The sequence below is a fragment of the Amycolatopsis sp. NPDC051128 genome, assembly GCF_040682715.1.
In the GTDB taxonomy this organism is placed as follows: domain Bacteria; phylum Actinomycetota; class Actinomycetes; order Mycobacteriales; family Pseudonocardiaceae; genus Amycolatopsis.
Genome location: NZ_JBFBBN010000002.1, coordinates 1 through 54,976, shown reverse-complemented (window position 1 = coordinate 54,976; position 54,976 = coordinate 1). Strand labels below are relative to the sequence as shown.

The following is a 54,976-nucleotide window of genomic DNA, read 5'->3' as shown; positions in this document are numbered from 1 at the left end:
GAGGAAGTGTGTCCGAAGCTCCCGTGAGGGTCGCGGTCATCGTCGGAAGTGTCCGGGAAGGACGGTTCGGCCCGGTGGTGGCGGACTGGCTGGCCGGCGTCGCGGGTGAGCAGGGCGGGTTCGAGGTCGACATCGTCGACCTCGCCGAGCCCGACCTGCCGCTGGCGCTGCCCGCGTTCGGCGCCACGCCGTCGGCGGCCGTCGTCGCCGAGGTCGGCAAGGTGGCCCCGCGGCTCGCGGCCGCCGGCGCGTTCGTCGTGGTCACCCCGGAGTACAACCACAGCTATCCGGCTTCGCTCAAGAACGCCATCGACTGGCACCGCGCCGAGTGGGAGGCCAAACCGGTCGCCTTCGTCTCCTACGGCGGGATGTCGGGTGGCCTGCGCGCGGTCGAGCACCTGCGGGCCGTCTTCGCCGAGCTCCACGCGGTCACCATCCGCGAGACGGTCAGCTTCCACGGCGCCCACACGCGGTTCGGTCCCGACGGCCTGCCGAAGGACGACGGCGCGGCAGTGGCGGCGAAGGCCATGCTGGACCAGCTGAGCTGGTGGGCCAGGTCGCTGGCGGAGGCGAAGGCGGTCCGGCCCTATCCCGGGTGAGCCCGGTGCGCCGGCGACGCTCACGCCTGGCACGTCTGGTACGGCAGCTGGACGTCCGTCCCGGCGAGGGCGATGGTGCCGTCGATGGCGTATCTGCCCTGGGCCGCGAGCGCCGCGAACGCGGTGCAGACCAGCTGGTTGATCCCGGCGCCGGCGATCGGCTTCAGCGGGAACGAGACGACGATCGTCGCCGGCGGGCCGGGGGACAGGGTGATCGCGCCGGTCCGGTGCAGGAGCGCCGTCCGGTACCCCCTGGCCTCCTCCGCGGGTGTCGGTCCCGCCAGCAACATCGACAGTGCTGTCTCGACGCTTACCGCGCTCTCAGTGGGCCGTGCCACCGGGGCCGCCTGATCGCCGAGGAGGAAGTAGAGGATCACGTCGGCGCCGAGCTCGCTGCCGGCCGGGCTCCGCAACGTCGGCGCCGGTCCGGCGGGGATCACCGGCGTCGGCTTGATCCCGCACGCGCTCACCAGCAGCAGCAGGGCCAGGACGAGGAGCTTCTTCACCACGCCTCCCGGGGCACGCGCAGCTCGAACCGGGCGCCGGCGCCCGTGTTGGCCGCGACGATGTCACCACCGTGCAGCCGCGCGTTCTCGCGCGCGATGGACAGCCCGAGCCCGCTGCCCTCGGACCGCGCCCGAGCCGTGTCGGCCTTGGCGAAGCGGTCGAAGACCCGCGGCAGCACCTCTTCGGGGATGCCCGGCCCGTGGTCGGTGACGGTGAGCACGACGTCGCCGCGCTCTTCCCGCAGCGCCACCTCGACCGGCGGCGCGCCGTGCCGCAGCGCGTTGCCGACGAGGTTCGCCACGACGATGTCGAGCCGCCGCCGGTCGAGCCGGGCCGCGATCCCGGACGGCAGCTCGGCGACCAGCTCGGCGCCGGGTTCCCAGCCCCGGGCGGCGAGGGTCTCGGTGACCGCCGCGGCGACGTCCAGCTCCTCCCGGCGCAGCTCGGCCCGCCCGGCGTCGAACCGGGAGATCTCGATCAGGTCCTGTACCAGCCGGGTCAGCCGCCGCGTCTCGGCCGACACCAGCCGTGCCGCGACCGCCGTGTCCGGCGGCAGCTGGTCGGCGTCCTCGTCGAGGACGTCGGTGACCGCGTTCATCGCCGCCAGCGGCGTCCGAAGCTCGTGCGAGACGTCGGCGACGAACCGCCGTGCGTCGGCCTCCATCGCGCGCAGCGTGCCCACCGTGCGCTCCAGCTCCGCCGCGGTGTTGTTGAACGTCGTGACCAGCTGCGCGAGTTCGTCGGACCCCTTCGCGCGCAGCCGCACGTCCAGCCGTCCCCGGCCGAGCTGGTTCGCCGCGGTGTTCAGCGCGCGCACCGGCCGCAGCACCTGCCGCGCCGCCAGGAGGGCCACCGCCACCGCGAACGGGAGGGCGAGCGCGGAGTACAGCCAGGCCTGGCGGGCCAGTGCGTCGATCGCGGCCTGCTGCTGGCTCAGCGGCACCATCGTGTAGACCTCGATGCCGCTCAGCTGGAGATCTGTCCCGATCTGCACCGGCACGCCGACGAAGAACAGCGGTATCCCCTGGGCGTCGACCCGCTGGAACTGGATGTTCGTGCTGGTGGCCACGGCCTGGCGCAGCTCGGCGGGCACGCTGTCGAGATCGATGCCCGGCCCCGAGCGCATGCCGTGGTAGGCGACGACCGCGTTGCTGGACTTGAGCGCCGTGGCGAACGCGTCGAGCGTGGCCTGGGACGGTGGCAGCGAAACGGTCGGCAGGTACGCGGCGACCTGGTCGCGCAGCTTCAGCATGGTCTGGTCCTGGATGCCTTCCAGGATGGCGGTGCGTGCCGAGCCGTAGCTCACGCCCGCGGCGGTGGTGGCGCCGAGGATCATGATCGCCGCGAAGGCGGCGACCAGCCGGAACCTCAGCCCGGCGAGCCACGACCGGATCGGCTTCACGACCGGCCGAACCGGTAGCCGAACCCCCGGACGGTCTGCACGTGCTCCGGCTTCGCCGGCACGTCTTCGATCTTCGCGCGCAGCCGCTGCACGCACGCGTCGACGAGCCGGGAGTCGCCGAGGTAATCGTGGTCCCAGACGGCGGAGAGGATCTGCTGGCGGCTGTACACCTGCCCGGGCGTGCGCGAGAGCTCCAGCAGCAGCTTCAGCTCGGTCGGGGTCAGCGACACCGGGGCGCCGCGCTTGGTCACCTCGAGCCCGGCCCGGTCGATCACCAGGTCGCCGTGCCGTTCCTCGGGCCGCGCCGGTTCGCTCGGCCGCTCGCTGACCGCCCGGCGCAGCACGGCCCGGATCCGCGCGTCCAGGACCCGCGGCTCGACCGGTTTCGCCACGTAGTCGTCGGCGCCGGCTTCGAGCCCGGCCACGACGTCGAAGTCGTCGCTGCGCGCGGTGAGCATGATGATCGGGATCGGGCCCGCCGTCCGCATCCGGCGGCACGTCTCGAAGCCGTCCATGCCGGGCAGCATCAGGTCCAGCACGACGATGTCGGGCCGGTGGCGCACGAGCACCTCGATACCGAGCTCGCCCGATGCCGCGGTGTGCACCACGTGTCCCTGGCGACGCAGGGCGAGCTGCAGCCCTTCCCGCACCGCCGCGTCGTCTTCCACCACCAGTACCTCGGCCACGGCGCCATTATTCGGAAAAGCGCACTTCATGGCGACCCGCGCGGATCTTGTAGCAAAACCATGACATCACCCTGACGGGATCTCGAAACGCCGGTTCCAGACTCGGAGTCATGGCAGTGATCTTCTTCGAGGCGTCAACCGTCACCCCGCCGGCCGGCACCGTCCGCCACCCGCTCGTGACCCGGGCCGTGTCCCGCACCGCGGTGCTCGCCGCGAGCGCGGCCGGGTTCACCCTCGCCTTCGTCGCGGCCTACCTGCTCTTCGTCCGCACCGAGGCGGGGCGCGGTGTCGAGAACGGCGTCGTCCGCAGCGCCCAGTCCGCGGGCACCACGGTGGCGTGGGCGGCACCGCTGCGGAACCTGGACCTCGTGGTCGCGCTGGGCGGTGTCGCGGTCCTGCTCGTGGTGATTTCCCTGCTGCGGCGCCGGTTCGCGCTCGGCGTGATGGCCTTGGTCCTCCTCGCGGCCCCGCTGGTGGTGGCGCAGTTGCTCAAGCTCTACGTCCTGGAGCGGCCCAGCACCGGCGACCGGTTCGGCGTCGCCGCCCACAACAGCTTCCCGAGCGGGCACGTCAGCGCGGCGATGGCCGTGCTGGTGGCGCTCGCGATCGTCCTGCCCCGCCGGTTCCGCCTGCCGGCCCTCGTGGCCGGCGGAACCGGCGTCGCCTGGGTCTCGGCCGCGGCCGTGGCGCTGGGCTGGCACCGGTTGAGCGACACCGTCGGCGGCTGCCTCCTGGTCGCCGCGGTCACCTGCGCCGGGGCGGCGGTGGTGTCCGCCCGCCGCCCCGACGGTGACCGGGTGCCGCCGGTGCCGGTGCTGTGCGGCCTGCTGGCCCCGCCCGCCCTGGTGCTCGCCGGGTTCGCGGTGCTCGGCACGGCGACGTCCGGTGCCGCCCAGTTCGTCGCCGCGATGGTGCTCGCCGCGCTGTCGGCGATGGCGGTCGTGGTGCTGCTCACCGGGCCGCTGCGCCGGGTCACCTTCGATCCGGCCGAAGGGCGTGTGCGCCGGCTCCGGCGCCGCTGACCGGGCCGGGGCTCGGGCGCCGCCGCGCGGTTCGCGTCCCGACGCGGCGAACTCGCGTGCCCAGCGGGTCGGCTCGTGTGATTGGAGGGGCATCGCGCGTGTCTGGAGGGGCATCGCGTGTGATTGGCGGGGCGACAGGCCGACGCAGGTTCGGCGGCGGGACCAGTTTCGCGAGATTGGCCCGCGACATCGTCCGGGTGGGCCGCCTAACGTTCGGGAGATGCACCCGAGGCTTGCCGAAGACCTGAACTCCCTGCCCGATCTCCTTGACGCCGCAAGGAAACTCGCCGGCGAGGCGCTCGCCGGGCTGTCCGAGCGGGCGGCCGCCGTGCCGCCCGGCGCCGTCACCCGGGCGGCCCTGCCCGTCGAAGGCGCCGGGGGCAGGGGCGCGCTGGAGGAGTTCTCGCGACGCTGGGAACCCGGCTTCGCCGGGAGCGCGGGACCCCGCTACCTCGGGTTCGTGACCGGTGGCGCGACACCGGCGTCGCTGGCCGGTGACTGGCTCACCGCGGCCTACGACCAGAACCCCGCCAGCGGAATGGATTCCTCGGCGCAGGACCTCGAACGCGAGACCGTCGGCTGGCTCGCCGAACTGTTCGGGCTGGGCGCGGAGTTCTCCGGCGCGTTCGTCACCGGGGCCACGATGTCGACGGTGACCGGCCTGGCCATCGCGCGGGAATGGCTCGGGGAACGGGCCGGCGTGACGGTCTCCGAAGAGGGCGTCGCCGCGCTCGGCCCGGTCACCGTGCTGTCCGGCTCGCCGCACTCGAGCGTCCTCAAGGCGTTGTCGTTCCTCGGGATGGGCCGTTCGGCGCTGCGGAAGGTGCAGGTGCTCCCCGGCCGGGAAGCCGTCGACGTCGCGAAGCTCGCCGAGGTGCTCGAAACGCTCGACGGTCCGGCCGTCGTCGTCGCGAACGCGGGCACCGTGAACACCGTCGACTTCGACGACCTGCGTGCGATCGCCGAGCTCAAGCAGCGCCACGACTTCTGGCTGCACGTCGACGCCGCGTTCGGCGGCTTCGCAGCGCTGGCCCCGGAGCACGCGGCCCTGGTCGCGGGCCTCGACGAGGCCGACTCGGTGGTCGTCGACCTGCACAAGTGGCTCAACGTGCCCTACGACTCGGCCGTCCAGTTCACCCGTCGGCGCGACCTGCAGGTGCGGGTGTTCAGCAACAACGCGGCCTACCTCGGCGAAATCGGCGAGACCCCGGACTTCCTGCACCTCACGCCGGAGAACTCCCGGCGGCTGCGCGCCCTCCCGGCCTGGTTCTCCCTGGTGGCCTACGGCCGCGAAGGACATCGCGAGATCGTCGAGCGCTGCGTCGCGCTCGCCCGGGACCTGGGTGCGCGGATCGAGGGCTCGCCGCGCTGGCGGCTGCTCGCGCCGGTGCGGCTCAACGTCGTCTGCTTCACCCCGGCCGGGGACGCCGGCCAGGACCGGATCGACGCTCTCGTCCGCGCCATCGCCGAGGACGGGACCACGTTCCTGACCCCGACCAGTTATGCCGGCCGTCCCGCCCTCCGGGCCGCCTTCAGCAACTGGCGGACGACCGCCGCCGACGTCGAGCGCGTCTTCGCCACGCTGGAGCGCGTGACCGGCGGCTAGCTGCGGTCCGACTTCGGCATCAGGTACTTCCACGGCGACGCGCCGGCACCCAGTTCGCACGGCACGTGCACCAGCGCCGGGCGGCCCGAGGCGAACGCCTTGTCCAGCGCGCCGCGCAGGTCGTCCGGGGTGCGCGCGGTCAGGCCGAGCGCGCCGAACGTCTCGGCCAGCCGCGCGAAGTCCGGGTTGCGCAGCCGCCCGCCCAGTGCCCGGCCCTCGAACAGCCGCTCCTGGTCGAGGTGGACGTTGCCGTAGTAGCCGTTGTCGAACACCACCGCCACGACGTTCAGTCCATATTGGACGGCCGTGGCGAGCTCCTGCGCGGCGAACATGAAGCCGCCGTCGCCGGCCACCGAAACCACCGGACGGCCGGGGAAGGCCGCCTGCACGCCGAGCGCCGTCGGGTAGCCGAAGCCGAGCGTGCCCTGGTGGCCGCAGGTGACGAAGGTGCGCGGGGCGTAGACCTCGAACCCGAAGTAGGACGCGAAGCCGACCTGGCAGATCTCCTCGACGAAGAACCCGTCGCGGGGCAGCACGTCCCGGATCGCCCGCAGGTACTCCAGTTCCGGCCCGACGTCGGCGAACCGCTCGGCCACGGCGGCCTTCAGCGCGGCGAACTCCGCGGTCCGGTCCGTCCGTCGCGGACCAACGGCGCCGGCCAGCGCGGCCGCGGCGTCGGCCGAGTCGGCGACGATCGCGACGTCCGCTTCGAGCCGGGTCGCCTGCCGCGGGTCGATGTCGAGCAGGATCGTCTTCAGACCCGCGGGTTTGTCCGGCCAGCGGAACCAGGACAGCTCCATCCGCGACCCGATGCCGACCACGACGTCGGTCTCGGCCCACCGTTCGAAGCCGGAGACGCAGGTGAAGCCGAGCGGGTGGTCGTCGCCCACGACGCCGCGCCCGCCGCGGAACGGCACCACCGGCGCCTGCAGGCGCTCGGCCAGCGCCCGGACCTCGGCGGCCGCGTGCCGGGCGCCGCCGCCCACCATGATCATCGGATTCTTGGCGCCGGCCAGGAGTTCCGCGGCCGCCGCGACGGCCTCCGGGTCGACGACGGGCCGGGGCAGTGGCAGCGGGCCCACCGCTTCGGCCGGCCCGCGCAGCCCCAGCACGTCCCACGGCACCGCCAGCGCGACCGGCCGCGGCCGGCCACCCGCCGCTTCCCGGAACGCGGTCGCCAGCGCGTCCGGGACCTCGGCGGGGTGCTCGGCCAGCGCCGACCACTTGGTCATCGTGCGCAGGGTCGCGAGCTGGTCGGGCATCTCGTGCAGGTGCCCGAGCCCGCGGCCGAGGTACGCGCGCGGGATCTCGCTCGTGAGGCACAGCACCGGTGCGCTCGCCCCGTACGCCGACAGCAGCGCGGCCGAGGAATTGAGGAGGCCAGGGCCCGGCACCACGGTGTAGACGCCGGTGCGGCCGGTCGCCTGGGCGTACCCGAACGCCATGTAGGCCACGGTCTGCTCGTGCCGGGCGCCGATCACCCGGATCGCGCCGTCCGCGCGGGCGAGGCTGTCGAACAGGTCGTAGGTCTGCACGCCGGGCAGGCCGAAGACGGTGTCGACGCCGTGGGCCCGCAGCCCGTCGACGAGGAGGTCGGCCGCGGTCGGGGCGGGCGAGGGAATCGGCATCGGCACGGCCTCCTGAGCGTCGTCCGTCGGCAGGACCATATATGGTTTCCTACATGATCAGCGTGTCGTCGGGAAGACCGGTCACGAAGTCCCAGCTGGCCTACGAGACGATCAAGGCCAGGATCCTGGACGGCCGCTACGGCCCGGGGTACCGGCTGGTGCTCGACCAGATCGGGCGTGAACTCGACGTCAGCGCGGTGCCGGTCCGGGAGGCGCTGCGCCGGCTCGAGGCCGAAGAGCTGATCCAGTTCGAGCGGAACGTCGGCGCCCGCGTGGTGGCCATCGACCCCACCGAGTACCGGCACGCGATGCAGACCGTGGCGATCGTCGAGGGCGCGGCCACCGGCCTCGCCGCGCCGCTGCTCACGCCGGAGGCACTGGCCCGGGCCCGCACGCTCAACGAGCGGATGCGCCGCAGCCTCGCCGAGTTCGACCCGCTCGCCTTCACCGCGCTGAACGCCGAGTTCCACGAGGTGCTGTTCAGCGCCTGCCCGAACCCGAACCTGGCCGAACTGGTGCGGCGCTGCTGGACCCGGCTCGCCGCGGTCCGCGACAGCACGTTCTCGTCCGTGCCTGGGCGGGCGCCGGCGTCGGTCGAGGAGCACGAGCGGTTGCTCGCGCTGATCGAGGCCGGCGGTGATCCGGGCGAGGTCGAGCGGTCCGCCCGGGAGCATCGGCTGGCGACGCTGGAGGCGTATCTCGCCCGGCAACGGTGACCGGGTGCTTGTCCTGCGGGGGAGGCGATGTCAGGGTCGGGCATGCCGATCTTCCCCGCGCCGGACGGAACCGGGCTCGCCTATCGCGTTTCCGGCTCCGGCTCCGCGCCGCCAGTGGTGTGCCTGCCCGGTGGCCCGATGCGGGCCGGGGCTTACCTCGGTGACCTCGGCGGGCTGACCGCGCGCCGCCGGACCGCCGTGCTGGACCTGCGGGGCACCGGCGAGTCCGAGGAGCCGGGTGACCGGGGCACCTACCGGTGCGACCGCCAGGTCGAGGACGTCGAGGCGCTGCGCAAGCACCTCGGCCTCGAGCGGTTCGACCTGCTCGGGCACTCGGCCGGAGCGAGCCTGGCCGTCCGGTACGCGGCCCGGTACCCGGACCGCCTGCGCCGGCTCGCGCTGATCACGCCGAGCCCGCGGGCCGTCGGCTTCGAGCTGACCGTCGCCGAACGGCGGCGGATCGTGGCGCGGCGCGCCGGCGCCCCGTGGTTCGCCACGGCGGCCGCGGCCTACGAGGCGATCGCCGCCAAGACGGCGACCGGCGCCGACTGGGCCGCCTTGGCGCCGCTGTACTACGGCCGCTGGGACGCCGCGGCCCGGCGGCACCAGGCCGCCGAGGCCGGCCAGCGGAACGGCGCGGCCGCGCGGATCTACAACTCCGCCGGCGCCTTCGAGCCGGAGGTCACCCGCGCCGCGCTCGGCGCCGTCGCCGCTCCGGTGCTGGTGCTGGCCGGTGACCTGGACTGGATCGTCAGCCCGGCGGTCGCCGCCGACTTCGCCGCGCTGTTCCCGGACGGCCGGGTCGTCGTGCTGCCCGGTGTCGCGCACTACCCCTGGGTGGACGACGCGGCCGCGTTCGTTGCCGCGGTGGACGGGTTTCTGGCCTGACGCCGCTCAGCGCGCCGGGTTGCGGCGCGGTTTGATGCGGACCGCCGGCAGCTCAGGCGCGGGGAGCCGCTGGGGGATGCCCTCGTAGCCCGTGACGCTGCCGAACTGGTCGGACTCCGCCTGCCAGGCTTCGCGGAAGGCCGCGATCTCCTCGTGCGTGCGGCCGACGAAGTTCCACCACATCAGGATCTCTTCGTCGAACGGGGTGCCACCGAGCAGCAGGAAACGGGCCGGTGCCGTGCCCCGGTTGCTCAGCGTCAGGGAGCGCACGCCGGTGCCGACGTAGCCGAGCTCCGCCGCGCGGACCCTGGTGCCCGCGACGACGACGTCGCCGGTGTCCACCAGGACTCCGTGCTCGAAACGGGGGTCGACGCCCAGGGACATGTGGGCGTCCGGGCCCAGCACGAGCTCCGCGCCCAGCAGCGGGGTGAACGTCGGGATCGGGGAGGTGCGCCCGGCCAGCGACCCGAGGAACACCCGGATCTCGGCGCCCTCGATCCGGTTCACCGACGGCACATAGTGGTCAAAGGCCCGCGCCGTGTGCCGGTGCCGCTCGGGCAGCGCCACCCAGAGCTGCACGCCGTGCAACGTCTTCGTGGCCGCCGTCGAGACTTCCGAGTGGCAGATGCCGTGCCCACCGGTCATCAGGTTCAGCTCGCCCGGCCGGACCATCGCGTGCGTGCCCAGGCTGTCGCGGTGCTCGATCTCGCCGGCGAACAGCCAGCTCACCGTCTGCAGGCCGGTGTGCGGGTGCGGCGCGACGTCCATCGCGCCCGGGCCGGTGACCTCGGCCGGGCCGTAGTGGTCCGCGAAGCACCACGCGCCGATCAGCGACCGGGACCGCTGGGGGAGCGTCCGCCGGACCCGCATCGCCCGCGGGCCGCCCAGTGGCACCTCGCGCGGGGCGAGGATCTCGACGGCCGGGCGGTCGGGATCGGCGGCCGCCGGCCGGTCGCCGCAGGCGAGCTCGGCGGGCGCGGCCTCGGTGTTGCTCATGTCCGCCACGGTAGTCGCGGTCCGGACCGGCTCGTGGGCGGCCGGGTGGGGCCGCCTTTCGTTGCCTGGTGGTGGTCAGACAAGGGACTTGTGCGCCGGTCACGACCAAGCCGAGGTGGTGCGGTGGTCAGCCGGTTGCTTTCTGGAGTTGTCAAACATCGCGCGGTCGCCGGGTCAGGCTGCCCGCTGGTGGTCCGTGGTCAGGGCCGCTCGGCCCGCCGTGGTCAGCACCGCCGGGACCAGTTCGCCCAGCCGCCCGGGGCGGGCCGCGCGGACCAGCCCCTCGTGGGCCAGCGCGTGGGCCGCGAACTGGTCGCCGCACGACAGGCCGTCGATGAAGAGGTCGGGTTCGCTGCTGCAGGACACGCGCGCGCGGTCGGCGCCGACGGCTCGCAGCATCGCCAGCGTCCGGTGGTTCACCACGGCACACGCGGCCGGCGATCCGGTCTTCTCGTTCCCGTTCATCTCTCGGTCCCTCCCGCTCGTGGTTCGGCGTCGTCCTACCGATACGTCGAACCGGCTGACGGGATTTCGACACCTCAGAACGGCGGCGCTCCGGCGCCCACCGGTTCCGGTGTCCACGAACTGCTGCCCTCACCGCCGGTGGTGCGGCTGACCTTGGTCACCCTCGCCGTGGCGTACCGCAAGGACGGGCCGATCTCGTCGACCTCCAGCTCCGTCACGGTGCGCTTCTCACCCTCCTTCGTGTCGTACGACCGCTGTCTCAGCCGGCCGTGGACGACCACGCGCGCACCGCGCACGAGCGTCTCCCCGACGTTCTCCGCGTACTGCCGCCACACGCTGCAGCGCAGGAACATCGGTTCGCCGTCGCGCCAGGCGCCGGACTCCCGGTCGAACACCCGGGGCGTGGACGCGACCGTGAAGTTCGCGACCGCGGCGCCGGCCGGCGTGAACCGCAGTTCGGGGTCGGTCGTCAGGTTGCCGACCACGGTGACCATCGTTTCGCCTGCCATCGGTCTTCCTCCTCCTGGCGGGTGCGGGATGCACCGCTCTCGCCGTCGAGGAGAGCACGGGGGACCGACAATTCCGGGCCGGGGACGAGCTGCCGATGCCCGGCCGGGGCGGCTTCCTGCCGCCATGCCGACGGCGTTTCGGAAGGAGCTGGTCACGCTCGCCCACCGGCCGGCTGACCTGTGCGCCCTCGTTCGAAGAGGCGACGCGCTCAGTGCTCGAAAGTGACCGCACGCTGGGCGGACAGGTGCGAGATGACGCTTGCGCGGGGCGTCGCGTGCGAGGCCCGGCGCGAGCGTTGCCGGACCCGCCTGGCCGGGCGAGGAAGAGGTGAAGGCGGTCGCCGCCGCCGTCCACATCGCCGCGGATCTCACTCGGATGGGTGATCTTGCGCGGGAGGTCGCGAATGGCCGGACGGCGCCGCGGTCGACGTCGTGCTGCTCGCCGCGGCGTCGGCCCGGATCGCGCGCCGGACGGCCGGGGTCGCCCCGGCCCGGCTTAGCGGCCCTGCTGCGGGAACTGGCCCTGCTGCGGGTGCTGACCCTGCTGGGGGAACTGCCCCTGCGGGTGCTGGCCCTGCTGCGGGAAGCCCTGCGGCTGCGACGGGTGCTGCGGCTGCTGGAAACCCTGCGGCTGCTGCGGGTACCCCGGCGCGGCCTGCTGCTCGGCCTGGCCCTGCTCCTCCTGGGCCTGCAGCCGGACGGCGTCCTCCTTCGGGATCCGGTTCTCGATGCCGCAGAAGGTGCACTGCGCGGTGTACTTCACGCTGATCGGGAAGAGCGGGATGAAGAACAGCGTGAACTTCGTGACCGCCTTCCGCACCGCGTGCGAAGCGGGATTGCCGCACCGGCCGCACAAGAAGGTCGTCATCGCCAGCACGTAGATCCGCGTACGCCAGCCCCAGATCAGCATCGGTCTTCTCTCTTTCGGTCCTTTTGTTCGCCGCGCAGCCTCGCACACCGGCGCGGTGCGCGGTGGCGCTTTTCGCGAACAGGTCCCGGCCAGGACCGGGCAAAATGGATATTCGGCCCGTACCGCGACGGCGGCGGGGCCGCGACTAGATTGGGACCATGCCGAGCGACTTCGTCCTCAAAACCATGAACACCGTGCACCGCGGCCTGATCAAGCTCACGGGCGGACGGGCCGGCTGGCAGGTCGCCATGCCGGTTCTCGAGCTCACCACGGTCGGCCGCAAGAGCGGGCAGCCGCGGACGGTGCTGCTGACCTCGCCGCACCAGGAGGGCGACGCGGTGGTCGTGGTGGCCTCGCGCGGCGGTGACGACACGCACCCCGCGTGGTTCCTGAACCTGCGCGACAACCCGGAGGTCGAGGTGTCGCTGAAGGGCGCGCCGAAGCAGCCGATGCGCGCGCGGATCGCCGACGCCGAAGAGCGCGCGCGGCTGTGGCCGAAGATCACCGCCGAGTTCAAGAACTACGCGCAGTACCAGACCAAGACCGAGCGGGAGATTCCGCTCGTCTTCCTCGAACCGCGCTAGTTCCGCGCGGCCAGGTACGCCGGGTCGGGCCCGGGGACCGGCTGGTCGGGGACCCCGGCCAGCAGCAGGCTCATGGCGTGGAAGTACGGCGGCGCGGCGACCGTGCCGCCGAACGCGCCGTGGCCGCAGTCGCCGAGGTGCACCGGCGTGCCCGGGCAGATCTCCCGCGGGTGCGGCCCGTCGGCGAAGACCATGGACGACACCGCGTAGCCGTCGACGCCGCCGACGAACGCGACGGACTCGCTCTGCTGGGTCGTGCCGGTCTTGCCGATGCCGGGGCGCGTCCAGCCGGCCGCGCGGGCCGCCTCGGCGGACGTGCCGGCGGTGGTGTCCTTGCTCAGGCCCGCTTCGAGGGTGTTCGCGACGCCGGCGGGGATGACCTGTTCGCACGCCTGCCGCGGCACCGGCACGGCGTTCCCGTCCCGGTCGGTCACCGACAGGATCGGGTCCGGCGGGCACCAGACGCCGCCGCTCATCAGCGTCGCCGAGACGTTCGCCATCTCCAGCGGGCTGACCGGGCTGTTCCCGAGGGTGAACGACAGCAGGTCCTGGAAGTACTTCGACTGCGGCTCGTTGTACTGCGGGTTGCTCGAAGCGGGGTCCGGCGCGCGGCCCGCGTCATTGGTCGCGAGGGTGTTCCGCAGCCCCAGCTTGTACGCCATGTCGAGCACCGCGGGCATCCCGACCTGGCTCTCGAGCCCGACGAACGCGACGTTCGGCGACGTCGCCAGCCCGTCGGCGAGGGTGATCGGATCCGCGTAGTGACCGTCGTTGTGGACGGTGTAGCAGGACGAACGCGCGGCCGGCGGCGTGAAGCACCGGCTGTCCGGGTTGGGCAGCGGCGTCTCCAAGCCCGCCTTCCCGGTGACGAGCGCCGCGGCCGAGGTGAAGATCTTGAACGACGAGCCCGCGCCGAACTCGTCGCTCGCGTCGGCGACGATGTCCGTGGCCGTCTCGCCCCGAGCCGGGTCGGTGCCGTAGTTCCGGTTGGCGACCATCGCGAGCACCTGGTGGCCGGTCGCGCCCGGCTGGACGACGGCGAAGGTGTTCGCCACGCCGTCCTGGGTGGTCGGCACGTTCGCGTCGACGGCGTCCTTGGTCACCCGCGAGACGCGCGGGTCGAGCGTCGTCTTGATCGTGTACCCGCCGGTGGCCAGCCGGTCGGCGGTGAACCCGGCGTGCACGAGGTAGCTTTCCGCGTAGACGCAGAAGAACCCCGCGTCCGGGGCCGCGCCGAGGCAGGTGCCGGACGGCGTCACCGGGCCGTCCGGCAGCAGCCCGAGCGGTGCCGCCTTCGCCGTCGCGGCGTAGGGGGCGGGGATGGAGCCGTTGGTGACCATGTCGTCGATGACGAGGTTGCGGCGCCGCAGCGCCTTGTCCGGGTGCGTGTACGGGTTGTAGAAGCTGGGGTTGTTCACCATTCCGGCCAGCAACGCGGCCTGCGGAACGGTCAGTTTGTCCGCCGTCGTCCCGAAGTACGCTTTTGCCGCCGCACCGACGCCGTACACAGTTCCGCTGAATTCCACGACGTTCAGGTAATCGGCGAGAATGTCGTCCTTGCTCGTCGTCGCGTTCAGCTGGACGGCCATTTTCGCCTCGCGCAGCTTCCGTGCGAGCGAGTCCGCGCGGTCGGCCTGTTGCGCCGCCGGGTCGGTCCGGTCGACGACGTTCACGAGGTAGTTCTTGACGTACTGCTGCGTGATCGTCGACGCGCCCTGCAGTGCGCCGCCGGCACTGTCGTTCACCGCCGCGCGGAGCGTGCCCTGCAGGTCGACGCCGCCTTCGGTGAAGAACCGGCGGTCTTCGACCGCGATGATGGCGGCCTTCATCGTCGTCGCGATCCCGGCCGCGGTGACCGGCAGGCGGTACTGCGCGTACAGCGTCGCGATCGGGGTGCCGTCGCGGTCGGTCACCGTCGTGGTCAACGGCGGATCGGCCGCGGCGAGCTGCGCGGAAATGGCGTCCACCGAATCGCTCACCTGGTTCGACAGCAGGCCCGCGCCGATGGCGACGGGTGCCACCGTGCCGGCCACGAGAATTCCGGCGAGCACGCACAATCCGGCAAAAGGGACCACGCCCCGACGACGATTCACGAAACCGAGATTAGGCATCGGGCGATAAAGCTTCCGTTCGGTGAGACATGCGCCTCACCGGGGCTGAGCCGGTCACCGTGACGGCGCCGGCGTCATCATGCAGCTGCGCCAGGTGCTCCGGGCTCAGCTCGCGAGGCAGATCCAGGAGGCCGGCGCGGCCTTCCGCCACTTCGAGATCCGGCGGAACTTCGGAAGGTGGTGATCACCGTCGCCTGAGGCGAAAGGGATACCGCTGATCGGCTGAACTGCTTCACCGGCGACCGTTCGGCGGCGGGCCGGTGCCGTTCGCCGCGTAGCCGGCCGGTTCCGGTGCGGAACCGGGGGGCGCGGGCGCATGCTGTCTCTTCCGACCCCGCGTCCCCGCGCCTGACGTCCACTGTGGACATTGCCAGTGCGCCCGGCCCGGCGGTCTTATCGACCGGAGATAGGACACATCGTCGTGACCCTGCTGGACCGCAAGCTCGTCCGGTGCTGGACGTCCCGCCCGCACCTGCAGTCCCTCTACAGCCTCGCCGCGGCCGCCCCGCGGATGCGCGCCGCGCTCGGCCTCGTGCCCACCGGTGGCGGCACGGTCGGCTTCCGGGTGGACGGGGACGCGCTGGCCCGCACCGAAGCGGAGCTGATCGCCGCGACGTCGGCCAGGCTGCCCGTGCATCCCCTGGTGACGCAGGACCTGCATGGTCGCTCGACCGTGCGGTGCTGGCGCCGCGACCGCGACCTGCGCGTGCTGACCGCCGACCTGGTGGACGTCGCCGACCGGCTGACCAGGGCCGGCTACGGCGGCTGCCTGCGGTCCGCGTCCGTCGAGTTCGCCGAGCAGACCGGGCGCCGGGACCGCAAGCTCGCGCTCGTGTACCTCTTCGACCGCGGCACGTTCCACGCCGCGGCGGCCCCCGGGACTCCGCCTCTGGACCGCGCGCTGGAACTGCGCGCCCGCGCCGCCCTGTACGGTGCGCTGCCGATGGAACCCGTCGCGCACCGGCGGTTCGTGCTCTGACCGGAGACGCCGGAGACCCTGAAGACGCCGAAGACACTGAAAATTCGACGATTGGCCCGGCCTCGGGTGTTCTGCGAGGATGCTGCTCTCGTCCGATCAAAGGAGATCGCAATGGCTTCTCGCCTGAATCCGTACCTGAGCTTCCGCGACGACGCGCGGCAGGCCATGGAGTTCTACAAGAGCGTCTTCGGCGGCACCCTGAAGGTCAACACGTTCGGAGAATTCGGTTCACCCGAGGGAGCGGACGCGGAGAAGATCATGCACGCCCAGCTGGAGGCCGAAAACGGCTTCACGCTGATGGCGTCGGATACCCCGGCCGGGATGGAGCACCGCCCCGGCTCGAACATTTCGGTGAGCCTCAGCGGCGACGACGCGGAAGACCTGCGCGGCTACTGGGACAAGCTGAGTGAGGGCGGAACCGTGACGGTTCCGTTCGAAAAACAGATGTGGGGCGACGAATTCGGCTGCTGCGTCGACAAGTTCGGTATCCCGTGGATGGTCAACGTCGTGCAGCAGACATAACCGGGCCGTTGCCGGGAGCGCCCCCATCGGGTGACGATGAGGGCGCCGGCGTACCTCGCGCCGGGCTGAGGAGGCCCGATGGCGGGTTCCCCCTGGACGTGCGCGCAGTGCGACGCGGTCAACGACGCCGCGGCCGGACGGTGCGGCACCTGTGCGGGCCTGGCCCCGGGGCGGGCCCGCGCGCGGGCGCTGTGGGTGCTGCTGACCCTGATGGTGGTCGCCGGCATCGCGGTGGCGGGGGTCCTGCTGTTCACCGGGCGCTCGCGGCCCTCGCCGGCCGCGTCCGGGCCGTTCCCGCAGTACACGACGCCCGTGCTGCCGACGACCAAGACCGTGGTCACGACCGCGAACGGCGCCACCCCGCCGGTCACGCCGCCGACGAGCGCGACCGCGGACGGCAAGCCGTGCCCGGGCGACGCCGCCCGCTACCTGCCGGGCGGCACGGGGACGGCGCTGCTGGTGGCGCAGACCGCGAAGTCCCTCATCACCGTCTGCCGGATCCCCGACGGCCGGATCTTCTACGACGGCCAAGCCCGTGGTCGGGCGGCGTCGGACGACACTCACATCGTCCTGCCGGCCCAGGCGTCGGGTGACGGCTTCGTCGCGGTCAACGGCGACTACCGCTACCAGGTCGGCGGCGGCCGGCTGGTCGTGTCGGAGGGCTCCGAAGTGCTCTCGGACGAGGAGCTGACCACGGTCGGCTGAGCACCGCCGTTCAGGATGTGGGAGTGGCGGCGCCGGTCCGGCCGTTCCCCGCATTCTGGCGGCATGGCTTCTCCGCTGGACAACCCGACGTGGGCGTCGCTGACCGGGCCGCACGCCGGCTTCGCGGAACGGCGTGGACGCGTGCTGCGCTACCCGGAGGACGTCGCGCCGTTCCTGGCCCTTCCGGACGACCCCGGCGAGCAGGACTGGCTGGACGTCGCGCGGCTCGCCGGGCCGGAAGCGACGTTCGTGCTCGCCGCCGTCACCGCCCGGCCGCCGTCCGGCTGGGAGGTGCTGGACGAGATCCCCGGCGTTCAGCTCGTCGACGACGGCGTCGCGGCCGCGGTGGATCCGGAAGCCGTGCGGCTGGGGCCCGCGGACGTGCCGGAGATGCTCGACCTGGTCGCGCGGACGCGGCCGGGGCCGTTCCGGAAGCGGACCGTCGAGCTCGGCACTTACCTCGGGATCCGGCGCGGCGGCGCGCTGGTCGCGATGGCCGGGGAGCGGCTGCGTCCGCCCGGCCACACCGAGATCAGCGCCGTCTGCACGGACCCGGCGTACCGCGGGCAGGGCCTGGCGACGCGGCTCGTGCTCGCGGTGGCGGCCGGCATCCGCGAGCGGGGCGAGCGGCCGATCATGCACGCCGCCGCCGGGAACACGTCCGCGATCCGCCTGTACCTCTCGCTGGGGTTCACCCTCCGCTTCCGGCCGGACTTCGTCGCGGTCCGCGTGCCGGCGGCGGGCTAGGCGCCCGTCGACGAGCCGGGACGCACGATCATCAGCACCGTCACCGCGGCCCACAGCAGGTTGAACACGCCGGTGACCATGGCCAGCCGGGCGGCCGCGCTGCCCAGAGTGTCCGATGTGGACTCCCCGGTGAGCTCGGCCAGCAGGCGCTTCTGGCGCGGCAGCACCAGCAGCGCCAGCACCGCGGCCGCGACGGCGGTCAGCCCGATCGAGACGATCAGCCACGGGTCGCCCATCACGTGCATGGTGCCCGCGACGCCGAACCCGAACACCGGCACCGCGATGGCGGCGTAGGCGTACACACGGCAGATCCGGTGCAGCATCGTCACGACGGCGAGGTCGCCGCCGCCCGCGGCGCGCCGGATCGCGGCCGGGAACATGCTGGCCGCGACGGCGACCGGGCCGACGGCCAGTACCGCCGCCAGGACGTGCACCGAGAGCAGGAACTTCGACACGGGACTCCTTCGTCGTTCGAGAACGACCCGAAGCTACTGGATCATGTCCGGCCTCCGGGAGTGGCTGGAAAGCCACGAACCACCGGGATCTCGCCAACCGGCGGGCGGCTGTCGATTCCGGCGCTGCCGGTTCGACGCCCGGGTAGAAGCCGGAAAGGGGAGCACGATGACCGCCACGATCAGCACCGCGACGCCGAGCCGGGTCCGCAGCCTGCCGGTCCTGCTCGCCACCGAGGACGACGCCGAGGACATGGGCCTGCTGGCCCCGGACGACCGCCTGACCTGCCACGTGCACGGCCGGTGGATCCACCAGTGCGTCGCCTCGCCGGCGCACGTCAGCCCGGTCACCCGGCACCGCTGGTGCCGCGGCTGCCGGACCGAGCTGGCCGTCGCGGTCGACGAGCTGTCGCTGACCGTCTCGATGTCCTGCCCGCGCTGCGGGCACGGCGGCAGCGCCGCGACCACCCGGCTGACCGTGGCCTGCCGGGCCAGCCTGACCGCCGAGCGCGACGCCCGGCGCGCGGCCTGAGCGGACTAGGGTCCTTCGCAAGATCGTTCGCAAGGAGGACAGGAGATGCGGCACTTCACGCTGCACCGCGACGGCGTCACGATCCCGGTGTCCCGCGGCGGCCGGGGCCGCCCGCTGGTCCTGTGTCCGGGGCTGAGCTCGACCCAGGCGGATCTGCACGAGCTGGCCGAGCTGCTGCGGCGCGACTACGACGTGGTGACCTTCGACCTCCGGGGCCACGGCCTCGCCTCGGCCGCCGAACGGTACTCCTTCGAGGGATTTCTCGGCGATCTCGCCGCCGTGATGGCCGAGGTGGGCTCAGCGCCGGTGCTCGTGGGCTACTCGCTGGGCGCGGACCTGGCTCTGCACCACGCCGCCGAGCATCCCGGCAGCGTCGCCGAGCTGGTGCTGATCGACGGGGCGAACCCGGTGCCCGAACCGTTCCTCACCGAGGCCGACCTCCCGGTCTTCCGCGCGATGTGGGCGGACATGGCGACGGAGCAGGAGGGGCGCCGGGGCACCCCGCGTCAGGTGTTGCTCACCGGACCGGAAATCCTCGACCTGAACCTCGAGATCGACGACGTCCGGTCCCGGATCCTCGACCTGTACCGGCGGATCGACCGGCCGATCCGCATGATCATGTCGACGTCGATGGCCGGCGACAGCGGCGAAGACCTCGCGGTGCGGTGCAACCGGAACTGGCGGGCCGGCGCCGAGCGGCTCGTCCGCGAGCGACCGGATGTCGCCGTGTCCTGGCTCGAAGCCGATCACGGGCTGGTCTTCACCCACGCACCGGAGGTAGCCCGGCTCGTGGCCGGCGCCTAGCGTCGCGCGTCCGAGGTTCGTTGACAGGGGCCCGGGGTTGCGCCCCAATGTGGCGTTCGGTGCGTCCAGCGCACCCAAAGTGGCGTTCGGTGCGTCAGACGCAACCAACGCCACATTGGGGCGCTCGGGCCACTTGGCGACGCGCGACACTAGCCGGGCACCCACATCGTGACGCGGGTGCCGCGGCCCGGCTGGGAGTCGACGGTGCCGTGCCCGCCCACCTCGGCCAGCCGGGCCACGATGGACTGGCTGATGCCGAAGCCCGGCGGGCTGTCCCGGACGTCGAAACCCTGCCCCTGGTCCCGGGCCACCACCGCGATGCCGCCGTCGCGTTCCTCCACGCGCAGCACGACCTGCTTGGTCCCCGAGTGCTTCACGGTGTTGCGCAACGCTTCCCGGACCGCTTCGACCAGGGCGGTGCGCCGGTCCCGGGACACCTTGTGGTCGTCGGCGAAGTCCGCGGCGACGAGCTGCGTGCGCAGGCCGTCGCGGGTCAGCTCGGTGGCGACGTCGGCGAGTTCGACCGCGAAACTGCGCGTGAGCCCGGTCGGCACCGGCTCGGTGATCCGGCGGCGCAGCTCGGCCGCTTCCGCCTTGGCCACCGAACGCAGTTCCGAGAGCCGGTTGACGGCGTGGACGTCGTCGCCGGGAGTCGAGATGGCCAGCGCTTCGAGCGTCTGCAGCACGCTGTCGTGCATGATGCGCCGGGTCCGGCGGCGTTCGGCCTCGCGCCCGCGCCGGAGCCCGATGTCGACCGCGAACCGGGTGCCGACGCCGAGCAGGACGAGGATGGCGGTGGCGAGCACGATCGCCACCGCCAGCGCGACCATGCAGCCGATCGACCGGGTCAGGGCGAGCTGGTCGGTCAGCGGGAGGCCACCGGCCAGGGTGAGCGCCGCTCGGAGCGGGACGGCCGCCGCGAACAGCCACAGCGCCGCGGGCAGCCCCGAGGTGCCCGCCCACGTGGCGACCGTGCCGACCAGCCAGGTCCAGGACACGTCGACGGCGAAGGGCTGCACCGCGGCCGGCGCCGTCACGGCCACGGCGAAGTTGAGCACCACGCCGATGGCGAGGTCCAGGGCGAGCGCGCGGCCGGTGACGCGGGCGCGCAGCCCGCCGGAGCGCAGCACCCAGAGCGCGGCGGCGACGGTGGCCGCGACGGCGAACACGGTGGCGCCCAGCACCGGCCCGAGCCCGAGGCTGCCGTTCGCCGCGGTGAACCCGATGAACACCTTGACGAAGGCCGCGACGCGGTAGGCCAGCGGCACGAGGACCCAGTAGCGCGAGGCGCGGGCGAGCGTCGCGTCGCCGACGGCGGTGAGGTCGCCGCCGTCGCCGGTGAGTTCGGCGGGCACGGTGGGTTCCGCGGGGGTGCCGCTGCGCAGCAGCGTGCGGACGAAGGCGCGTGGCGGTGCGGCAGAGCCCGCCTCGGGCATCGGTCTCCCCATTCATCCGGCCGTCCGGGCGGGCCTGAGCCTGGCAGCGCGGCGGGGGGATAGTCAACCGTCCGGGACCGGAGTCCAGCCCGGTGGAGCAAGGGATCAGTACGCGTGGAACACCGTGTCATCACCCGCGTACTCCGCCCAGCCGGGCGACCCGGTGGTGGCGAAGCGGTGCCAGGCGCCGTTCAGGTCGCGGGCCAGCTCCCGCGGCGGGCGTTCGCCGAGCAGGCCGCGCGGCCCGGACAGCGCGGCCGGCGCGTCGAACACGAAGGGCAGCTCGAGCCCGTGGCACGCGCCCAGCCTGCCCTCGAGCAGGGGCGAGCCCCACTCGAACTCGTACCGGAACGTCCGGCCGGTGTGGTGCTCGGCGAGGTCACGCACCCCGTCGCGGAAGACCAGGTCGGTCAGGGCTTCGACGAGGACTTCGCCGGCGGTGCGGCCGGTGCCGAGGCCGTAGGCGTGCAGGACGCCGGCCGGGTCCGGGTGCGACACCGCCAGCGACGCCACGGCCTGGTCGTCGGTGACCGCTTCGAGCGCGCCGGTGGGCACCAGGTAGAGCCGCATCTCTTCGCTGCAGCTGCCGGCGATCAGGTCGACGTCGCCGCCGGCGCCCGCCCGGATCGCCTTGGTGGGATGCTGCGGCAGGACGTCGTCGCCGACGACCGGGAGGAACGGGCTCAGCCCGTACCCGCGGTCGTAGCCCAGCGCGTCGCGCAGGTCGGGTGCGCCACCCGGGCGAAGGACGGCTTCCTGCGCGTCGAGCAGCTGCTCGGTCGACACCTTCCGGAACGCCTCGGCGGTGGCTTCCGTCTTCAGCTCGTCGGCGACCACCTTGGCCAGCCGCCGCGCCTGGACGCCGTCGCGCACCATGTCCGGGTGTCCGCTTTGGACGATGGCGCGGTGGAAGAGCCCCGCCGAGAGCGGCGAACCGAGCAGGCAGGCGACGCTGACCGCGCCCGAAGCCGCGCCGAACAGGGTGACCCGGGTGGGGTCGCCACCGAAGCCGGCGATGTTGTCCTGGACCCAGCGCAGCGCGGCGAGCTGGTCGCGCAGCCCGACGTTGGTGGTGCCGCCGTCCAGCGGCAGGAAGCCGTCGATGCCGAGCCGGTACTGCACGGTCACCAGCACCGCGCCCGACCGGGCGAAGGACGTGCCGTCGTAGACCGCGGCGGACCCGGTGCCGCCGATGAACGCCCCACCGTGCACGAATACCAGCACCGGCAGTGCGCCGACGCCCGGCTGCGGGGTCCAGACGTCCACCGTCAGGTACTCCGGCCCCGGCCGCCAGCCGGTGCCGGTGATCGGGGACAGGTCGAGCCCGGGCACGTCGTGACGGCGTTGCGGCGCGGTCGGCCCCGGTCTGCTCGTGTCGCGCACCCCGTCCCACGCCTGCGCCGGGACGGGCTCGGCGAAGCGGAGCTCGCCTTCGGGGGCGGCGGCGTACGGGATGCCGCGGAACAGCGCGACGCCGGCGGGGGTGACCTGACCGCGGACCGCGCCGGAGGTGGTGGGGACGACGGGGGCGGTCATGCGAGGGGGTCCCTTCGTGGAAGATCGGGGGAGCGCCCGTCAGCCTAAGACCGTGGACGGCCGCCGTCACGGGCGAACCGTCCCCTCGTTGTCGCGGATGGATAACGGCGCCGGGCCCGGAGTTGCCGACCGGGCGAAGACGCCGTGAATTTCTGCTGGAGCCGGGGGCGGGGCGCTGACCGGCGCCCCGCCCCGCGGTCAGTCTTCGAGGAGGTCCTCGATGGTGATCGGGATGTGCCGCACCCGGATCCCGGTGGCGTTGTACACGGCGTTGGCCACCGCCGCCGCCACGCCGACCGTGCCGATCTCGCCGATGCCCCGCGCGCCGACGGCGTTGTGCAGGGTGTCCGGGTACTCGACGAAGTGGACGTCGATGTCCGGGATGTCCGCGTTGACCGGGATCAGGTAGCTCGCGAGGTCGCCGTTGGCGAGCCGGCCGTTCGCTTCGATCTCCAGCCCTTCGTGCAGTGCGGCGGACACGCCCCAGATCATGCCGCCCGTGAGCTGGCTGCGGGCGGCCTTGTCGTTGATGATCCGGCCGGCGTCGAACACGCCGAGCATCCGCGACACCCGGGCCTCGCGCGTCCACTTGTGCACGCGGACCTCGACGAACTGGGCACCCCACGAGCTGAACGAGTGCTTGGTCAGCTCCTCGCCGGGCGCCGACGACCCGGTGACCTCGACCGTCTCGCGGCCCAGCGCGCGCAGCAGCTCGCCGAACGTCATGTTCTCGCCGTCGGCGAAGAGACGGCCGTCGGCGTAGGTGACTTCGCGGCCTTCGAACGGCGCGCCGGCGTCCGACGCGAGCGCCACCAGCTCGTCGATCGCCTTGGTCGCGGCGAGCATGATCGCCGTGCCCGCGCTCGCCGTCGCCGTCGAGCCGCCGGACAGCCCGCCCGGCGGGAGGGCCGAGTCGCCGAGCTTCGGCGTGATCCGGTCGGCCGGGATGTCCAGCGACTCCGCGCCGACCAGGGAGAGCACGGTCAGCAGGCCGGTGCCCGGGTCCGCGCCGCTGGTCGCGACGACGGCGGTGTCGTCCGCGTTCAGCGTGATGCCGACCGTCGCCGGGAATCGCAGGGCGGGGAACATCGCGGTGGCCACGCCCGTGCCGACCAGCCAGTCGCCGTCGGTGCGCGTACCCGGCGGGCGGTGCGCCCAGCCGAACCGCTGCGCGCCGACGCGGAAACATTCGTCGAGGTGCTTGCTCGCCCACTGCAGGTCCTTGCCCGGCGGGGCGATGGAGTTGTTCTTGATCCGCAGCTCGACCGGGTCCATGCCGAGCGCGACGGCGAGCTCGTCCATCGCGCTTTCCAGCGCGAAGGAGCCGGGTGCCTCGCCGGGGGCCCGCATGAACGTGGTCGGCGGGATGTGCAGCGGCACGATCTTCTGGCTGATCGCCAGGTTCCGCGTGGCGTACCACTCGCGCGAAGTGCCGTGCGACGTCGGCTCGACGAACGAGCGGGCGGCGTCGGTGCTGCACCACGAGTCGTGGCGCAGCGCGACGAGCGTGCCGTCCCGCTCCGCGCCGAGTGTCATCTTCTGGACCGTCGCGGCCCGGCCGGCGGTCGCGGTGAAGACCTGTTCGCGGGCGAGCGCGGCCTTCACCGGCCGGCCGAGGGAGCGGGCCGCCGCCGCGGCCAGGAACAACGGCGTCGAGACCATCGCCTTGCCGCCGAACGCGCCGCCGACGAACGGGTTCACCGCGTGGACGGCTTCCGCCGGCAGGTCCAGGGCTGTGGCCAGGTACTCCGCCTGCAGGTTCGATGCCTGGTTCCCGCTGTAGACGGTCAGTTCGCCGTCGTCCCACACCGCGACCGCGGAATGCGGTTCCATCGCGGCGTGGTTCTGGGTCGCGGTGGAGTAGGTCGCTTCGACGACCACCGGGCTCGCGGCCAGCGCCTCTTCGAAGGTTTCGACGCCGTCTTCGAGGACCTCCAGCGACGGCGGAGCGCCGTCGCGGGCCGGCGGCGCGTCTTCGGCGTCCGCCAGGCCCTCGGTCAGCGACGTCTTGGCCGGGAGCGGGCGGTAGGCGACCGCCACGAGCGCCGCCGCGTCGCGGGCCTGTTCGAAGGTCTCCGCGACCACGAAGCCGATCGGCTGGCCGTAGTAAGTGACTTCCTTGTCCTGCAACGGAACCCACGCCTCGCCGAACATCGTGGTCGGCGTGCGCAGGGTCAGCGGGTCGAACGGCGAGTACACGCCGAGCACGCCGGGCGCTTCCCGCGCCGCGGAGAAGTCCATGGCTTCGACCTCGCCGTGGGCGATCGTGCTGAGCACGACGTAGCCGTAGGCCATGCCGGGGAAGTTGTGGTCGGCGCCGTACTTCGCCTGGCCGGTGACCTTCAGCGGCGCATCCAGCCGGGTGATCATCGGGAGCTCTCCTCGGTCAGTTCGAGCAGGGCGCGGACGATGGTCCGCTTGAGCAGTGGCACCTTGAAGCCGTTGCCGGACAAGGGCTCGGCGCCATCCGCCGCGACGGCCGCGGCTTCTTCGAAGGCGGCCTGGGTCGCCGGGGCGCCGCGCAGCGCGTCCTCGACGGCGGGCAGGTGCCACGGCACCGTCCCGACGCCGCCGGCCGCGACCCGGGCGTCGGCGATCTTTCCGTCGCGCACATCCAGCGCGACGGCGGCGGAGCACAGCGCGAACTCGTAGGACTGCCGGTCGCGCACCTTGACGTAGGTGGAGTTCGCCGCCCAGTCCAGCCGGGGGACGAGCACCTCGGTGATCAGTTCGCCGGGCCGCAGGTCGTTTTCCATCGCCGGGGTGTCGCCGGGCAGCTGGTAGAAGTCGCGAAGGGCGACTTCGCGGGTGCCTTCGGCGTCGACCAGCCGCAGGCGCGCGTCGAGCGCGACCAGGGCGACGGCGACGTCACTGGCGTGCGTGGCCACGCAGGAGTCACTGGTGCCGAGGATCGCGTGCATCCGGTTGGCGCCCCCGATCGCGGAGCATCCGCTGCCGGGCTCGCGCTTGTTGCACGGCGTGGCGACGTCGCGGAAGTACGAGCAGCGCGTGCGCTGCAGCAGGTTCCCGCCGATGCTGGCCATGTTCCGGAGCTGCTGGGAGGCGCTCAGCAGCAGGGCGCGCGAGATCGCCGGGTACACGCCGGGGTGCGCGGCGATGTCGCCCATCCGCTCCAGCGCGCCGAACCGCAGCCCGTCGGTGGTGTCGATGCCGCGCAACGGCACGGCGTTGATGTCGAGGACGTGGTCCGGCGTGAGGACCTCGAGCTTCATGAGGTCGACCAGCGTCGTCCCGCCGGCGAGGAACGTGCCGGGCGTCGCGAGGGCCGCTTCGACGGTGGCGGGGGCGGTCAGCTCAAAGGGTCGCATCGGCCCGCCTCGCCTGCTCGACGGCCTTCACGATGTTCGGGTAGGCGGCGCACCGGCAGAGGTTGCCGGACATGAACTCCCGAACGTCTTCGACGTCCTGGTCGACGGCGGCGACCGCCGACATGATCTGCCCGGCGGTGCAGAACCCGCACTGGAGGGCGTCCTGGTCCACGAAGGCCTGCTGAACCGGGTGCAGCCCGTCCTCTGTGGACAGTCCTTCGACGGTGGTCACCGGCTGCTTGACGGTGGCGGCCAGCGTGAGGCACGACAGCACGGGCCGGCCGCCGACGTGCACGGTGCAGGCGCCGCACTGCCCGCGGTCGCAGCCCTTCTTCGGGCCGGTGACGGCGAGGCGCTCCCGCAGCGCGTCGAGGAGCGTCACGCCGGGATCGACGTCCAGGTGTTCGGTTCTGCCATTGACTTCGAGTGAGAATTCCACTGGTCTCTTTCCCGAGGATCGCCGGGCGGCCCGACGTCGGTGTGGTGGGTCGGTCAGGGGGGAGCGGATAGTCATCCGCTTCACTCGTCGCGAGGCTAGCGGATTACAATCCGCTCCGCAACGAAGTACACACGCTGGAGCGACTCCAGCTCTGGGTTAGATTCGGCGAGTCCACACGACACCGGGAGGGACGATGACGACGGGATCGGTCAGCCCCCGGCGCGCGGACACCCGGCGCAACCACGAACGCATCCTGGTCGCCGCGGCGGCGTCGCTGGCCAGGACGGGCGAGGTGTCGTTCAACGCGATCGCGAAGCAGGCCGAAGTCGGCGTCGGGACGGTGTACCGGCACTTCCCGACCCCGGAGGCGCTGATCCTGGCGGTCTACCGGCGCGAGGTGCGGCACATCGTGGACATCGTGCCGGTGCTGCTGGACAAGCACGCGCCGGACGAGGCGTTCCGGGTGTGGGTGACCGACCACCTGGCGCACTACATGATGACGAAGAAGGGGCTGGCCGACGCCCTGCGCACGGCGACGGCGTCCCGCGGCGAGCTCCCGGCGAACGCGTACGAAGACATGGTCCGCGCGGTGTCGTTGTTGCTGGCGGCCAACGCGGCGGCGGGGACGGTGCGGCCGGGCCTGGCTCCGGTGCAGGTGCTGCGCGGGCTGGCCGGCTTGCTGCTCCTCGACCCGAACGGCGAGTGGCAGCGTGACGCGGCGGGGTTGGCCGACCTGCTGTGGCACGGGATGGCCGCACAGCCCGGTTAGGCGAGCTCGTCGAGGCGAACGGGTCACCTGGGCGACGGCGTCGTCGCCCAGGTGGCGGAGCGTCCGAAGTGGACGCTCCGCGGACCCGGGTTCAGCTGGAGGTCGGGAAGGTGAAGCCCGCCGTCGGGGCGCTCGGGTGGGGCCAGCGGGTGGTGACCACCTTGGCGCGGGTGTAGAAGCGGACGCCCGCGGGGCCGTGGATGGGGCTGTCGCCGATGAGGGAGTCCTTCCAGCCGCCGAAGGAGTAGTACGACATCGGGACCGGGATCGGCACGTTGACGCCGATCATGCCGACCTTGACCTCGCGCTGGAACTTGCGGGCGGCTTCGCCGCTGCCGGTGAAGATCGCCGTGCCGTTGCCGTACGGGTTCGCGTTGATGACGCCGATCGCTTCGTCGACCGTCTCGGCGCGGACGATCGCCAGCACCGGGCCGAAGATCTCCTCACGGTAGGCGTCCATGTCCGGGGTGACCCTGTCGAGCAGGGACGGTCCGACGAAGAAGCCCTCCTCGTGGCCTTCGACCGTCAGGCCGCGGCCGTCGACGACCACCGACGCGCCCTGCTCCGCGCCGCCGGCGACGGCGTCGACCACGCGCCGGCGGGCGGCTTCGGTGACCACCGGGCCCATGTCGCTGGCCGGGTCCTTGCCGGGCCCGACCTTGATCTCTCGGGCCTTGCGCTCCAGGATCTCGACGAGCTTGTCGCCGGCCGCACCGACGGCCACACCGACCGAGATCGCCATGCACCGCTGGCCCGCCGAGCCGAACGCGGCCGCGGTGAGGTGGTCGGCGGCGTACTCCAGGTCGGCGTCGGGCAGGACGACCGCGTGGTTCTTCGCCCCGCCCAGCGCCTGGACGCGCTTGCCGGCCGCCGTGCCGCGCTCGTGCACGTACCGGGCGATCGGGGTGGAGCCGACGAACGACACCGCCGCGATGTCCGGGTGGGCGAGGATCGCGTCGACCGCGACCTTGTCGCCGTTGACGACGTTGAACACGCCATCGGGCAGCCCGGCTTCGGCGTACAGCTCGGCGACCAGCGCCGAGGCGGACGGGTCGCGCTCGCTGGGCTTGAGGACGAACGTGTTGCCGGTGGCGATCGCGATCGGGTGCATCCAGAGCGGCACCATGATCGGGAAGTTGAACGGCGTGATCCCGGCGACGACCCCGAGCGGCTGCCGGAAGTCGTGCACGTCGACGTCGCGGGAGACCTGGTCGGAGAAGCTGCCCTTGAGCGCGTCGGCGATGCCGCACGCGTACTCGACGACCTCGCGGCCGCGCACGATCTCGCCGCGGGCGTCGTCCACCACCTTGCCGTGTTCGCCGGAGATGATCCTGGCCAGCTCGTCCTCGTGCTTCACCAGCAGCTCGCGGAAGGCGAACAGCACCTTCGTCCGCTGGGACAGCGAGGAGTCGCCCCACGACTCGAAGGCCTTGCTCGCGGCCGCGACGGCGGTGTCGACGTCCGACGGCTCGGCGAGCAGGACCTCGGCCTGCCGCCGCCCGGTGGCCGGGTCGTAGACCGGCGCCGTGCGGGTCGAGCCCGCCGGGGTGGCGCTGCCGTTGATCCAGTGTTCGATGATGTTCACGGTGCTCCTCCAGGTAGTGGCGCCGCGCGACGGAGGTTCACAGCAGCCCCACCGCGGTGTCGACGGCCTTGGCGACGTCCCCGTCGCGGGGGTAGAGCAGTGAACGCCCGACCACCAGGCCTTGCACGGTCGGCCGGCTGAGCGCGCGCTGCCAGGCGGCGAAGGCCGCGTCCGGGTCGGTGACCTCGCCGCCGAGCAGGACGGCGGGCAACGTCGAGGACGCGAGCACGCGGTCCATGTCGTCCACCACCGGCAGCTTGAGCCAGGTGTAGGCCGACGAGCGGCCGAGCCCGGAGGCGATCGTGATCGAGCGGATCACGGCGTCGGGGGAGAGGTCGTTCTTGAGGCGCCCGCCGGCCCAGGTGGACAGGAACGGCTCCACCATCGCGATCAGCTTCCGGCCGGCCAGTTCGTTGATCGCCCGCGCGGTGTTCTCCAGGACGCTCGGCGTGGCCGGGTCGTCGAGGCAGATCCGGGTCAGCATCTTGCCGCCGTCGAACCGCATCCGGTCGATGGTTTCGGCGTCGTAGCCGGCGAACCGGTCGTCGATCTCGAAGCTCGATCCGGCCAGCCCGGTCCGGTTCATCGACCCGATCACCGTCTTGCCGTCGAGCACGCCGAGCAGCAGCAGGTCGTCGACGATGTCCGCGGTCGCCAGCACGCCGGTGACGCCCGGCCGCTCCAGCGCGAGGCACAGCCGATCCAGCAGCTCGCCCCGGTCGGCCATCGCCGAGGGATTCCCGCCCACCGCGTTGGCGCCGCGCGCGGGGTGGTCCGCGGCGATGATCATCGTGCGGCCCTTGTCGTTGAACGGCGACTTGGCCCGCACTCGCTTCGCGGCCGCCTCGGCGATCGCTTCCGGGTCGCGCACCCGTTTGGCGACGATGCGCCGCACCTTGTCGGTCACTGTTCCCCTCCCGCGTCGGTCTGGATCCGACGATGCCATCGCCGCGCGGACTTTGTCAAGACATATGGACATGAAGTCATCCCTACCGGGGGCCGGGTGGCGGTAGGCTTCCGGTGATGAGCGTGAGCCGGCGGTCCCCCGACCGCACCGACGTGATCCCGGCCTGGGACCCCGGCCGGGAGATCGAGCTGGACCCGGGCAGCCCCGAGCCGCTGTACTTCCAGGTTTCCCGGCAGCTGCACGCCGCGATCGAGGACGGCCGGCTGCCCGCGGGCAGCCGGCTGGGCAACGAGGTGGACCTCGCCGCGAACCTGCGCCTGTCCCGGCCGACCGTCCGCCAAGCGATCCAGACGCTGGTCAACCAGGGGCTGCTCGTGCGACGGCGCGGGATCGGCACCCAGGTCGTCCGCACCAAGGTCGCGCGGCCGCTGCGGCTGAGCAGCCTGTTCGACGACCTCGCCGGGCTCGGCGGCAAGCCGGAGTCGGTGGTGCTGGCCAACCGGGTCGAGCCGGCCGGCGCCAAGGTGGCCGAGCTCCTCGAGGCGCCCGGCCTGACCCACGTGCGGCGGCTGGAGCGGATCCGCTCGACCGACGGTGAGCCACTGGCCCTGATGAACAACTACCTGCCCGACGGCGTCATCGATCCCACCGACGACGAGCTGCGCGAGAAGGGTCTCTACCAGCTGCTGCGCTCGGCGGGGGTGCGCCTGCACGCCGCCGAGCAGAACATCGGCGCCCGGCCGGCGACCGAGGCGGACGCGGAACTGCTCCACGAGGAGCCGGGCGCGGCCCTGCTCACCATGCAGCGCACGACGTACGACGACGCGGGCCGGGTGGTCGAGTACGGCTGGCACGTCTACCGGGCGTCCCGCTACACGTTCAACCTTTCGCTGACCAACGGTCCGTAGTAGCGCGGACGGCGGGGCGGGAACGCGGCGGCCCGGCCCCGCGCCGCGCCGTCGTGTCCTGATAGGACAGCAGGCGGTCAGGCCGCCGTCGAGCGCTTCTCGCGCGGCGCCGTCCGGGCGGCAGCGGTGACGGCGGCGAGCACGGCGTCCGCGTCGAGGTGCGGATCCCACAGCGCGCAGCCGGCGACGTGGGCGAGCCGGCGCCGGCGGTGTTGCGCGGTGTCGGTGAGCGCGACGTCGGTCGGGCGGCCGTTCTTGACCGCGTGCACCGCGCGGGTCACCAGGACCGCCTCCTGGCGGGTGGTGCCGAGCGCGGCGGCCGCGGCGAAGATCTCCTCCGCCGCGGCGCGGGCCGGATCGTTCACGGGTTCCGTCAGGACTTGATCTCCTTCCGGTCGGACTGGGCGCCACCGATCTCGATCCGGCGTGGCTTCGCCTTTTCGGCGACCGGGATGCGCAGGGTCAGCACGCCGGCCTCGTAGTCGGCCGCGATGTGGTCGGTGCCGAGGTTCTCGCCGAGGAACAGCTGGCGAGAGAAGACGCCGAGGGGCCGTTCCGAGACCTGCATCTCGACGTCGTCACCGCCGGGGAGCGGCCGTCGTTCGGCCTTGACCGTCAGGACGTTCCGCTCGATGTCGAGGTCGATGGCGTCCGGGGTGACGCCGGGCAGGTCGAAGCAGACGACGAACTCGTCGCCGGCGCGGTAGGCGTCCATGGGCATGGCGGCCGGCTTGGACCAGGTGCCGGCGGTGCCGAAGACCTGCTGCGTGAGGCGGTCCAGCTCACGGAATGGGTCGGTGCGCATCAACATCGGTGTCCTCCTTCTGGTTCGACGACGGGTCGTGTCAACACGCACTTCTGTTCTAGCACGTCATCTAAACGATGACAAGAAGGAGGTCGTCGATAGGACGACACCGTGTGTGAACCGGCCGGGCACGGGTACCAGGAAGTCAGGTGATCGACCCCGTCGCAGAGGAGTAGGCCGTGCCCCAGCCCGCCCAGCAGCAGACCCCGCCCGGGACGACCGCCGCGATGACCCCGCGGCCCGACCACGGCGAACACAGCTACCGCGGGTCCGGCAAGCTGACCGGCAAGGCGGCGCTCATCACCGGAGCGGACAGCGGGATCGGCCGCGCGGTGGCGATCGCGTACGCGCGGGAGGGCGCCGACGTGCTCATCTCCTACCTCGACGAGCACGAGGACGCCGAGGAGACGCGGCGCTGGGTGGAGGAGGCCGGGCGCAAGGCCGTCGTCGTGCCCGGTGACGTCGCCGATCCGGCGCACTGCCGGGCCCTGGTGGCCCGCACAGTGGAGGAGTTCGGCCGGATCGACGTCCTGGTGAACAACGCCGCCTTCCAGATGAGCCACGAAACGCTGGAGGAGATCCCGGACGAGGAGTGGGACCGCACGATGGCCATCAACCTCAGCGCGTTCTTCCACCTCGCCAAGGCGGCCGTGCCGCACATGAAGCCGGGCGCGTCGATCATCGGCAGCTCGTCGGTGAACTCCGACAGCCCGACCCCGCAGCTGCTGCCCTACGACGTGACGAAGGCGGGCATCGCCAACATGACCGCGGCGCTGGCGCAGATGCTGGGCCCCAAGGGCATCCGTGCCAACAGCGTCGCACCGGGACCCATCTGGACGCCGCTGATCCCCGCCACCATGCCCGAAGAGCAGGTGAAGTCCTTCGGCGAACAGGTGCCGCTGGGCCGCGCCGGGCAGCCGGCCGAACTCGCCCCGGTGTACGTCCTGCTCGCCTCCGACGACGGCAGCTACGTTTCCGGGGCGCGCGTCGCGGTGACGGGCGGGGCGCCGATCCTCTGATCGCTTGCCGACCCCGCTCGCGAAGACGCCGAGGACGAAGACGGAGCCGCCCGTGCGGGGCCGCCGATCCGCGGCGGCCCCGCACCGGGTTCCCGGTCAGGTCAGCTTGTTCTTCACTTTCTTGGCCTTGCCCTTCGCGGTGCCTTTGGCGTCCTGCAAAGGTGCGTAGGTGCCATAGAGCGCCGGGTCGGGCTTCGGGGCGGTGCCGGGGCCGCCGAGGGGTTCGGGGTCCATCAGGTATTCGATGCCGGCGTCGGTGGTCCAGCTGCTGCCCTTGGCGCCGTCGGGGCCGTCGGAGAGGCGCCAGATGGTGTGGTTGTGGGTCTGGTCCTCTTCGTCGAGCAGGGCGTTGGGGGCGATGACGTCTTCGAGGCCGTCGGCCTTGAGTTCTTCGATCGCGGCGAGCCACTGCTTCTGGTGGACGGTGTCGCGGGCGAGGTTGAACTTGAGCATCGCCTTGACGCCGGGGTCGTCGGTCATGTTGTACAGCCGCGCGGTCTGGAGGCGGCCCTGGGCTTCGGCGGCGGCGTTGGCGCGGAAGTCGGCGAGGAGGTTGCCGGAGGCGACGATGTACTTGCCGTTCCACGGCGTGCCGTTGGAGTCGGCGGGCAGCGCCCCGCCACCGGCGACGATGGCCTGCTGGGGGTCCATCCCGCCGAGCACCGCGGCCATGACCGGGTCCTTGACGGCTTCGGCGGTCATCGTGGCCGGGGCGCCTTCGAGCAGGCGGGCGACCATGGTGGCGAGCATTTCGACGTGGCCGATTTCTTCGGTCGCGGTGTCCATGATCAGGTCTTTGTACTTGCCTTCGATGCGGCAGTTCCAGCCCTGGAAGAGGTACTGCATGGTGACGGTCATTTCGCCGTAGGCGCCGCCGATGAGCTCTTGGAGCTTGTGGGCGTAGACGGGGTCGGGCTTCTCGGGCTTGGCTTCGAACTGGAGCAGCTTCGTGTGACGGAACACGGTGTTTCCCTCCGACGTCCGGGGTGGCGTCCGCCGTCGAGCGGCGAGCGTCGCAGAGACTTTCCCGGTTGGCGGAGGGTTAACCACGAGACGGTGAACCGCGGTCGATCGGACGGGTGGGGCCGAGCCTGGCCTTGACGAGCGGGAAGAGGGTCGCTACTTTACCTGAAACTCTTTCACGTTTGGAGTCATCATGCGCGTGCTCGTGGCTGTGCTCACCGCCGTGGCGATGTTCTCCGGTGTCGTGTCCGCCGCCGTGGCCGAGGACCTCCGGCCAAAGCAGCTGACCGTGCGCGGGACGACGTTCGTGGACGGGTACGGCCGGGAAGTCGTCCTGCGCGGCTTCAACGTGTCGGGTGAGGTGAAGCTGGCCGAGAACGGATTCCTCCCCTTCGCCGGCGCCGCGGACGCGCGCCGGTCCGCCCGGTCGATGCGGGCCCTCACCGGCGCGAACGCCGTGCGGATCCCGGTGTCGTGGGCGGGGGCGCAGCCGGTGCGCGGGCAGGTGGACACCCGGTACCTGGCCGCGCTGACCGAGCAGGTCAAGGCGTTCCTGGACGAGGGCTTCGCGGTACTGCCCGACTACCACCAGGACCTGTACTCGCGGTACCTCTTCAATCCCGGCAGCTGGTACAGCGGCGACGGCGCCCCGAAGTGGGTGGTGGCCGCCGGCGGCTACCCGGCCGAAAGCTGCGGTATCTGTGTCCACTGGGGACAGAACATCACCCAGAACTCCGTGGTGCAGAACGCCACGAGGGACTTCTGGCACAACGCGCACGGCGTCCAGGACGAGTTCGTCGGCCAGGCCGTCCGGACGATGTCCTACCTGCGGGAGAACCTGACCCCCGCCCAGTTCGCCGGCATCGCCGGCATGGACCCGTACAACGAGCCGTTCGCCGGGCGGTACGACCAGGGGCAGGACAGCAAGGCGTGGGAACAGAACGTTCTCTGGCCGTTCTTCAAGCGGTTCCGCGAAGCGATGGACGCCGCCGGCTGGCAGGACAAGCCCGCGTTCGTCGAGCCGAACATGTTCTGGAACGCCAACATCTCCTTCCAGCTCCACCCCGGCGGGTTCCAGGACACCGGGGTCATGGGGCCGCGGTTCGTGTTCAACACCCACTTCTACGACCAGCTCGCCCAGTCCGGCGTGTTCATGCCGGGCAAGGCGGGCGACGGGCAGTACAGCGCGAGCTTCGGCGCGATGCGCGACCGGGCCGCGGCGCTGGGCACGGCGGCGATCGTCACCGAGTTCGGGCACCCGATGACCGGGTACACCTCGGACAAGACCCCGACGGTCGACAAGGCGATGTACCAGGCGCTGGACTCGAGGGTCCCCGGCGCGTCCTGGTGGCGCCGTCCGGCGGAGTCGGGCCCGGTGCTGTCCGGGACGCAGTGGCAGTGGGACGTCTACAGCGGCCGTCACCACGAGCTGATGAACGACAACCCGAGCAAGGTGCTGACCGACGGGGACGCGTGGAACGGCGAAGACTTCTCCGCCGTGCGCACCGCGGACGACGGCACTTCCCAGCTGCGTCAGGACGCGCGGCTGCTCGACCGGATCTATCCGGCCGCGGTCGCCGGCCACACGCTCGCGTTCACCTACGAAGACCGCTCACGCGACGGGAGCCAGACCCTCACCTGGAACCAGGTGCCCGCCACGATGCCGGCCACCGCCGCGCTGGCCGGCGCCGGACGCTACGGAGTGCTGGTATGGCAGGGAACCGACGCGGGCGCGCCGACCGAACTGCACGTGCCGGCCGGAATGACGCCGACGGTGGTGACCGACCTCGGCCCGGCCGCGGTTTCCCGTTCCGGTGACCGCCTGCTGCTGGCCGCCACCCCAGGTCCGCACTACGCGCTGATCGCCGAACCGGCGGTGGCGCCGACGGCTGCTCAGCTGGCCGCCGCTCGGAGCGAACTCGCGGCCTGGGCCACGACGGCGACGAGCGGCCGCTGACGCAAGTCCGCTGACGCAAGTCCGTGAATGTCGCATTGGGGGACTCTAAGTCTCTCAATGCGACATTCACGGCTTTCGGCCCTGGGTGCTGTCGCCGACGACGAACCAGGGGACGATCAGCTCCAGCTCGGCGACCGGTTCGCCGTCCAGCTGCTGCACCGCCCGCTCGACGGCCAGGGTGCCCAGCTCCCGCGCCGGGACCACCACCGCGGTGAGCCGGGCGGAATGGTTCCTGGCCACGGTTTCCGAGCACACCCCGACAATCGAGAGGTCGTCGGGAACTCGCAGGCCCCGCCGCTCCACTGTGGCCAGTATAAGGGGGAGGAGCGCCTCGTCGTGGACGACCAGTCCGGTCGGTCCGCCGGGGACGAGCAGTTCGTCCAAGCAGCGGGCGACACTGTCGGCCGACGGGGTGCACGGGTGGAAGGCCGCCCGGACCTGGCGGTGGGACGCGATGGCCAGTGAACTCCGGAGAAATCCGGTCAGGTCGTGCAACGGCCGGACGCCGGGCGCGGCAGGCAGTCCCAGGTGGACGATCGAGCGGTGGCCGAGATCGGCCAGGTGGGCGGCGCAGTCCTCGCCGGCCGGGGCGAAGTCCAGTTCCACGCAGGGCAGCCCGCGGTGCTTGCCGGGCGCGCCGATCAGGACCGCCGGCCGGCCGGAAGCGAGCAGGATGGGCACGCGCGGGTCGTCGTCCCCCACGGCCAGCACGATCACCGCGTCGGCCAGTGCGGTCGACGTCACGGGGGAGCCTTCGTCGTGGGTGACCAGCAGCAGGTGGAAGCGGTGGCGGCCGGCGGCTTCGGAGGCCGCGGTGAAGAACTCCGTCTCCGTGCTCACGGGCCGCCCGCCGAACGGGGGCATGGCCATCGCGAGCACGCCGATCCGGGTCGGCCGGGTGGCGAGCGCGTCGCCGTTGCGCCGGTAGCCGAGCGCGCGGATGCTTTCTTCGACCCGGCGCCGTGTCGCCACCGAGATCGACCGCTTGCCCGTGATCACGTAGGACACCGTGCTCGGTGAGACACCGGCCGCGTTCGCCACGTCGGTGATCGTCACCTGGCCGCGACCGGCCGAGGGCGTCACTTCGGGAAAGTTCTTGTGCATTTTCCATTCGACAATGTCGTTCGGCTGATTCGGGCCGATGAAGGGGGATTTCGACGACGACCGGTACGGCTTCATCTACTCCGGTTCATCGGCTCGCGGGCCACCTGAGCCCGGCGATGATCGCGTAGGGCCGTGAAGGCCACTTCGAGAGCCGTCGTGTTCCTCGAAGTGGCCTTCACGGGTTTGTCCTTCGTGGGGTCAGCCGGTGCAGGCGGACTGCCCGACGGTGAATCCGCTGGGTGCGCCCGCGGAGTTGCCGGTGGCTTGGAAGCCGATGGACGTCGACGCGCCGGGGGCGAGGGCGGGGGCCCAAGCGGGTGCCTTGGCGGTGACCTGCTGTCCGGACTGGGTGACGGTGGCGTTCCAGCCGCTGGTGATCTGGGTGCCGGCGGGTGCGGTCCAGTTCAGCGTCCAGTTGTCGAGCGGGCTGCTGCCCGTGTTCTTCAGGTTGACGCTCGCGGTGAAGCCGCCCTGCCACGCGTTGTCGACGTGGTAGATGGCCGAGCAGCTCCCCGAGGGCCCGGGTCCCGGGCCGGGGCCACCGCTGCCCGGGACGACATCGGCGGAGAAGGAGTTGACGGCCAGGCCGACGCCGCCGCTCCAGGGTTCGAACCCGGCCTGGATGCTGGTCAGGTACCAGGAGTTGTCGACCCGGGTGCGGGCGTCGACGTCGCGCACGAAGTCCATGACGTTGAACGACATGCTCGCCGTCGAGGACTGGGCCACGTAGGAGACCACGTCGTTGCCGCCGTTGTTGCCCTGCCACACCTCCCAGCCGCGCCCGGCGATGTTCGTGGTGCCGACCCGGCTGCCGACGGGCTGCACGTTGCCGGTGCGGTTGAGCCAGATCATCAGTTCCATCTGGTTGACGCCGGTGGTCTTGGCGGTGGGGTCCATCCAGATGTCGTAGGAGGCGTCGAAGACCGAGCCGCCGACGTAGGTGTAGGAGATCGAGGACGGCGCGCTGCCGATCTGGCCGAGCTGCCGGGGCAGGTTCGTGCCGGGGGAGCAGTTGCCGTAGTGGCAGCCGACGTAGATCGCCGGGTACGACAACGGCGCTCCGCCGCTGGTGGAGCCCTGCTGGGTCTGGATCCGGAACCCGTTGCCGGTGACGTTGATGCACTGCTGCGCGTTGCTGCCCCAGCGATTGTTCATGACGACGTACTTGCCGCCGATCGTGGTCGTCCCGTACTGGTCGCAGATCAGGGTGTCCGCGTGCGCGGCCGGTGCGCCGGCGACGGGCGCCGCGAGGGCGGCCGTGGCCAGCACCATCGCGGAAAGGGCGTGCCTGAGCTTCATCGTGCCGCCTCCACTTCGTTGGGGTGCCTGAACTGGGAGCGCTCTCAGATCAGCCGTCTCGATGAAACCACAAGGAAACCTCCCGGCAAAGGGTCCTGTCGAGATCAAGTTTCGAATGGCGCCGCGACCGGAGGTGCTTGCGGGTGGAAGGTGGTGAAGGGTCGAATTCGACGCTGTAATTTTCAGGGAATCCAGTCGCCCTCGGCGCAGAATGCAGCAGATATCATATCTTACTCACCCATTCGTCAGCCCCCTTCCGGGGGACTGCTGGAAGATGGGATCCCCCGTTTGGCGGCATCGTGGCCGAGTTCGGTCGCGTATCGCGGAGCGGCTACGACTGAACGGGTGACCTCGCCTGCGTCAATACGCCTTCCGGTGGGTCGTGGCAGTAGGCGCGGTAGGTGCTGCCCGCAACGCGCCGGAAATTGACGCTTTACAGGGCCGAGTCACTCGTGATTGTCTTCGTCTCTGGAAGCGCTCCCAGATCGCTGGCCCCTCGGACCTGCCACCGGGTTCTGGGACCGGACGGAGATCGCCACGGCCTTCGCCGCCTACGTGGACCTGTTCGGCTGAGAGCCGATCTCGTCCTCACGAAACGAAGGAGCACACACTCGATGAAGAGTCCACAATGGTTCGCACAACGGAAGACGCCACTCGCGGTGGCGTCGGCCGTGACGGCCGCGACCGTCACCGCCGGATTGCTCGTGATCGGCGGCACCCCGGCCGGTGCGGCCGGCGGCTGCAAGGTCGCCTACACGGTCAACCAGTGGGACACCGGGTTCACCGCGAACCTCGTGGTGACGAACCTCGGCGACGCGATCTCGAACGGCTGGAAGCTCGAGTGGGACTTCGGTGGCAACCAGCAGGTGCAGCAAGGCTGGAGCGCCACCTACAGCCAGTCCGGTAAGCACGTCACCGTGACGAACCCGAGCTGGGCGGTGAGCCTCGGCACGGGCGCTTCGGCGAACTTGGGATTCAACGGTTCGTACTCCGGTACGAACGACATTCCGGCCTCGTTCTCGCTCAACGGCGTCCACTGCGACGGCACGACCACGCCGACGACCGCGACGACGCCGATCACCCTGCCGACGACGCCCACCAGCTCGACGACCCCGACCACCTCCACCACGCCCACCACCCCGACCACGCCGGACAATCCGCCGGGCCACGTGGAGAACCCGTATGCGGGGGCGAAGGGGTATGTGAACCCGGATTGGTCGGCTTTGGTGTCGGCGGCGGCCGCGACCAAGGGTGGTGCGCTGGGCGCGCAGATGGCGAAGGTGGCGAACACCTCGACGGCGGTGTGGCTGGATCGGATCGCGGCGATCGCCGGGACGGCGGACTCGCGTGGTCTGCGTGGGCATTTGGACGCGGCGTTGGCGCAGGCGAGTGGTGGTGCGCCGGTGACGATCCAGATCGTCGTCTACGACTTGCCCAACCGCGACTGCGCGGCGTTGGCGTCGAATGGTGAGTTGAAGGCCACCGAGAACGGTCTGGCTCGGTACAAGGCGGAGTACATCGATCCGATCGCGGCGATCATGGCGGATCCGAAGTACGCGCCGTTGCGGATCGTCACGGTTGTCGAGCCGGACTCGATGCCGAACCTGGTGACCAACACTTCGACGCCCAAGTGTGCGGAGGCGCAGTCGACCGGGGTGTACGTGCAGGGTATCCAGTACGCGCTGAACAAGTTGCACGCGATCTCGAATGTCTACAACTATCTGGACATCGCGCATTCGGGGTGGCTGGGGTGGGACAGCAACTTCGGTCCGTTCGTCAACCAGGTCAAGCAGTTGTTGCAGGGCACGACGGCCGGGGTGAACAGTATCGACGGGTTCATCAGTTCCACGGCCAACTACACGCCGGTGACTGAGCCGTACCTGCCGGATTCGGGTCTCAACGTGGGTGGCCAGCCGTTGCGGTCGGCGAAGTTCTACCAGTGGAACCCGTATTTCGATGAGTCGAAGTTCGGCACGGCGATGTACAACGCGTTCGTGTCGGCGGGTCTGCCGAGTGGTATCGGCATGCTGATCGACACTTCGCGCAACGGCTGGGGCGGGGCGGCTCGGCCGAGCGGGGCTTCGGGGTCCACGGTGGACGCCTACGTCAACTCGGGGCGGATCGACCGGCGGTTGCACCGGGGTAACTGGTGTAACCAGAGCGGGGCCGGGTTGGGGTTGCGGCCGACGGTGAGTCCGGCGCCGCATTTCGACGCCTATGTGTGGATCAAGCCGCCGGGTGAGTCGGACGGGGCGAGCCAGCAGATCCCGAACGACGAGGGTAAGGGCGCGGACCCGATGTGTGACCCGACCTTCCATGGCAGTGAGCAGGCCAACGGCGGCAACCTGACCGGTGCGCTGCCGAACGCGCCGCTGTCGGGTAAGTGGTTCCAGGCCCAGTTCGAGCAGCTGGTCCAGAACGCCTACCCGCCGGTGCAGTAGTACGTCCCGGGCCGGGCGGTGCCGCGCAGCCGCCGCCCGGCCCGGGCTCCACACCATCGTGCGACTGGGAGCGCTCCCAATTTTCGGCTAAGCTCGGGCGCATCCGGATGGCGACGGACGAAAAGGCGGCGCGGGTGGGGCCTCGAACAGGGGATGACGAACGGCCGACATTGGAAGACGTCGCGGTGTTCGCGGGTGTGTCGCGGTCGACGGCGTCGCGGGCGTTGAACGACGACGCGTACGTGAGCGCGGCGGCGCGGGAGAAAGTGCTGGCGGCGGCTCGTGACCTGGGCTATTCCCCGAACCAGGCGGCCCGGTCGCTGGTCACCCGGCGGACCGGGGCGATCGCGGTGGTGTTGTCCGAACCGGAGGCGCGGTTGCTGGACGACCCGTATCGCACGGCGGTCATGCGCGCCGGGTACCGCGAACTGGCGGATGTCGGCTGTCAGATGGTGTTGATCTTCAGTGACAGTCGTGAGGACCTGAGCCGGACGGTGCGGTTCCTGGAGGGCGGGCACGTCGACGGGGCGCTGGTGTTCGCGCCGCACCGGGCGGATCCGTTGCCGAAGGCGCTGCGGTTGCTGCGGATCCCGGTCGTGTTCGGCGGGCAGGCGGCGGGGATCCGGCGCGGTGTGCACGTGGTCGATTTCGACAACGAGGGCGGTGCCCGGCTGGCGGTGGAGCACCTGGTCGCGGCGGGGCGGCGGCGGATCGCGACGGTGGCGGGGCCGCAGGACCAGAGTGCGCCGATCGATCGGCTGGCCGGGTGGCGCAAGACGCTGCTCGACGCCGGGCTGGATCCCGCCGACCTGGTCGAGGAGTCGGACTTCACGCTGTCGGGCGGGGCGAACGCGATGTCGGCGTTGCTGGCCCGCCACCCGGATCTGGACGCGGTGTTCGTCGCCAGCGACATGATGGCGGTCGGCGCGCTGCGCACCCTCGAAACCGCGGGGCACCGCATCCCGGACGATGTCGCGGTCGTCAGCTTCGACGACAACGTCGCGCTCGCCCCGGTGATGGACCCGCCTCTGACGTCGGTGCACCAGGACCCGCGCGAGCAGGTCCACGCGATGGTCCAGACCCTGATACCCCTGCTCGACAACCGGCCGCTCGACCCCCGCCGGCGGATACTCCCGGTCACGCTCACGGTCCGCGCTTCGAGCTGAGCCGCGCCGACGGAGTGTCTACAGTGGTCTGCCGCTCCCCGGACGGATGTTCCGTCGGGGGAATTCTCGCGGGCGCGAAAGTGCCGGGAACTTTCCGGCATTTCCGGACGACCTGAAGGGGGCAAGCCACCGAAGGGAGCGCGATGTCCATCGCCGAACGGGAAGCACCTCCCGCCGCGACCACGCCGGCGCCGGCGGCCGGGTGGGCCGCCATCCGGCCGTTGCTGCTGCGGCTGCACTTCTACGCCGGCGTGTTCGTCGGGCCGTTCCTGGTGGTCGCCGCACTCACGGGCATCGCCTACATCTACACCCCGCAGCTCGAGCAGGTGATCTACGACCACGAGCTGCACGTTCCGGCCGCGCCGGGCGCGCTGTCGCTGGACCGGCAGGCGGAGCTGGCACGCGCGCAGGCGCCGGACGGCGAGATCACGGCGGTGCGGCCCGCGCCGACCGCCACGGACACCACGCAGGTCATCTTCGACCGGCCGGGGCTCGCCCCGGGCTACCACCACACGGTCTTCGTCGACCCCCACACCGGCGAAGTGCGCGGCGCGCTGGAAACCTACGGTTCGGGACAGTCCCTGCCCGTCCGCGGCTGGATCAGCACCCTGCACAGCAGCCTGCACCTGGGGGACTTCGGCCGGCTCTACAGCGAACTCGCGGCCAGCTGGCTGTGGGTGATCGTGCTGGCCGGGCTCGTCCTGTGGATCGGCCGCCGGCGGCGCGAACGGCGTGCCCGCTCGGTGCTGCTGCCGGCCGGGGGCCCGCCGGGCCGCCGGCGTCTCCTTTCGTGGCACGGCGCGGCCGGGCTGTGGGCGGCCGCCGGGCTGCTCTTCCTGTCCGCGACCGGGCTCACCTGGTCGTTGTACGCCGGGGAGAGCGTCAGCGACCTGCGGTCCGCTTTGGACTGGAAGACTCCCTCGATCTCGGCGGCGGCGACGTCGTCGCCGGCCGGTGCGGACGTCGGGTTCCAGGCCGTGCGGGACGCCACGGCGCGGGCCGGCCTGACCGACCCGGTCGAACTGCGGGTGCCCGGCAAACCCGGCAAGGGCTATGTGGTGCAGCAGATCCAGCGCAGCTGGCCGGAGAAGCAGGACTCGATGGCCGTCGACCCGGCCACCGGTCAGATCACCAACACACTTCGCTTCGACGACTATCCCTTGGCGGCGAAGCTGAGCCGCTGGGGGATCGACGCGCACATGGGCCTGCTGTTCGGTGTGGCCAACCAGATCGTGCTGACCGCACTCGCCGCCGGCCTGATCTGCCTGGTGGTCTGGGGCTACCGGATGTGGTGGCAGCGGCGGCCCGCCCGCGGCGAAACCCGGTTCGGACGACGGCCGGTGCGCGGCGCCTGGCGCCGGGTGCCCGGCCGGGTGCTGGCGCCGGTGCTCGTCGGCGCCGCCGTGCTCGGCTATTTCCTGCCGGTGCTGGGCGTTTCCCTGCTGGGTTTCCTGGTGTTGGACGTCGTGCTCGGGTGGCGGAAGCGGGAGGTGGCGGCATGATCGGCGAACTCGGGTTGCGCTGGATCTTCACCCTGGCGTTCGCCGCCGCGGGCGCGTTCTGCCTGTACCGGTGCGTGCGCCACGGTACGGTGGCGCACCGGGTGTGCGACGCCCTGCACGCGCTGATGTGCGCCGCGATGGTCGCCATGGCGTGGCCGGCCGCGATGAACGTGGCGCGGGTGCCGCAGATCCTCTTCTTCGCCGTCGCCGCGCTGTGGTTCGCCGGGATGCTCGTGGCCGGCCGTGGTGGTTCCGGCCGGCTGTCGCTCGGGCACCACGCCCTGATGATGGCGGGCATGGCGTGGATGGTGCTGGTGATGCCGCTGGCGATGTCGGGGACGATGACGTCGGCGCCGGCTTCCGCACCGGCGTCGGGTGATCACGCGGGCATGACCATGGGCGCCGCGACGACGATGATGGGGGACGCGCCCGCGCACGTCACGATCGTCGCGGCCGTGCTCGCGGTGGTGTTCCTGGTGGCAGGCACCGCCTGGATGGCCCGCGCGATCGACGCCGGCCGCGGGGACAGCACGCTCCGGCTGCGGACGGCGGGCCTCGTCGCGAACGCGGTCATGAGCCTCGGCATGGCCCTGATGGCGGCGGTGCTGGTCTGAGCCGCCGGTGGAGTGGGCAAGATCGCGGGAACTTTCGCGCTACGAGAGACTCTCCTCCGAGGGGCTCGCACCACGGAGGGTTGATCATGGAATTCAGGCGTCTCGGCGGGGCTTTGCTGCTGGCCGGACTCGCGGTCTTCGCGACGGCCGGGCCGGCGTCCGCGCACACCGAACTGCAGAGCAGCGACCCCGCCGAGGGCGCGACGCTGGCGGCCGCGCCGACCTCCGTCAAGCTCACCTTCGGCGAAGCGGTCACCATGGCCAAGGACCCGATCCAGGTGACCGGTCCCGGCGGGGCGAAGTGGACGATCGGCACCGTTTCGCTCGCCGGGCCGGTGGTCAGCGCGCCCGTGCAGGCGACCGGGCCCGCGGGCGCGTACACGATCAGCTACCACGTGATCTCCGACGATGGGGACGCGGTCACCGGCGCGGTGCACTTCACGCTCTCGGCGGCTCCGGCCTCCACGAGCGGCGCGGCTCCGACGAGCAGCACCACGAGCGCTCCGGTCACCAGCAGCGCGAGTCCGTCGGTGGCACCGTCGGCGTCGTCCGGCAGCGGCGGTGGGTTCCCGGCCTGGGCGTGGATCCTGATCCTCGTGGTGGTGCTCGCCATCGTGGCGGGGCTCGTGGTGCGGTCGCGGCGCCGGACCTGACCCGGGCGGGCTCAGGCGGCCCGGCGGCCGGTCGGGAGGTGCGGGAACCGGCGCCGCGGGCCGCGTTCGCCGCGCCGCGCCGGAGCCGGGCCGGACAGTTCGACGTCGTCGTGGGTGGTGAGTTCGTCGCCGGTGCCGGGGCTCGGCGCCGGGGTCCGGCGGTGCTGCTGCCGGACGGCGTACAGGAGCCCCACCCCGGCCAAGAGCAGGCCGTGCGACAACACCCGCGCCAGCGTGACCTCGCCGTCGGAGAGGTCGATGCCGGACATCACGGCCAGGATCAGGACGAACCCGGTCAGGGCGGGCAGCAGCCCGGCGGCGGTCGCGGGCCGCATAGCCGCCCAGAGCAGGCCCAGGCCGATCGCGAGGTTCCAGGCGGCGCTTTCGTTGCCGAGGTGCACGGCCACCGCCATCATGCCGCTGTGCCCGGCGTGCCCGACGTCCGTGCCCAGCAGCTCGGCCAGCCCGAGCCCGCACTGGACGAGCGCGACCAGCGCGAGGGCGATCCGCCGGCCCCAGCGTTGCGCCGGCGGAGCCGGGACCTCCGTGAGGATCTGCTCGGTCAGGTCCGGGACGGCGGGCGCCTCGCGGACCAGCATCAGGCGCCGGAGCCGGACCGCGTCCTCCTGCCAGGCCCGGCAGCCCGGGCAGCCCGCCAGGTGCCGGTCCACCACCGGTTCCGGCAGCGGACCCGCTTCGCCGTCGATCCTGGCCGAGAGCGCTTCACGGATGTCGGAGCAGTTCACGCCTACATAGTCGCGCGGCGGTCGCGTCGAGTTCCCGCCGGTGTGGGTTACGGTGTGGTCTCGTGAACTCCAGCCGGGATCGTGACGACGAACGGATCACCGCGCTCGCCTTCGCCGCGGCGCGTGGTGACCACCGGGCGTTCGAGGACTGGGTGCGTGCGACCCAGGCGGACGTCTGGCGGTTCGTGGCGCACCTGGCGGACACGGTGATCGCGGACGACCTCACCCAGGAGACCTACGCCCGCGCGGTGAGCTCGCTTTCCCGGTTCGCCGGCCGCTCCTCCTCGCGCACCTGGCTGCTTTCGATCGCGCGGCGAGCCGTCGTCGACCACTTCCGGGCGCGCGCGGCCCGGCCGCGGAGTTCCTTGCAGGACTGGGAAAGCGCTGTCGAGAGCGAGTCCGCGCGCGGCCGGGCGGGCGCCGCCGGGTTCGAGGACGTCGTCGAAACCAACCTCCTGCTCGACGACCTCGACGACGACCGCCGCGAGGCGCTCGTGCTCACCCAGCTGCTCGGCTACACCTACGCCGAGGCCGCCGAAGTCTGCGGCTGCCCGGTCGGCACGGTGCGCTCGCGGGTCGCCCGGGCCCGCGAAGACCTGCTGGCCGCGCGCGATCAGCGCGGCAACGCGATCTGACCCTGGCCCCGCCCCGGCTCAGCCGACCGCCGGATACCCGGGCCGGGTACCGGCCATCGCGGCGAGCAGGTCCTCCCGCGCCCGGGCGACGCGGGAGCGGATCGTGCCCACCGGGCACCCGCACACCCGCGCGGCGTCCGCATAGGACAGTCCGAGGGTCTGGGTGAGCACGAAGGCGACACGGCGGTCGGCGTCGAGCGCCCGCACCAGCTGGTCGAGCACGACCTGCTCGTCGATCCGCTCCGCACCGGTCGGCTCGGCGCGCTCCGCGGCGGCCTCCCAGTCGGTCACCGACGCCCGTCGCGGGCGGACCCGGAGCGCGCGGATGTGGTCGGCGACCGTGCGCCGGGCGATCGACAGCAGCCACGTCCGGGCCGACGAGTCGCCCTTGAACCGGTGCAGGCTCCCCAGCGCCCGCAGGTAGGTCTCCTGGCTCAGGTCGTCCGCGGACTGCGCGTCGCTGAGCGCGGCGACGAACCGCCAGACGTGCGGCTGGGTGGAGCGGAGGAACTGTTCGAGGGCCGGGCGGTCGCCGCGGCCGGCGAGCAGGGCCCACCGCGTGATCTCGGCGTCGTCCGTGCGTTCTGGCCTCACACCGGCTACTACGTCGCCCGTGGTGATCCGGTTGAAAACGATCTTGGAAATGCTCGCGGGAACCAACCGGCGCCCGCGGCCGACCTTGTCACGGCGAGGGCACTACCCCGTCACGACACGGCCACGGCCGGGAAGGTGGACGACGATGACCCAGACGACCTACGCGGTGGCCGGGATGACCTGCGGGCACTGCGCCAGTTCGGTCCGCGAGGAGCTCGGCGAGCTGCCCGGCGTCCGCCAGGTCGACGTCGACCTCGGCACCGGCGACGTCCGGGTCACCAGCGAGCGCGTCCTCGACTTCGGGCAGGTCGAACAGGCGATCCGCGTCGCCGGCTACCAGCTCGTCCGATGACCGCCGGCGGCCGTACCGACCCCGTCACCGCCCCCATCCAGGCCGTCGGCCCCCGCCAGGCCGAAGTGGGGAACGCGGTGGCCGTCGCCGGGATCGAGCTGACGATCGGCGGCATGACCTGCGGGTCGTGTGCCGCGCGGATCGAGCGCAAGCTCAACCGGCTCGATGGCGTCGAGGCGAGCGTCAACTACGCGACGGAGAAGGCCCACGTGCGGGTGCCGCCGTCGATGACGGTCGACGACGTGATCCGCGCGGTCGAAGCGGCCGGCTACACGGCCGCGCCGCCCGAACCGCCGCGGCCTTCGGAGCCGTTGCCCGCGGACACGCTGCGCCGTCGCCTGCGGCTGTCGGCGTCGTGCGGGGTGCCGGTGATCCTCCTGGCGATGGTGCCGGTGCTGCAGTTTCCCGCCTGGCAATGGGTTTCCCTCGTCCTGGCTTCGCCGGTCGTGGCGTGGGGCGCGTGGCCGTTCCACCGCGCCGCCTGGACCAACCTCCGCCACGCCACCGCGACCATGGACACCCTCGTGTCGATGGGGGTCGCCGCGGCCTACCTCTGGTCGCTCTACGCCCTGATCTTCGGCGGCGCCGGCGTCATCGGCATGCGCCACGAATTCGCGTTCACCCTCTACGCCGACCACGACGTCGACGGGATCTACTTCGAGGTCGCCGCCGGCGTCACGCTGTTCATCCTGGCCGGCCGCTACTTCGAGGCCCGGTCGCGCCGGCGGGCCGGTGCGGCGCTGCGGGCGCTGCTCGACCTCGGCGCCAAGTCCGTCGCCGTGCTGCGCGACGGCCGCGAGGAGCGGGTCCCGGTCGACCGGCTGCGGACCGGCGACCTCTTCGTGGTCCGGCCGGGGGAGAAGATCGCGACGGACGGCGTGGTCGTCGACGGCACGTCCGCGGTCGACCTCAGCCTGGTCACCGGGGAAGCCGTGCCGGTCGAGGTCGAGGCCGGCGCCGAAGTGGTCGGCGCGACGGTCAGCATGAGCGGGCGGCTCGTCGTGCGGGCGACCCGCGTCGGCGCCGAGACCCGCTTGGCGCGCATCGCAGCGATGGTCGAACGCGCCCAGAGCGGCAAGGCGGACGTGCAGCGGCTCGCCGACCGCGTCTCGGCCGTGTTCGTGCCGATCGTGATAGCGCTTTCCGTGGCGACACTGGCGTTCTGGCTCGGCTCCGGCGCCGGGCCCGGCATGGCGTTCACCGCCGCGGTCGCCGTGCTGATCATCGCGTGCCCGTGCGCGCTCGGGCTGGCCACGCCGACCGCCCTGCTCGTGGGCACCGGCCGCGGCGCGCAGCTCGGCGTGCTGGTCAAGGGACCGGAGATGCTCGAGTCGACGCGGCGGGTCGACACCGTTGTGCTCGACAAGACCGGCACGGTGACCACCGGAAAGATGACCCTGGCCGGGATCAAGACCGTCGACGGCGTGTCCTCGGACTTGGCGCTGCGGCTGGCCGGCGCTCTGGAAAGCGCTTCCGAGCACCCGATCGCCGTCGCCGTCACCGACGCGGCGCGCCGCCGCTTCGGCGACGTCGGGCAGGTGCGCGAGTTCCGGGCCGTCGCGGGTTACGGGGTGCTCGGCCGGGTGGACGGCCACCGCGTCGTCGTCGGCCGGTCCGAACTCCTGCAGCGGATGTCGGTTCGCGTGCCGTCGAACCTGTTCAAGGTGAAGCAGCAGGCCGAACGGGCCGGGAACACCGCGGTGCTCCTCGGCTGGGACGGCTTCGCCCACGCGGTGCTGGTCGTGGCCGACACGGTGAAGCCGACCTCGGCGCCGGCGGTCTTCCAGCTCCGCCGGCTCGGCTTGACGCCGGTGCTGCTCACGGGCGACAACGAGGCCGTCGCCCAGGCGATCGGCCAGGAGGCCGGCATCACCGAGGTGATCGCCGGGGTTTCGCCGGAACAGAAGGTCGCGGTGATCGCGGACCTGAAGGCCCGAGGCCGGGTGGTCGCGATGATCGGCGACGGCGTCAACGACGCCGCGGCGCTCGCCACCGCGGATCTCGGGCTGGCGATCGGCACCGGCACCGACGCGGCGATCGAGGCGGCGGACCTGACGCTGGTCCGCGGTGACCTGATGGCCGCGGTCGACGCGATCCGCCTGTCCCGCCGGACGCTGGCGACGATCAAGGCGAACCTGTTCTGGGCGCTGGTCTACAACGTGGCGGCGTTGCCGCTGGCGGCGGCGGGCCTGCTGAACCCGATGATCGCGGGCGCGGCGATGGCCGCGTCGAGCTGTCTGGTGGTCTCGAACAGCCTGCGGCTGACCCGGTTCCGGGGCACCGCGTCGCGGTCAACGGAACGGCCGTGAATGGCCCATTGAGGGACTCTATGTCCCTCAATGGGCCATTCACGGCCTTCCGTTGACCGCTTGCGCGGCAGAGGAATCCTTAACTACCCGGCCTTGGTCATTCGCGACCAAGAAACCCCTCGCAGCCACCCTCGCCAAGAGTTTCAGGAAAGCAGCGCCACGCACTCCACGTGGTGGGTCATCGGGAAGGCGTCGAACGCCCGCAGGTCCGTCAGGGCATACCCGTGCGAAGCGAACGTCGCCACATCGCGGGCCAGTGCCGCCGGGTCGCAGGCCACGTACACGATCCGGTCCGGGGCGCCCGCCACGATCGACTCCACCACCGGCCGTCCCGCGCCCTTGCGGGGCGGGTCCAGCACCACGACGTCGACCGGCTTGGCGGCCGACGCCAGCACGTCCTCCACCCGCCCGGCCCGCCACGACACCTGCGGCAGGTCCGCCAGGTTCCGCTCGCCGTCGGTGACCGCGCGCCGGCCGGACTCCACCGCCAGCACGCGCCCCGAGGCGCCGACCTGACCGGCCAGCACCGAGGCGAACAGCCCGACCCCGGCGTAGAGGTCCCACGCCGACCCGCCCGCCGGCGCCTCCGCCCACTCCCCCACGACCGCCGCCAGTGTCGACGCCGCCGCCGGGTGGACCTGCCAGAAACCGTGCGCGTCGAGGCGCCAGTCGCGGCCCGCCGCGTGCTGGACCGCCACCCCGCCGGACAGCTGGCGGGCGCGGACCTTGCCTCGCACCGTCGACAGCTCGCGGACGTGCACACCGCCGTCGCCGTCGCTGGTGACCTCGATTTCGCTGCCCGGCCGCCAGCGCCGCGCGAGGACGTCGTCGAGCTCGCCCGGGACCGCGATCGGGCAGTCCTCCAGCGCCACCACCCGGTGGCTGTGGTGCGCGCGCAGGCCCGCGCGCCCCTCGCGGTCGGCGACCAGCCGGACGCGGCTGCGCCAGTCCAGCGGACCGCCCTCCAGCGCCTCCACGACGACGTCCCGTTCGAGGCCGGCCAGCCGCTGGAGCTGCTCCGCCACCACCGCCGCCTTCAACGAACGCTGATAGTCCGGCGCGGCGTGCTGCCAATCGCAGCCGCCGCAGCCGCCGGGCACCGCGAGAGGGCACGGCGGCGGGACCCGGTGCGGGGACGGCGAAAGCACCTCCACGGCGTCGCCGCGGCAGAACGAGCCGCCGTTGTCCTCGGTGACCTCGACGCGGACCCGCTCGCCCGGCAGCGCGTGCCGGACGAACACGACCCGTCCCTCGGCGCGCGCCACGCAGTGGCCGCCGTGCGCCACCGCGCCGACCTCCACCTCGAGGACCCGGCCCAGCCAGCTCGTCATTCGGCAGGCTCCTTGGGTTTGGGTTTGGGTGCCGTCGCCGGCTTGCCGTTGGGCGAGAAGCCACGCCGGACGTCCCCGGCGGCCGGCCGTTCGGTCCGGACACGCGCGGCGGCCTTGGCCGACGACTCCAGCTGCCACGGCACGCTCGTCACCATGACGCCCGGCTGGAACAGCAGCCGCCCCTTCAGCCGCAGCGCGCTTTGGTTGTGCAGCACCTGCTCCCACCAGTGCCCGACCACGTACTCCGGGATGAACACGGTGACCACGTTGCGCGGGTTGTCGCCGCGCACGCGCTTCACGTAGTCGAGCACCGGCTTCGTGATCTCGCGGTAGGGCGATTCGACGACCTTCAGCGGCACCTTGAAGTTGTGCGCGTCCCACTCCTGCGTCAGCCGCCGGGTGTCCGCGTCGTCCACGTTGACCGTGACGGCTTCGAGGACGTCCGGGCGCATCGCCTTGGCGTAGGCCAGTGCCCGCAGCGTCGGCCGGTGCAGTTTGGACACCAGCACGATCGCGTGGTTGCGCGACGGCAGCACGGTCGGCGTGTCACCGAGGTCCTTGAGCTCTTCGGCGACGCGGTCGTAGTGCTTCCGGATCGCGGTCATCAGCACGAAGATCGCCACCATCGCCGCGATCGCGATCCACGCGCCGAGCAGGAACTTCGTGATCAGCACGATCACCAGCACGACGCCGGTGCAGGTGAGGCCGACCGCGTTGACCGTCTGCGAGCGCCGCATGCGCCGCCGCACCGCCGGGTCGGTTTCCCTGGCCAGCAACCGGTTCCAGTGCCGGATCATGCCGGCCTGGCTCACCGTGAACGACACGAACACACCCACGATGTACAGCTGGATGAGCCGGGTCACCTCGGCGTCGAACGCGATGATCAGCACCAGCGCGAAGGCGGCCAGGAACAGGATCCCGTTGGAGAACGCCAGCCGGTCGCCGCGTGTGTGCAGCTGCCGCGGCAGGTAGCGGTCCTGCGCCAGGATCGAGCCCAGCACCGGGAAGCCGTTGAACGCGGTGTTCGCGGCCAGCAGCAGGATGATGCCGGTGGAGAACGAGATGTAGTAGAACGCCGGCGGGAAGTCGGCGAACACCGCGTGCGCGATCTGCGCGACGATCGTCTTCTGCTCGTAGCCGGCGGGCGCACCGACCAGCTGGCGGTCCGGGTCCTCGGCGAAGGTGACCTTCGTGATGATCGCGAGCGCGATGATGCCGACCAGCATGGTCACCGCGAGCAGGCCCATCATCAGCAGCGTGGTCGCCGCGTTCTTCGACTTGGGCTTCTGGAACGCCGGTACGCCGTTGCTGATCGCCTCGACGCCGGTCAGCGCGGCGGCGCCGGAGGAGAACGCCCGCAGGACCAAGAAGGCGTAGGCGGCACCGGCGAAGGTGCCTTCCGCGTTCAAGGTGAGCCCGGCGCTCTCCGCCCGCATCTCGGTGCCCGTCACGGACTGGACCAGCCCCCACACCACCATGACCAGGATGCCCAGGATGAACCCGTAGGTCGGGATCGCGAAGGCCTTCCCGGACTCGCGGATGCCGCGGAGGTTCAGCGACGTCAGCACGACCACGATGACGACCGAGGCCAGCACCTTGTGCTGGCCGACCCACGGGACCGCGGAGCCGATGTTCGCCACACCGGACGAAGTGGACACTGCGACGGTGAGCACGTAGTCGACGAGCAGGGCGCTGGCCACCATCAGGCCGAACGGGCCCCCGAGGTTGGTGTTGGCGACCTCGTAGTCGCCGCCGCCGCTCGGGTAGGCGTGCACGTTCTGCCGGTACGACGCGACGACGACGAGCATGACGACCGCGACGGCGATGCCGATCCACGGCGCCAGCGCGTACGCCGAAAGGCCCGCCACGCTCAGCGTCAGGAAGATCTCTTCCGGCGCGTACGCCACGCTCGAGAGCGCGTCGGACGCGAAGATCGGCAGCGCGATGCGCTTGGGCAGGAGCGTGTGAGCGAGCCTGTCACTGCGGAACGGACGTCCGAGTACCAGGCGTTTCAGCACGGTCGGAAACTTCGACACCTTCGAAATGTACAGCGGAGCGAAGCTCCTCCTTTGAGGGCGGGTGGTGGGGAGGACGATGGATGTACAGCGGAGCGAAGCTCCTCCATTGAGGGCGGGTGGCGGGAGGACGACGGATGTACAGCGCTCCGTCGAAGGTGGCGGGGAGGACGGTGGAGGTCACGGCCGGAGCGCACGGTAGGTTCGGCGCTGGCATGTCGGGGTAGGTACGGACGGGGGAACCCGCCGAAGAGGAGGCAGGGCGTGCACGTGGTGATCATGGGATGCGGCCGGGTAGGCGCGTCCCTGGCCGCTGCGCTGGAGCGGCTCGGCCACGACGTGGCCGTCATCGACAAGAGCCAGCAGGCGTTCCGGCGGCTCGGCAGCGACTTTCACGGCCAGCAGGTCGTCGGCGTGGGTTTCGACCGCAAGGTGCTGATCGAAGCGGGCATCGAGCGGGCCGGCGCGTTCGCCGCGGTCTCCAGCGGCGACAACTCGAACATCATTTCGGCCAGGGTCGCCCGCGAGAACTTCGGCATCGAGCACGTCGTCGCGCGGATCTACGACCACAAGCGCGCGGCCGTGTACGAGCGGCTGGGCATCCCGACGGTCGCGACCGTGCCCTGGACCACCGACCGGTTCCTGCGCAGCCTGCTGCCGGACGGCGTCGCGTCGGCGTGGCGGGACCCGTCGGGCAACGTCGCGCTGCTGCAGCTGCCGCTGCACGAGGGCTGGGTCGGGCACTCCGTCCGGTCCCTGCAGCAGGCGTCCGGTGCGCGGGTGGCGTTCATCATGCGGATGGGCACCGCCGTGCTGCCGGACACCAAGACGGTGCTGCAGGCCGACGACGTCGTGTGGGTGGCCGCGCGCTCGGGCACCGTCAGTGACGTGACGAGCGTGGGGAACCGCGAACCGGAGGACGAAGCATGAGGGTCGCGATTGCCGGCGCGGGCGCGGTCGGCCGCTCGATCGCCGCCGAGCTGATCGACGGCAGGCACCAGGTGATGCTCATCGAGCGGGAGGCCGACCAGTTCGAGCCGCACACCGTCGAGCAGGCCGACTGGGTGCTCGGCGACGCCTGCGAGGTGTCGATCCTGGAGGAGTCCGGGATCGAGCAGTGCGACGTCGTGATCGCCGCCACCGGCGACGACAAGGCGAACCTCGTGGTGTCGCTGCTGGCGAAGACGGAGTTCGCGGTGCGGCGCGTGGTGGCGCGGGTGAACAACCCGGCCAACGAGTGGCTGTTCACCGACGCCTGGGGCGTCGACGTCGCCGTGTCGACCCCGCGGATGCTCGCGGCGATGGTCGAGGAGGCGGTCAGCGTCGGCGACCTCGTCCGGCTGATGACGTTCCGGCAGAGCAACGCGAACCTCGTCGAGCTCACCCTGCCGGCGGAGACGCCGCTGGCCGGGAAGCCGGTGAGCGAGCTTTCGCTGCCGCGCGACGCGGCGCTGGTGACCATCCTGCGCGGCGACCGCGTGATCGTGCCGCAGCCGGAGGACCCCCTGGAGCCGGGTGACGAGCTGCTGTTCGTCGCGACGGCGGACGTCGAACCGGAGATCCGGACGGCACTGGGCTACTGAGACCACGAAGAAGGCCCCCGACGCGTGTCGGGGGCCTTCTTCGTGGTCTCAGGCTTCGGGGGCCGCGTACTTCTCGCGGAGCCGGGCTTCGACCTCCGCGTCGGTCTCCGGTGCCGCTTCGGTCTCCGCGAGGGCCTTGAGCCGCTTGTCGGAGCGCCGCACCGCCCACACCACGACCAGCAGGCCCAGCGCGTAGAGCGGGTAGCCCATGGCGATCTTCGCGAAGGCCAGCCAGCCGGTGTAGTCCTCCTGGTAGAGCCACCGCTGCACGACGAACCGGGCGGCGAAGATCAGCGCCATGGCCAGCGTGGCGACGTCGTAGCCGTAGCGGGACGGCTTGTCCTTGCGCCACGCGTGGCCGGTGCCGTTGAGCAGGTTCCAGACGACGCCGGCGATCGGCCAGCGCACCACCACCGACAGCACGAAGATGCCGCAGTAGATCAGGCTCGCGTAGATCCCGAAGAGGAAGAATCCCTTCGCCGAGCCGGTGCGGTAGGCGATGAACGCCGCGATCGCGACGCCGAAGAATCCGGAGATGGCCGGCTGCAGCGGCTCCTTGCGGACGATCCGCAGCACGGTGATGGCCACCGCGCTGCCGATCGAGGTCCAGATGGCCGCGGTCAGGCCGAAGAACGAGTTCGCCAGCACGAACACGATCACCGGCAGCGACGAGTAGATCAGGCCCGACACGCCGCCCATCTGCTCGAGCAGGGTCGGCTGCGGCTCGTCCGCGTCGGTCTTCTTCTCGCTCGGGGCGGGATCAGTCACGATGGGTGATCAACTCACTGGGCTCTGGAGCTCGTAATAGGGGTTGTACAGCACCTTGTGGCCGTCACGCTCGGCCATCCGGCCCCGCACCTTGATCGTCCGGCCTGGCTCGATACCGGCGATCCGGCGGCGGCCGAGCCAGATTAGCGTCACGCCCTGTGTCCCGTCGAACAGCTCGGCCTCCAGGGTGGCGGCCTCGTTGGTCGGGCAGAGCTCCACGCTGCGGAGTCTCCCCATCACGGTGACCTCTTCGCCGGAGCGGCAGTCACAGGCCCGCTGCGCGCCTTCGGCGCCGGACCTCATCGACATTTCGTCGGCGTCGAGATCCTCGACGTCGCTGGTCAGCTTGCGTACCAACCGGCTGAAGTAGCCGCCGTCTTTGGCGGACATAGGTGCTCCTGTGCTCCGGGGCCCCCGACATGGTGTTTGCGGCCCGTGCGATTCCAGCGTACTGCGGTCCCCGCCAGGGAAACGCCTTTGCGCAAAGATCGCAACGTGACGTCCGCTATCAGAGTTCCCGCCGCGGTGCTGCTGCCCGGCACCGGTTCGGACGAGGTCTTCGTCCGGGCCGTCTTCGCCGGCCCGCTGCGCGCCCTCGGTGTCCCGCTCATCGCGCCACCACCGCCACCAGGCGCGGCGCTCGCCGACGGCTACCTGGAAATGCTGGACGCGCTGGCGGACGAACACGGCGAATTGCTCGTGGGCGGCATTTCGTTCGGAGCGCACCTGGCCGCGGAGTGGGCGGTCCCGCCGCGACCCCGCGGGCGACCAGGTCGGCCAGCCCCGGTTCGAGGATGTCGACGCGGCCGGCACACAGCCGGGACACCTTCGCGCGGTCGAC

The 54,976-nt window shown here is 71.8% G+C and carries 54 protein-coding genes and 1 pseudogene; 27 read left to right on the top strand and 28 right to left on the bottom strand.

The window, feature by feature from the left end; genetic code table 11:
- Window positions 1-8: 8 nt before the first annotated feature.
- Window positions 9-599 (top strand): NAD(P)H-dependent oxidoreductase, encoded by a 591-nt coding sequence (locus AB0M82_RS02310; RefSeq protein ID WP_364716815.1) that lies wholly within the window; start codon window positions 9-11, stop codon window positions 597-599.
- Between the two features lie 20 nt (window positions 600-619).
- On the opposite strand, the gene AB0M82_RS02305 is transcribed toward AB0M82_RS02310, so the two are convergent.
- The 3 genes from AB0M82_RS02305 to AB0M82_RS02295 all read right to left on the bottom strand — a co-directional run bounded on the left by AB0M82_RS02305 (window position 620) and on the right by AB0M82_RS02295 (window position 3,194).
- A complete protein-coding gene (locus tag AB0M82_RS02305) occupies window positions 620-1,105 on the bottom strand; it encodes a hypothetical protein (protein WP_364716812.1) in 486 nt (161 codons plus the stop codon).
- Window positions 1,102-2,442, bottom strand: coding sequence for a HAMP domain-containing sensor histidine kinase (locus AB0M82_RS02300; protein WP_364717517.1), 1,341 nt, complete (start codon window positions 2,440-2,442; stop codon window positions 1,102-1,104). Before AB0M82_RS02300 ends, AB0M82_RS02305 begins: the two co-directional genes overlap by 4 nt.
- A 62-nt stretch (window positions 2,443-2,504) precedes the next feature.
- A complete protein-coding gene (locus AB0M82_RS02295; RefSeq protein WP_364716811.1) occupies window positions 2,505-3,194 on the bottom strand; it encodes a response regulator transcription factor in 690 nt (229 codons plus the stop codon).
- Window positions 3,195-3,304: 110 nt separating this feature from the next.
- On the opposite strand from AB0M82_RS02295, the gene AB0M82_RS02290 reads away from it, so the two are divergent.
- Both AB0M82_RS02290 and AB0M82_RS02285 read left to right on the top strand, forming a co-directional pair.
- Window positions 3,305-4,216, top strand: a complete 912-nt coding sequence (locus tag AB0M82_RS02290; RefSeq protein ID WP_364716809.1) for a phosphatase PAP2 family protein — start codon at window positions 3,305-3,307, stop codon at window positions 4,214-4,216.
- A gap of 220 nt (window positions 4,217-4,436) precedes the next feature.
- On the top strand, window positions 4,437-5,822 hold the full coding sequence (locus AB0M82_RS02285) for a pyridoxal-dependent decarboxylase (protein WP_364716807.1): 1,386 nt from the start codon (window positions 4,437-4,439) through the stop codon (window positions 5,820-5,822).
- On the opposite strand, the gene AB0M82_RS02280 is transcribed toward AB0M82_RS02285, so the two are convergent.
- A complete protein-coding gene (locus AB0M82_RS02280; protein WP_364716806.1) occupies window positions 5,819-7,489 on the bottom strand; it encodes a thiamine pyrophosphate-dependent enzyme in 1,671 nt (556 codons plus the stop codon). The genes AB0M82_RS02285 and AB0M82_RS02280 overlap by 4 nt on opposite strands.
- A 2-nt stretch (window positions 7,490-7,491) precedes the next feature.
- On the opposite strand from AB0M82_RS02280, the gene AB0M82_RS02275 reads away from it, so the two are divergent.
- Both AB0M82_RS02275 and AB0M82_RS02270 read left to right on the top strand, forming a co-directional pair.
- Complete coding sequence (locus AB0M82_RS02275; protein ID WP_364716804.1) at window positions 7,492-8,166, top strand: GntR family transcriptional regulator; 675 nt, start codon at window positions 7,492-7,494, stop codon at window positions 8,164-8,166.
- Between the two features lie 42 nt (window positions 8,167-8,208).
- On the top strand, window positions 8,209-9,054 hold the full coding sequence (locus tag AB0M82_RS02270; protein ID WP_364716801.1) for an alpha/beta hydrolase: 846 nt from the start codon (window positions 8,209-8,211) through the stop codon (window positions 9,052-9,054).
- A 6-nt stretch (window positions 9,055-9,060) separates the two neighbouring features.
- Here AB0M82_RS02270 and AB0M82_RS02265 read toward each other — a convergent pair whose 3' ends face one another.
- The 4 genes from AB0M82_RS02265 to AB0M82_RS02250 form a co-directional block, all read right to left on the bottom strand.
- Entirely contained in the window at window positions 9,061-10,050 is a 990-nt protein-coding gene (locus AB0M82_RS02265; RefSeq protein ID WP_364716800.1) for a pirin family protein, read from the bottom strand.
- Between the two features lie 174 nt (window positions 10,051-10,224).
- On the bottom strand, window positions 10,225-10,515 hold the full coding sequence (locus AB0M82_RS02260; protein WP_364716798.1) for a hypothetical protein: 291 nt from the start codon (window positions 10,513-10,515) through the stop codon (window positions 10,225-10,227).
- 74 nt (window positions 10,516-10,589) lie between these two features.
- On the bottom strand, window positions 10,590-11,024 hold the full coding sequence (locus AB0M82_RS02255; protein WP_364716797.1) for a single-stranded DNA-binding protein: 435 nt from the start codon (window positions 11,022-11,024) through the stop codon (window positions 10,590-10,592).
- Window positions 11,025-11,520: 496 nt separating this feature from the next.
- Window positions 11,521-11,934: a zinc-ribbon domain-containing protein gene (locus AB0M82_RS02250; protein WP_364716795.1), complete on the bottom strand. Its 414-nt coding sequence runs from the start codon at window positions 11,932-11,934 to the stop codon at window positions 11,521-11,523.
- Window positions 11,935-12,092: 158 nt separating this feature from the next.
- Between AB0M82_RS02250 and AB0M82_RS02245 the strand changes: the two genes are divergently transcribed.
- Complete coding sequence (locus tag AB0M82_RS02245) at window positions 12,093-12,518, top strand: nitroreductase/quinone reductase family protein (RefSeq protein ID WP_364716793.1); 426 nt, start codon at window positions 12,093-12,095, stop codon at window positions 12,516-12,518.
- On the opposite strand, the gene AB0M82_RS02240 is transcribed toward AB0M82_RS02245, so the two are convergent.
- Window positions 12,515-14,629: a transglycosylase domain-containing protein gene (locus AB0M82_RS02240; protein ID WP_364716792.1), complete on the bottom strand. Its 2,115-nt coding sequence runs from the start codon at window positions 14,627-14,629 to the stop codon at window positions 12,515-12,517. The two genes, AB0M82_RS02245 and AB0M82_RS02240, sit on opposite strands and share 4 nt — an antisense overlap.
- A gap of 421 nt (window positions 14,630-15,050) precedes the next feature.
- Between AB0M82_RS02240 and AB0M82_RS02235 the strand changes: the two genes are divergently transcribed.
- From AB0M82_RS02235 to AB0M82_RS02220, 4 genes are all read left to right on the top strand, one after another.
- Window positions 15,051-15,608 carry a hypothetical protein gene (locus AB0M82_RS02235; RefSeq protein WP_364716790.1) on the top strand — a complete coding sequence of 186 codons (558 nt, stop codon included), beginning with the start codon at window positions 15,051-15,053 and terminating at the stop codon, window positions 15,606-15,608.
- A 111-nt stretch (window positions 15,609-15,719) separates the two neighbouring features.
- On the top strand, window positions 15,720-16,130 hold the full coding sequence (locus tag AB0M82_RS02230; RefSeq protein ID WP_364716789.1) for a VOC family protein: 411 nt from the start codon (window positions 15,720-15,722) through the stop codon (window positions 16,128-16,130).
- 78 nt (window positions 16,131-16,208) lie between these two features.
- Entirely contained in the window at window positions 16,209-16,835 is a 627-nt protein-coding gene (locus tag AB0M82_RS02225; protein WP_364716787.1) for a hypothetical protein, read from the top strand.
- A gap of 63 nt (window positions 16,836-16,898) precedes the next feature.
- A complete protein-coding gene (locus AB0M82_RS02220; RefSeq protein ID WP_364716785.1) occupies window positions 16,899-17,582 on the top strand; it encodes a GNAT family N-acetyltransferase in 684 nt (227 codons plus the stop codon).
- Here AB0M82_RS02220 and AB0M82_RS02215 read toward each other — a convergent pair.
- Window positions 17,579-18,037, bottom strand: coding sequence for a DUF2269 family protein (locus tag AB0M82_RS02215; RefSeq protein ID WP_364716784.1), 459 nt, complete (start codon window positions 18,035-18,037; stop codon window positions 17,579-17,581). The genes AB0M82_RS02220 and AB0M82_RS02215 overlap by 4 nt on opposite strands.
- A 166-nt stretch (window positions 18,038-18,203) precedes the next feature.
- On the opposite strand from AB0M82_RS02215, the gene AB0M82_RS02210 reads away from it, so the two are divergent.
- Entirely contained in the window at window positions 18,204-18,566 is a 363-nt protein-coding gene (locus AB0M82_RS02210; RefSeq protein ID WP_364716783.1) for a hypothetical protein, read from the top strand.
- 45 nt (window positions 18,567-18,611) lie between these two features.
- A complete protein-coding gene (locus tag AB0M82_RS02205; protein WP_364716782.1) occupies window positions 18,612-19,370 on the top strand; it encodes an alpha/beta hydrolase in 759 nt (252 codons plus the stop codon).
- A 149-nt stretch (window positions 19,371-19,519) separates the two neighbouring features.
- On the opposite strand, the gene AB0M82_RS02200 is transcribed toward AB0M82_RS02205, so the two are convergent.
- From AB0M82_RS02200 to AB0M82_RS02180, 5 genes are all read right to left on the bottom strand, one after another.
- Complete coding sequence (locus AB0M82_RS02200; protein WP_364716780.1) at window positions 19,520-20,806, bottom strand: ATP-binding protein; 1,287 nt, start codon at window positions 20,804-20,806, stop codon at window positions 19,520-19,522.
- Window positions 20,807-20,911: 105 nt separating this feature from the next.
- The gene (locus AB0M82_RS02195) at window positions 20,912-22,342 is read right to left on the bottom strand and encodes a carboxylesterase family protein (RefSeq protein ID WP_364716778.1); all 1,431 of its coding nucleotides are present in this window, start codon (window positions 22,340-22,342) and stop codon (window positions 20,912-20,914) included.
- A 198-nt stretch (window positions 22,343-22,540) separates the two neighbouring features.
- Complete coding sequence (locus AB0M82_RS02190; protein ID WP_364716777.1) at window positions 22,541-24,712, bottom strand: xanthine dehydrogenase family protein molybdopterin-binding subunit; 2,172 nt, start codon at window positions 24,710-24,712, stop codon at window positions 22,541-22,543.
- The gene (locus AB0M82_RS02185) at window positions 24,709-25,671 is read right to left on the bottom strand and encodes a xanthine dehydrogenase family protein subunit M (RefSeq protein ID WP_364716774.1); all 963 of its coding nucleotides are present in this window, start codon (window positions 25,669-25,671) and stop codon (window positions 24,709-24,711) included. Before AB0M82_RS02185 ends, AB0M82_RS02190 begins: the two co-directional genes overlap by 4 nt.
- Window positions 25,658-26,110 (bottom strand): (2Fe-2S)-binding protein, encoded by a 453-nt coding sequence (locus AB0M82_RS02180; RefSeq protein WP_364716772.1) that lies wholly within the window; start codon window positions 26,108-26,110, stop codon window positions 25,658-25,660. Before AB0M82_RS02180 ends, AB0M82_RS02185 begins: the two co-directional genes overlap by 14 nt.
- A 193-nt stretch (window positions 26,111-26,303) precedes the next feature.
- Here AB0M82_RS02180 and AB0M82_RS02175 point away from each other — a divergent pair, with 193 nt between their 5' ends.
- Window positions 26,304-26,879 carry a TetR/AcrR family transcriptional regulator gene (locus AB0M82_RS02175; protein ID WP_364716770.1) on the top strand — a complete coding sequence of 192 codons (576 nt, stop codon included), beginning with the start codon at window positions 26,304-26,306 and terminating at the stop codon, window positions 26,877-26,879.
- Window positions 26,880-26,970: 91 nt separating this feature from the next.
- Here AB0M82_RS02175 and AB0M82_RS02170 read toward each other — a convergent pair whose 3' ends face one another.
- Window positions 26,971-28,464, bottom strand: a complete 1,494-nt coding sequence (locus tag AB0M82_RS02170) for a CoA-acylating methylmalonate-semialdehyde dehydrogenase (protein ID WP_364716769.1) — start codon at window positions 28,462-28,464, stop codon at window positions 26,971-26,973.
- Between the two features lie 37 nt (window positions 28,465-28,501).
- On the bottom strand, window positions 28,502-29,371 hold the full coding sequence (locus AB0M82_RS02165) for an aldolase (protein ID WP_364716767.1): 870 nt from the start codon (window positions 29,369-29,371) through the stop codon (window positions 28,502-28,504).
- 116 nt (window positions 29,372-29,487) lie between these two features.
- Between AB0M82_RS02165 and AB0M82_RS02160 the strand changes: the two genes are divergently transcribed.
- Entirely contained in the window at window positions 29,488-30,279 is a 792-nt protein-coding gene (locus tag AB0M82_RS02160; RefSeq protein WP_364716764.1) for a GntR family transcriptional regulator, read from the top strand.
- A gap of 77 nt (window positions 30,280-30,356) precedes the next feature.
- Here AB0M82_RS02160 and AB0M82_RS02155 read toward each other — a convergent pair whose 3' ends face one another.
- Complete coding sequence (locus tag AB0M82_RS02155) at window positions 30,357-30,644, bottom strand: hypothetical protein (RefSeq protein ID WP_364716762.1); 288 nt, start codon at window positions 30,642-30,644, stop codon at window positions 30,357-30,359.
- 8 nt (window positions 30,645-30,652) lie between these two features.
- On the bottom strand, window positions 30,653-31,090 hold the full coding sequence (locus AB0M82_RS02150) for an Hsp20/alpha crystallin family protein (protein WP_364716760.1): 438 nt from the start codon (window positions 31,088-31,090) through the stop codon (window positions 30,653-30,655).
- 221 nt (window positions 31,091-31,311) lie between these two features.
- Here AB0M82_RS02150 and AB0M82_RS02145 point away from each other — a divergent pair, with 221 nt between their 5' ends.
- Window positions 31,312-32,103 carry an SDR family oxidoreductase gene (locus tag AB0M82_RS02145; protein ID WP_364717515.1) on the top strand — a complete coding sequence of 264 codons (792 nt, stop codon included), beginning with the start codon at window positions 31,312-31,314 and terminating at the stop codon, window positions 32,101-32,103.
- 96 nt (window positions 32,104-32,199) lie between these two features.
- On the opposite strand, the gene AB0M82_RS02140 is transcribed toward AB0M82_RS02145, so the two are convergent.
- On the bottom strand, window positions 32,200-33,066 hold the full coding sequence (locus AB0M82_RS02140; protein WP_364716757.1) for a manganese catalase family protein: 867 nt from the start codon (window positions 33,064-33,066) through the stop codon (window positions 32,200-32,202).
- A gap of 193 nt (window positions 33,067-33,259) precedes the next feature.
- On the opposite strand from AB0M82_RS02140, the gene AB0M82_RS02135 reads away from it, so the two are divergent.
- Window positions 33,260-35,023, top strand: a complete 1,764-nt coding sequence (locus tag AB0M82_RS02135; protein ID WP_364716755.1) for a cellulase family glycosylhydrolase — start codon at window positions 33,260-33,262, stop codon at window positions 35,021-35,023.
- 66 nt (window positions 35,024-35,089) lie between these two features.
- On the opposite strand, the gene AB0M82_RS02130 is transcribed toward AB0M82_RS02135, so the two are convergent.
- Entirely contained in the window at window positions 35,090-36,127 is a 1,038-nt protein-coding gene (locus AB0M82_RS02130; RefSeq protein ID WP_364716752.1) for a LacI family DNA-binding transcriptional regulator, read from the bottom strand.
- 198 nt (window positions 36,128-36,325) lie between these two features.
- Window positions 36,326-37,426 (bottom strand): cellulose binding domain-containing protein, encoded by a 1,101-nt coding sequence (locus tag AB0M82_RS02125; protein WP_364716749.1) that lies wholly within the window; start codon window positions 37,424-37,426, stop codon window positions 36,326-36,328.
- A 614-nt stretch (window positions 37,427-38,040) separates the two neighbouring features.
- Here AB0M82_RS02125 and AB0M82_RS02120 point away from each other — a divergent pair.
- The 5 genes from AB0M82_RS02120 to AB0M82_RS02100 all read left to right on the top strand — a co-directional run bounded on the left by AB0M82_RS02120 (window position 38,041) and on the right by AB0M82_RS02100 (window position 43,802).
- Window positions 38,041-39,867 carry a glycoside hydrolase family 6 protein gene (locus AB0M82_RS02120; RefSeq protein WP_364716748.1) on the top strand — a complete coding sequence of 609 codons (1,827 nt, stop codon included), beginning with the start codon at window positions 38,041-38,043 and terminating at the stop codon, window positions 39,865-39,867.
- 107 nt (window positions 39,868-39,974) lie between these two features.
- A complete protein-coding gene (locus AB0M82_RS02115) occupies window positions 39,975-41,033 on the top strand; it encodes a LacI family DNA-binding transcriptional regulator (protein ID WP_364716745.1) in 1,059 nt (352 codons plus the stop codon).
- Between the two features lie 143 nt (window positions 41,034-41,176).
- Window positions 41,177-42,535, top strand: a complete 1,359-nt coding sequence (locus AB0M82_RS02110) for a PepSY domain-containing protein (protein ID WP_364716743.1) — start codon at window positions 41,177-41,179, stop codon at window positions 42,533-42,535.
- A complete protein-coding gene (locus AB0M82_RS02105) occupies window positions 42,532-43,149 on the top strand; it encodes a DUF5134 domain-containing protein (protein ID WP_364716740.1) in 618 nt (205 codons plus the stop codon). The genes AB0M82_RS02110 and AB0M82_RS02105 overlap by 4 nt, the downstream gene beginning before the upstream one ends.
- 86 nt (window positions 43,150-43,235) lie before the next feature.
- Complete coding sequence (locus AB0M82_RS02100) at window positions 43,236-43,802, top strand: copper resistance CopC family protein (RefSeq protein ID WP_364716739.1); 567 nt, start codon at window positions 43,236-43,238, stop codon at window positions 43,800-43,802.
- Between the two features lie 11 nt (window positions 43,803-43,813).
- Here the strand turns inward: AB0M82_RS02100 and AB0M82_RS02095 are convergent, their stop codons facing one another.
- Window positions 43,814-44,548 (bottom strand): zf-HC2 domain-containing protein, encoded by a 735-nt coding sequence (locus AB0M82_RS02095; RefSeq protein ID WP_364716737.1) that lies wholly within the window; start codon window positions 44,546-44,548, stop codon window positions 43,814-43,816.
- A 62-nt stretch (window positions 44,549-44,610) separates the two neighbouring features.
- Here AB0M82_RS02095 and AB0M82_RS02090 point away from each other — a divergent pair, with 62 nt between their 5' ends.
- Entirely contained in the window at window positions 44,611-45,183 is a 573-nt protein-coding gene (locus AB0M82_RS02090) for a sigma-70 family RNA polymerase sigma factor (RefSeq protein ID WP_364716735.1), read from the top strand.
- 18 nt (window positions 45,184-45,201) lie between these two features.
- Here AB0M82_RS02090 and AB0M82_RS02085 read toward each other — a convergent pair whose 3' ends face one another.
- Complete coding sequence (locus tag AB0M82_RS02085) at window positions 45,202-45,777, bottom strand: sigma-70 family RNA polymerase sigma factor (RefSeq protein WP_364716733.1); 576 nt, start codon at window positions 45,775-45,777, stop codon at window positions 45,202-45,204.
- Between the two features lie 145 nt (window positions 45,778-45,922).
- Between AB0M82_RS02085 and AB0M82_RS02080 the strand changes: the two genes are divergently transcribed.
- Together AB0M82_RS02080 and AB0M82_RS02075 are read left to right on the top strand one after the other, a co-directional pair.
- Window positions 45,923-46,129, top strand: a complete 207-nt coding sequence (locus tag AB0M82_RS02080; RefSeq protein ID WP_364716732.1) for a heavy-metal-associated domain-containing protein — start codon at window positions 45,923-45,925, stop codon at window positions 46,127-46,129.
- Window positions 46,126-48,438, top strand: coding sequence for a heavy metal translocating P-type ATPase (locus AB0M82_RS02075; RefSeq protein ID WP_364716730.1), 2,313 nt, complete (start codon window positions 46,126-46,128; stop codon window positions 48,436-48,438). The genes AB0M82_RS02080 and AB0M82_RS02075 overlap by 4 nt, the downstream gene beginning before the upstream one ends.
- 143 nt (window positions 48,439-48,581) lie before the next feature.
- Here the strand turns inward: AB0M82_RS02075 and AB0M82_RS02070 are convergent, their stop codons facing one another.
- Window positions 48,582-49,769: a class I SAM-dependent RNA methyltransferase gene (locus AB0M82_RS02070; RefSeq protein ID WP_364716729.1), complete on the bottom strand. Its 1,188-nt coding sequence runs from the start codon at window positions 49,767-49,769 to the stop codon at window positions 48,582-48,584.
- Window positions 49,766-51,805, bottom strand: a complete 2,040-nt coding sequence (locus AB0M82_RS02065) for an APC family permease (RefSeq protein WP_364716726.1) — start codon at window positions 51,803-51,805, stop codon at window positions 49,766-49,768. Before AB0M82_RS02065 ends, AB0M82_RS02070 begins: the two co-directional genes overlap by 4 nt.
- Before the next feature lie 243 nt (window positions 51,806-52,048).
- On the opposite strand from AB0M82_RS02065, the gene AB0M82_RS02060 reads away from it, so the two are divergent.
- On the top strand, window positions 52,049-52,714 hold the full coding sequence (locus AB0M82_RS02060) for a TrkA family potassium uptake protein (protein ID WP_364716724.1): 666 nt from the start codon (window positions 52,049-52,051) through the stop codon (window positions 52,712-52,714).
- Window positions 52,711-53,367, top strand: a complete 657-nt coding sequence (locus AB0M82_RS02055; protein WP_364716723.1) for a TrkA family potassium uptake protein — start codon at window positions 52,711-52,713, stop codon at window positions 53,365-53,367. Before AB0M82_RS02060 ends, AB0M82_RS02055 begins: the two co-directional genes overlap by 4 nt.
- Window positions 53,368-53,415: 48 nt before the next feature.
- On the opposite strand, the gene AB0M82_RS02050 is transcribed toward AB0M82_RS02055, so the two are convergent.
- Together AB0M82_RS02050 and AB0M82_RS02045 are read right to left on the bottom strand one after the other, a co-directional pair.
- Window positions 53,416-54,135: a DUF3159 domain-containing protein gene (locus AB0M82_RS02050; protein WP_364716722.1), complete on the bottom strand. Its 720-nt coding sequence runs from the start codon at window positions 54,133-54,135 to the stop codon at window positions 53,416-53,418.
- A 9-nt stretch (window positions 54,136-54,144) separates the two neighbouring features.
- Window positions 54,145-54,525, bottom strand: a complete 381-nt coding sequence (locus AB0M82_RS02045; RefSeq protein WP_364716721.1) for an OB-fold nucleic acid binding domain-containing protein — start codon at window positions 54,523-54,525, stop codon at window positions 54,145-54,147.
- Between the two features lie 135 nt (window positions 54,526-54,660).
- Between AB0M82_RS02045 and AB0M82_RS02040 the strand changes: the two are divergent.
- Window positions 54,661-54,976 (top strand): annotated as a pseudogene (locus tag AB0M82_RS02040) (hypothetical protein); the annotation flags it as partial.

Coding starts and splice junctions, on each gene's coding strand:
- AB0M82_RS02300 (WP_364717517.1), bottom strand. CDS start 2,442: ATGATCCTCGGCGCCACCACCGCCGCGGGCGTGAGCTACGGCTCGGCA.
- AB0M82_RS02290 (WP_364716809.1), top strand. CDS start 3,305: ATGGCAGTGATCTTCTTCGAGGCGTCAACCGTCACCCCGCCGGCCGGC.
- AB0M82_RS02285 (WP_364716807.1), top strand. CDS start 4,437: ATGCACCCGAGGCTTGCCGAAGACCTGAACTCCCTGCCCGATCTCCTT.
- AB0M82_RS02280 (WP_364716806.1), bottom strand. CDS start 7,489: ATGGTCCTGCCGACGGACGACGCTCAGGAGGCCGTGCCGATGCCGATT.
- AB0M82_RS02275 (WP_364716804.1), top strand. CDS start 7,492: ATGGTTTCCTACATGATCAGCGTGTCGTCGGGAAGACCGGTCACGAAG.
- AB0M82_RS02270 (WP_364716801.1), top strand. CDS start 8,209: ATGCCGATCTTCCCCGCGCCGGACGGAACCGGGCTCGCCTATCGCGTT.
- AB0M82_RS02265 (WP_364716800.1), bottom strand. CDS start 10,050: ATGAGCAACACCGAGGCCGCGCCCGCCGAGCTCGCCTGCGGCGACCGG.
- AB0M82_RS02260 (WP_364716798.1), bottom strand. CDS start 10,515: ATGAACGGGAACGAGAAGACCGGATCGCCGGCCGCGTGTGCCGTGGTG.
- AB0M82_RS02255 (WP_364716797.1), bottom strand. CDS start 11,024: ATGGCAGGCGAAACGATGGTCACCGTGGTCGGCAACCTGACGACCGAC.
- AB0M82_RS02250 (WP_364716795.1), bottom strand. CDS start 11,934: ATGCTGATCTGGGGCTGGCGTACGCGGATCTACGTGCTGGCGATGACG.
- AB0M82_RS02245 (WP_364716793.1), top strand. CDS start 12,093: ATGCCGAGCGACTTCGTCCTCAAAACCATGAACACCGTGCACCGCGGC.
- AB0M82_RS02240 (WP_364716792.1), bottom strand. CDS start 14,629: ATGCCTAATCTCGGTTTCGTGAATCGTCGTCGGGGCGTGGTCCCTTTT.
- AB0M82_RS02230 (WP_364716789.1), top strand. CDS start 15,720: ATGGCTTCTCGCCTGAATCCGTACCTGAGCTTCCGCGACGACGCGCGG.
- AB0M82_RS02225 (WP_364716787.1), top strand. CDS start 16,209: ATGGCGGGTTCCCCCTGGACGTGCGCGCAGTGCGACGCGGTCAACGAC.
- AB0M82_RS02220 (WP_364716785.1), top strand. CDS start 16,899: ATGGCTTCTCCGCTGGACAACCCGACGTGGGCGTCGCTGACCGGGCCG.
- AB0M82_RS02210 (WP_364716783.1), top strand. CDS start 18,204: ATGACCGCCACGATCAGCACCGCGACGCCGAGCCGGGTCCGCAGCCTG.
- AB0M82_RS02205 (WP_364716782.1), top strand. CDS start 18,612: ATGCGGCACTTCACGCTGCACCGCGACGGCGTCACGATCCCGGTGTCC.
- AB0M82_RS02200 (WP_364716780.1), bottom strand. CDS start 20,806: ATGCCCGAGGCGGGCTCTGCCGCACCGCCACGCGCCTTCGTCCGCACG.
- AB0M82_RS02195 (WP_364716778.1), bottom strand. CDS start 22,342: ATGACCGCCCCCGTCGTCCCCACCACCTCCGGCGCGGTCCGCGGTCAG.
- AB0M82_RS02190 (WP_364716777.1), bottom strand. CDS start 24,712: ATGATCACCCGGCTGGATGCGCCGCTGAAGGTCACCGGCCAGGCGAAG.
- AB0M82_RS02185 (WP_364716774.1), bottom strand. CDS start 25,671: ATGCGACCCTTTGAGCTGACCGCCCCCGCCACCGTCGAAGCGGCCCTC.
- AB0M82_RS02175 (WP_364716770.1), top strand. CDS start 26,304: ATGACGACGGGATCGGTCAGCCCCCGGCGCGCGGACACCCGGCGCAAC.
- AB0M82_RS02160 (WP_364716764.1), top strand. CDS start 29,488: ATGAGCGTGAGCCGGCGGTCCCCCGACCGCACCGACGTGATCCCGGCC.
- AB0M82_RS02150 (WP_364716760.1), bottom strand. CDS start 31,090: ATGTTGATGCGCACCGACCCATTCCGTGAGCTGGACCGCCTCACGCAG.
- AB0M82_RS02145 (WP_364717515.1), top strand. CDS start 31,312: ATGACCCCGCGGCCCGACCACGGCGAACACAGCTACCGCGGGTCCGGC.
- AB0M82_RS02135 (WP_364716755.1), top strand. CDS start 33,260: ATGCGCGTGCTCGTGGCTGTGCTCACCGCCGTGGCGATGTTCTCCGGT.
- AB0M82_RS02130 (WP_364716752.1), bottom strand. CDS start 36,127: ATGCACAAGAACTTTCCCGAAGTGACGCCCTCGGCCGGTCGCGGCCAG.
- AB0M82_RS02125 (WP_364716749.1), bottom strand. CDS start 37,426: ATGAAGCTCAGGCACGCCCTTTCCGCGATGGTGCTGGCCACGGCCGCC.
- AB0M82_RS02120 (WP_364716748.1), top strand. CDS start 38,041: ATGAAGAGTCCACAATGGTTCGCACAACGGAAGACGCCACTCGCGGTG.
- AB0M82_RS02115 (WP_364716745.1), top strand. CDS start 39,975: ATGGCGACGGACGAAAAGGCGGCGCGGGTGGGGCCTCGAACAGGGGAT.
- AB0M82_RS02110 (WP_364716743.1), top strand. CDS start 41,177: ATGTCCATCGCCGAACGGGAAGCACCTCCCGCCGCGACCACGCCGGCG.
- AB0M82_RS02105 (WP_364716740.1), top strand. CDS start 42,532: ATGATCGGCGAACTCGGGTTGCGCTGGATCTTCACCCTGGCGTTCGCC.
- AB0M82_RS02100 (WP_364716739.1), top strand. CDS start 43,236: ATGGAATTCAGGCGTCTCGGCGGGGCTTTGCTGCTGGCCGGACTCGCG.
- AB0M82_RS02080 (WP_364716732.1), top strand. CDS start 45,923: ATGACCCAGACGACCTACGCGGTGGCCGGGATGACCTGCGGGCACTGC.
- AB0M82_RS02075 (WP_364716730.1), top strand. CDS start 46,126: ATGACCGCCGGCGGCCGTACCGACCCCGTCACCGCCCCCATCCAGGCC.
- AB0M82_RS02070 (WP_364716729.1), bottom strand. CDS start 49,769: ATGACGAGCTGGCTGGGCCGGGTCCTCGAGGTGGAGGTCGGCGCGGTG.
- AB0M82_RS02055 (WP_364716723.1), top strand. CDS start 52,711: ATGAGGGTCGCGATTGCCGGCGCGGGCGCGGTCGGCCGCTCGATCGCC.
- AB0M82_RS02045 (WP_364716721.1), bottom strand. CDS start 54,525: ATGTCCGCCAAAGACGGCGGCTACTTCAGCCGGTTGGTACGCAAGCTG.